This is a genomic window from Streptomyces sp. NPDC049954, assembly GCF_040656295.1.
Lineage (GTDB): Bacteria > Actinomycetota > Actinomycetes > Streptomycetales > Streptomycetaceae > Streptomyces.
In genome coordinates this window covers 55,948-112,889 of record NZ_JBFALS010000017.1, presented here as the reverse complement: position 1 = coordinate 112,889, position 56,942 = coordinate 55,948, and the positions used below count along the sequence as shown (strand labels likewise).

At 71.4% G+C, this 56,942-nt stretch carries 56 protein-coding genes and 1 pseudogene (2 of these 57 only partly in view); 40 read left to right on the top strand and 17 right to left on the bottom strand.

Annotation, left to right across the window (positions count from 1 at the left end; all coding sequences use genetic code 11):
* Both ehuC and ehuB read right to left on the bottom strand, forming a co-directional pair.
* Positions 1–713, bottom strand: the 5' portion of a protein-coding gene (gene ehuC / locus AB0J21_RS29705; protein WP_363149246.1) for an ectoine/hydroxyectoine ABC transporter permease subunit EhuC. Its footprint begins 22 nt before the window's first position; only the first 713 of its 735 coding nucleotides appear in the window; its start codon is at positions 711–713; its stop codon lies beyond the left edge, outside the window.
* Between the two features lie 99 nt (positions 714–812).
* Entirely contained in the window at positions 813–1,709 is an 897-nt protein-coding gene (gene ehuB, locus AB0J21_RS29700) for an ectoine/hydroxyectoine ABC transporter substrate-binding protein EhuB (RefSeq protein ID WP_363149245.1), read from the bottom strand.
* A gap of 187 nt (positions 1,710–1,896) precedes the next feature.
* On the opposite strand from ehuB, the gene AB0J21_RS29695 reads away from it, so the two are divergent.
* Positions 1,897–2,400 (top strand): DUF3830 family protein, encoded by a 504-nt coding sequence (locus AB0J21_RS29695; protein WP_363149244.1) that lies wholly within the window; start codon positions 1,897–1,899, stop codon positions 2,398–2,400.
* 54 nt (positions 2,401–2,454) lie between these two features.
* Here the strand turns inward: AB0J21_RS29695 and AB0J21_RS29690 are convergent, their stop codons facing one another.
* Positions 2,455–3,963 carry an amidase gene (locus tag AB0J21_RS29690; RefSeq protein WP_363149243.1) on the bottom strand — a complete coding sequence of 503 codons (1,509 nt, stop codon included), beginning with the start codon at positions 3,961–3,963 and terminating at the stop codon, positions 2,455–2,457.
* Between the two features lie 127 nt (positions 3,964–4,090).
* Complete coding sequence (locus AB0J21_RS29685) at positions 4,091–5,086, bottom strand: D-2-hydroxyacid dehydrogenase (protein WP_363149242.1); 996 nt, start codon at positions 5,084–5,086, stop codon at positions 4,091–4,093.
* Positions 5,087–5,510: 424 nt separating this feature from the next.
* On the opposite strand from AB0J21_RS29685, the gene AB0J21_RS29680 reads away from it, so the two are divergent.
* The 4 genes from AB0J21_RS29680 (at position 5,511) to AB0J21_RS29665 (ending at position 9,258) form a co-directional block, all read left to right on the top strand.
* The gene (locus AB0J21_RS29680) at positions 5,511–6,311 is read left to right on the top strand and encodes an aspartate/glutamate racemase family protein (RefSeq protein ID WP_363149241.1); all 801 of its coding nucleotides are present in this window, start codon (positions 5,511–5,513) and stop codon (positions 6,309–6,311) included.
* A gap of 62 nt (positions 6,312–6,373) precedes the next feature.
* On the top strand, positions 6,374–7,108 hold the full coding sequence (locus tag AB0J21_RS29675) for a decarboxylase (protein WP_363149240.1): 735 nt from the start codon (positions 6,374–6,376) through the stop codon (positions 7,106–7,108).
* A 433-nt stretch (positions 7,109–7,541) separates the two neighbouring features.
* The gene (locus AB0J21_RS29670) at positions 7,542–7,895 is read left to right on the top strand and encodes a beta/gamma crystallin domain-containing protein (RefSeq protein ID WP_363149239.1); all 354 of its coding nucleotides are present in this window, start codon (positions 7,542–7,544) and stop codon (positions 7,893–7,895) included.
* Positions 7,896–8,172: 277 nt separating this feature from the next.
* The gene (locus tag AB0J21_RS29665) at positions 8,173–9,258 is read left to right on the top strand and encodes an LLM class flavin-dependent oxidoreductase (RefSeq protein ID WP_363149238.1); all 1,086 of its coding nucleotides are present in this window, start codon (positions 8,173–8,175) and stop codon (positions 9,256–9,258) included.
* 59 nt (positions 9,259–9,317) lie between these two features.
* Here AB0J21_RS29665 and AB0J21_RS29660 read toward each other — a convergent pair whose 3' ends face one another.
* The 3 genes from AB0J21_RS29660 to AB0J21_RS29650 all read right to left on the bottom strand — a co-directional run bounded on the left by AB0J21_RS29660 (position 9,318) and on the right by AB0J21_RS29650 (position 10,594).
* Positions 9,318–9,497, bottom strand: coding sequence for a DUF397 domain-containing protein (locus tag AB0J21_RS29660; protein ID WP_363149237.1), 180 nt, complete (start codon positions 9,495–9,497; stop codon positions 9,318–9,320).
* A gap of 105 nt (positions 9,498–9,602) precedes the next feature.
* Entirely contained in the window at positions 9,603–9,782 is a 180-nt protein-coding gene (locus AB0J21_RS29655; protein WP_363149236.1) for a DUF397 domain-containing protein, read from the bottom strand.
* Positions 9,779–10,594: a helix-turn-helix transcriptional regulator gene (locus AB0J21_RS29650; RefSeq protein WP_363149235.1), complete on the bottom strand. Its 816-nt coding sequence runs from the start codon at positions 10,592–10,594 to the stop codon at positions 9,779–9,781. The genes AB0J21_RS29655 and AB0J21_RS29650 overlap by 4 nt, the downstream gene beginning before the upstream one ends.
* Before the next feature lie 90 nt (positions 10,595–10,684).
* Here AB0J21_RS29650 and AB0J21_RS29645 point away from each other — a divergent pair, with 90 nt between their 5' ends.
* A complete protein-coding gene (locus AB0J21_RS29645; RefSeq protein ID WP_363149234.1) occupies positions 10,685–11,158 on the top strand; it encodes an ATP-binding protein in 474 nt (157 codons plus the stop codon).
* 266 nt (positions 11,159–11,424) lie between these two features.
* Here the strand turns inward: AB0J21_RS29645 and AB0J21_RS29640 are convergent.
* Positions 11,425–11,734: pseudogene (locus AB0J21_RS29640) on the bottom strand (transposase family protein).
* A gap of 94 nt (positions 11,735–11,828) precedes the next feature.
* Here AB0J21_RS29640 and AB0J21_RS29635 point away from each other — a divergent pair.
* The 5 genes from AB0J21_RS29635 to AB0J21_RS29615 all read left to right on the top strand — a co-directional run bounded on the left by AB0J21_RS29635 (position 11,829) and on the right by AB0J21_RS29615 (position 16,272).
* The gene (locus AB0J21_RS29635; RefSeq protein WP_363149233.1) at positions 11,829–12,446 is read left to right on the top strand and encodes a TipAS antibiotic-recognition domain-containing protein; all 618 of its coding nucleotides are present in this window, start codon (positions 11,829–11,831) and stop codon (positions 12,444–12,446) included.
* Positions 12,443–13,657, top strand: coding sequence for a glycosyltransferase (locus AB0J21_RS29630; RefSeq protein WP_363149232.1), 1,215 nt, complete (start codon positions 12,443–12,445; stop codon positions 13,655–13,657). Before AB0J21_RS29635 ends, AB0J21_RS29630 begins: the two co-directional genes overlap by 4 nt.
* A gap of 192 nt (positions 13,658–13,849) precedes the next feature.
* Positions 13,850–15,604, top strand: a complete 1,755-nt coding sequence (locus AB0J21_RS29625) for a putative T7SS-secreted protein (protein ID WP_363149231.1) — start codon at positions 13,850–13,852, stop codon at positions 15,602–15,604.
* A 97-nt stretch (positions 15,605–15,701) separates the two neighbouring features.
* Positions 15,702–16,058: a hypothetical protein gene (locus tag AB0J21_RS29620; RefSeq protein ID WP_363149230.1), complete on the top strand. Its 357-nt coding sequence runs from the start codon at positions 15,702–15,704 to the stop codon at positions 16,056–16,058.
* The gene (locus AB0J21_RS29615) at positions 16,042–16,272 is read left to right on the top strand and encodes a hypothetical protein (protein WP_363149229.1); all 231 of its coding nucleotides are present in this window, start codon (positions 16,042–16,044) and stop codon (positions 16,270–16,272) included. Before AB0J21_RS29620 ends, AB0J21_RS29615 begins: the two co-directional genes overlap by 17 nt.
* A 617-nt stretch (positions 16,273–16,889) precedes the next feature.
* Here AB0J21_RS29615 and AB0J21_RS29610 read toward each other — a convergent pair.
* A complete protein-coding gene (locus AB0J21_RS29610; RefSeq protein ID WP_363149228.1) occupies positions 16,890–17,285 on the bottom strand; it encodes a VOC family protein in 396 nt (131 codons plus the stop codon).
* Positions 17,286–17,551: 266 nt separating this feature from the next.
* On the opposite strand from AB0J21_RS29610, the gene AB0J21_RS29605 reads away from it, so the two are divergent.
* From AB0J21_RS29605 to AB0J21_RS29560, 10 genes are all read left to right on the top strand, one after another.
* Positions 17,552–17,764: a helix-turn-helix transcriptional regulator gene (locus AB0J21_RS29605; RefSeq protein WP_363149227.1), complete on the top strand. Its 213-nt coding sequence runs from the start codon at positions 17,552–17,554 to the stop codon at positions 17,762–17,764.
* A gap of 293 nt (positions 17,765–18,057) precedes the next feature.
* The gene (locus AB0J21_RS29600; protein WP_363149226.1) at positions 18,058–18,966 is read left to right on the top strand and encodes an IS1380 family transposase; all 909 of its coding nucleotides are present in this window, start codon (positions 18,058–18,060) and stop codon (positions 18,964–18,966) included.
* Positions 18,967–19,516: 550 nt separating this feature from the next.
* Positions 19,517–21,160 carry an ABC transporter ATP-binding protein gene (locus AB0J21_RS29595; RefSeq protein WP_363149225.1) on the top strand — a complete coding sequence of 548 codons (1,644 nt, stop codon included), beginning with the start codon at positions 19,517–19,519 and terminating at the stop codon, positions 21,158–21,160.
* Positions 21,157–22,905 carry an ABC transporter ATP-binding protein gene (locus AB0J21_RS29590; RefSeq protein WP_363149224.1) on the top strand — a complete coding sequence of 583 codons (1,749 nt, stop codon included), beginning with the start codon at positions 21,157–21,159 and terminating at the stop codon, positions 22,903–22,905. Before AB0J21_RS29595 ends, AB0J21_RS29590 begins: the two co-directional genes overlap by 4 nt.
* Before the next feature lie 426 nt (positions 22,906–23,331).
* Positions 23,332–23,550: a hypothetical protein gene (locus AB0J21_RS29585; protein ID WP_363149223.1), complete on the top strand. Its 219-nt coding sequence runs from the start codon at positions 23,332–23,334 to the stop codon at positions 23,548–23,550.
* Positions 23,534–24,058, top strand: coding sequence for a DUF6879 family protein (locus tag AB0J21_RS29580; RefSeq protein ID WP_363149222.1), 525 nt, complete (start codon positions 23,534–23,536; stop codon positions 24,056–24,058). Before AB0J21_RS29585 ends, AB0J21_RS29580 begins: the two co-directional genes overlap by 17 nt.
* Complete coding sequence (locus tag AB0J21_RS29575) at positions 24,048–24,890, top strand: helix-turn-helix transcriptional regulator (RefSeq protein ID WP_363149221.1); 843 nt, start codon at positions 24,048–24,050, stop codon at positions 24,888–24,890. The genes AB0J21_RS29580 and AB0J21_RS29575 overlap by 11 nt, the downstream gene beginning before the upstream one ends.
* A gap of 64 nt (positions 24,891–24,954) precedes the next feature.
* On the top strand, positions 24,955–25,188 hold the full coding sequence (locus tag AB0J21_RS29570; RefSeq protein WP_363149220.1) for a hypothetical protein: 234 nt from the start codon (positions 24,955–24,957) through the stop codon (positions 25,186–25,188).
* 407 nt (positions 25,189–25,595) lie between these two features.
* Positions 25,596–26,060: an NUDIX domain-containing protein gene (locus AB0J21_RS29565; RefSeq protein ID WP_363149219.1), complete on the top strand. Its 465-nt coding sequence runs from the start codon at positions 25,596–25,598 to the stop codon at positions 26,058–26,060.
* 14 nt (positions 26,061–26,074) lie between these two features.
* Positions 26,075–27,034 (top strand): hypothetical protein, encoded by a 960-nt coding sequence (locus AB0J21_RS29560; protein ID WP_363149218.1) that lies wholly within the window; start codon positions 26,075–26,077, stop codon positions 27,032–27,034.
* Between the two features lie 202 nt (positions 27,035–27,236).
* Here AB0J21_RS29560 and AB0J21_RS29555 read toward each other — a convergent pair whose 3' ends face one another.
* Both AB0J21_RS29555 and rph read right to left on the bottom strand, forming a co-directional pair.
* Entirely contained in the window at positions 27,237–27,458 is a 222-nt protein-coding gene (locus AB0J21_RS29555) for a VOC family protein (RefSeq protein WP_363149217.1), read from the bottom strand.
* Positions 27,459–27,621: 163 nt separating this feature from the next.
* Positions 27,622–30,294, bottom strand: coding sequence for a rifamycin-inactivating phosphotransferase (gene rph / locus AB0J21_RS29550; protein ID WP_363149276.1), 2,673 nt, complete (start codon positions 30,292–30,294; stop codon positions 27,622–27,624).
* A 562-nt stretch (positions 30,295–30,856) separates the two neighbouring features.
* On the opposite strand from rph, the gene AB0J21_RS29545 reads away from it, so the two are divergent.
* The 4 genes from AB0J21_RS29545 to AB0J21_RS29530 are packed head-to-tail and all read left to right on the top strand — an operon-like array spanning position 30,857 to position 32,793.
* A complete protein-coding gene (locus AB0J21_RS29545) occupies positions 30,857–31,273 on the top strand; it encodes a sortase-dependent protein (RefSeq protein ID WP_363149216.1) in 417 nt (138 codons plus the stop codon).
* Positions 31,270–31,902: a class F sortase gene (locus AB0J21_RS29540; RefSeq protein ID WP_363149215.1), complete on the top strand. Its 633-nt coding sequence runs from the start codon at positions 31,270–31,272 to the stop codon at positions 31,900–31,902. The genes AB0J21_RS29545 and AB0J21_RS29540 overlap by 4 nt, the downstream gene beginning before the upstream one ends.
* Complete coding sequence (locus tag AB0J21_RS29535; protein ID WP_363149214.1) at positions 31,899–32,384, top strand: RNA polymerase sigma factor; 486 nt, start codon at positions 31,899–31,901, stop codon at positions 32,382–32,384. Before AB0J21_RS29540 ends, AB0J21_RS29535 begins: the two co-directional genes overlap by 4 nt.
* A complete protein-coding gene (locus AB0J21_RS29530) occupies positions 32,368–32,793 on the top strand; it encodes a hypothetical protein (RefSeq protein ID WP_363149213.1) in 426 nt (141 codons plus the stop codon). Before AB0J21_RS29535 ends, AB0J21_RS29530 begins: the two co-directional genes overlap by 17 nt.
* 75 nt (positions 32,794–32,868) lie before the next feature.
* On the opposite strand, the gene AB0J21_RS29525 is transcribed toward AB0J21_RS29530, so the two are convergent.
* The 5 genes from AB0J21_RS29525 to AB0J21_RS29505 form a co-directional block, all read right to left on the bottom strand.
* Positions 32,869–33,969: an amidohydrolase family protein gene (locus AB0J21_RS29525; protein WP_363149212.1), complete on the bottom strand. Its 1,101-nt coding sequence runs from the start codon at positions 33,967–33,969 to the stop codon at positions 32,869–32,871.
* A gap of 601 nt (positions 33,970–34,570) precedes the next feature.
* Positions 34,571–36,238, bottom strand: coding sequence for a SpoIIE family protein phosphatase (locus AB0J21_RS29520; protein ID WP_363149275.1), 1,668 nt, complete (start codon positions 36,236–36,238; stop codon positions 34,571–34,573).
* 412 nt (positions 36,239–36,650) lie between these two features.
* On the bottom strand, positions 36,651–37,259 hold the full coding sequence (locus AB0J21_RS29515) for a DUF4232 domain-containing protein (protein WP_363149211.1): 609 nt from the start codon (positions 37,257–37,259) through the stop codon (positions 36,651–36,653).
* A 180-nt stretch (positions 37,260–37,439) separates the two neighbouring features.
* Positions 37,440–39,077, bottom strand: a complete 1,638-nt coding sequence (locus AB0J21_RS29510; RefSeq protein ID WP_363149210.1) for a D-aminoacylase — start codon at positions 39,075–39,077, stop codon at positions 37,440–37,442.
* Between the two features lie 103 nt (positions 39,078–39,180).
* Positions 39,181–40,491 (bottom strand): amino acid deaminase, encoded by a 1,311-nt coding sequence (locus AB0J21_RS29505; protein WP_363149209.1) that lies wholly within the window; start codon positions 40,489–40,491, stop codon positions 39,181–39,183.
* A 289-nt stretch (positions 40,492–40,780) separates the two neighbouring features.
* On the opposite strand from AB0J21_RS29505, the gene AB0J21_RS29500 reads away from it, so the two are divergent.
* The 6 genes from AB0J21_RS29500 (at position 40,781) to AB0J21_RS29475 (ending at position 46,248) form a co-directional block, all read left to right on the top strand.
* Positions 40,781–41,917, top strand: a complete 1,137-nt coding sequence (locus AB0J21_RS29500) for a sugar kinase (protein ID WP_363149208.1) — start codon at positions 40,781–40,783, stop codon at positions 41,915–41,917.
* Positions 41,914–42,726 carry an IclR family transcriptional regulator gene (locus AB0J21_RS29495; RefSeq protein WP_363149207.1) on the top strand — a complete coding sequence of 271 codons (813 nt, stop codon included), beginning with the start codon at positions 41,914–41,916 and terminating at the stop codon, positions 42,724–42,726. The genes AB0J21_RS29500 and AB0J21_RS29495 overlap by 4 nt, the downstream gene beginning before the upstream one ends.
* A gap of 5 nt (positions 42,727–42,731) precedes the next feature.
* The gene (locus AB0J21_RS29490) at positions 42,732–43,148 is read left to right on the top strand and encodes a RidA family protein (protein ID WP_363149206.1); all 417 of its coding nucleotides are present in this window, start codon (positions 42,732–42,734) and stop codon (positions 43,146–43,148) included.
* 125 nt (positions 43,149–43,273) lie between these two features.
* Positions 43,274–43,909: a hypothetical protein gene (locus tag AB0J21_RS29485; protein WP_363149205.1), complete on the top strand. Its 636-nt coding sequence runs from the start codon at positions 43,274–43,276 to the stop codon at positions 43,907–43,909.
* Between the two features lie 142 nt (positions 43,910–44,051).
* Entirely contained in the window at positions 44,052–44,843 is a 792-nt protein-coding gene (locus tag AB0J21_RS29480; RefSeq protein WP_363149204.1) for a DUF4097 family beta strand repeat-containing protein, read from the top strand.
* Between the two features lie 58 nt (positions 44,844–44,901).
* Positions 44,902–46,248 (top strand): Nramp family divalent metal transporter, encoded by a 1,347-nt coding sequence (locus tag AB0J21_RS29475; RefSeq protein ID WP_363149203.1) that lies wholly within the window; start codon positions 44,902–44,904, stop codon positions 46,246–46,248.
* Positions 46,249–46,358: 110 nt separating this feature from the next.
* On the opposite strand, the gene AB0J21_RS29470 is transcribed toward AB0J21_RS29475, so the two are convergent.
* Entirely contained in the window at positions 46,359–47,426 is a 1,068-nt protein-coding gene (locus tag AB0J21_RS29470) for a chitinase (protein WP_363149202.1), read from the bottom strand.
* Positions 47,427–47,802: 376 nt separating this feature from the next.
* Between AB0J21_RS29470 and AB0J21_RS29465 the strand changes: the two genes are divergently transcribed.
* The 9 genes from AB0J21_RS29465 to AB0J21_RS29425 form a co-directional block, all read left to right on the top strand.
* Positions 47,803–48,780, top strand: coding sequence for a hypothetical protein (locus AB0J21_RS29465; RefSeq protein ID WP_363149201.1), 978 nt, complete (start codon positions 47,803–47,805; stop codon positions 48,778–48,780).
* A 98-nt stretch (positions 48,781–48,878) separates the two neighbouring features.
* On the top strand, positions 48,879–49,592 hold the full coding sequence (cpaB, locus tag AB0J21_RS29460) for a Flp pilus assembly protein CpaB (protein WP_363149200.1): 714 nt from the start codon (positions 48,879–48,881) through the stop codon (positions 49,590–49,592).
* A gap of 10 nt (positions 49,593–49,602) precedes the next feature.
* Positions 49,603–51,213: a TadE/TadG family type IV pilus assembly protein gene (locus AB0J21_RS29455; RefSeq protein WP_363149199.1), complete on the top strand. Its 1,611-nt coding sequence runs from the start codon at positions 49,603–49,605 to the stop codon at positions 51,211–51,213.
* Between the two features lie 83 nt (positions 51,214–51,296).
* A complete protein-coding gene (locus tag AB0J21_RS29450; RefSeq protein ID WP_363149198.1) occupies positions 51,297–51,695 on the top strand; it encodes a TadE/TadG family type IV pilus assembly protein in 399 nt (132 codons plus the stop codon).
* A gap of 7 nt (positions 51,696–51,702) precedes the next feature.
* Positions 51,703–53,070 carry a CpaF family protein gene (locus AB0J21_RS29445; RefSeq protein ID WP_363149197.1) on the top strand — a complete coding sequence of 456 codons (1,368 nt, stop codon included), beginning with the start codon at positions 51,703–51,705 and terminating at the stop codon, positions 53,068–53,070.
* The gene (locus AB0J21_RS29440) at positions 53,067–54,011 is read left to right on the top strand and encodes a type II secretion system F family protein (protein WP_363149196.1); all 945 of its coding nucleotides are present in this window, start codon (positions 53,067–53,069) and stop codon (positions 54,009–54,011) included. The genes AB0J21_RS29445 and AB0J21_RS29440 overlap by 4 nt, the downstream gene beginning before the upstream one ends.
* A complete protein-coding gene (locus AB0J21_RS29435; protein WP_363149195.1) occupies positions 54,008–54,910 on the top strand; it encodes a DUF5936 domain-containing protein in 903 nt (300 codons plus the stop codon). The genes AB0J21_RS29440 and AB0J21_RS29435 overlap by 4 nt, the downstream gene beginning before the upstream one ends.
* Positions 54,911–55,130: 220 nt before the next feature.
* Positions 55,131–56,444 carry a histidine kinase gene (locus AB0J21_RS29430; RefSeq protein WP_363149194.1) on the top strand — a complete coding sequence of 438 codons (1,314 nt, stop codon included), beginning with the start codon at positions 55,131–55,133 and terminating at the stop codon, positions 56,442–56,444.
* Positions 56,425–56,942: the 5' portion of a response regulator transcription factor gene (locus AB0J21_RS29425; RefSeq protein ID WP_363149193.1), read on the top strand. The gene runs 220 nt beyond the window's last position; 518 of the gene's 738 nt are visible here — the first part of the coding sequence; its start codon is at positions 56,425–56,427; its stop codon lies beyond the right edge, outside the window. Before AB0J21_RS29430 ends, AB0J21_RS29425 begins: the two co-directional genes overlap by 20 nt.

The window sequence follows — 56,942 nt, the reverse complement described above, 5'->3', positions numbered from 1 at the left end:
GCGGAGGCCAGTTCACCGCTGCGGCTGCGGAACAGCCCGCCCGCGTCGCGCTGTCCCAGCCGGGACTTGGCGGCACGTTCCAGGGCGTTCATCGCGAGCGTCAGCGCGTAGGCGAGCAGGAAGTAGATGACCAGCAGCGTCAGATACGCCCAGACGGTCGCGCCCGTGCGGTCGCGCAGCTCCTGGATCACGGCCGTCAGGTCGGCCGCCGTGATGAGCCACATCAGCGGGGTCGCCTTCAGCAGCATGATCAGCAGGTTGGCGAAGGAGGGGATCATCTGCACCCAGGCCTGGGGCAGGATCACCCGGCGCATCCGCTGGAAGGGCGTCATGTTGAGGGCGATGGCCGCCTCGTACTGGGCCCGCGGTACGGCGTTGAGCGCGCCGCGCACCACCTCGGAGCCGTACGCCCCGTAGTTGAGGCCGAACGCGACCACCCCGCAGAACAGCGGCGTCAGTTCGTAGCCGGTGAGCATCGGCAGCGCGTAGTACAGCCAGAACAGCTGCACGTACAGCGAGGTGCCGCGGAAGAACTCCACGAGGACCCGGGAGACCCCGCGCACCAGCACCGGGCGGCTGTTCGCCATGAAGCCGAAGACGAAGGACAGGACGAGGGCCGCGAGGCCGCCGAGCAGGGTCGCCTCCACGGTGACCCACAGGCCCGAGCCGACGTCGCCGATGCGGTCGAAGAACAGCGAGAAGAAGTCACCCATGCGCTCGCGCCCCCCGCGTCCGCCTCGTCCGGGTGGTCCTCCCCGCTCCGTGCGGGCCGCCGGCCGCGCGGGGGAGGGACAGGGACTGGTGCACGCTCATCAGCCCTTGCACAGGTCGGCGGTCTTGAGGTCCGCCGGGGGCGCCTCGGTCTCGCTGAAGCCGTAGGGCTTGAGCAGCCGCGCGAACTCCGCCTTGTCCGAAGTGATCTTCCTCAGCTGCTCGTTGAAGGCGTCGCGCAGTTCCTCGCTGCCCTTGCGGAACACCGCGCCCCCGGGGCTGTACTGCTTCTTCCCGTCCAGTTCGGGCACGAAGGCCTCGGTCACCTCAAGGCCCGGGTTGGTCTTCGCGAGCCAGCGCAGTGAGATCCCGGTGAGGACGAAGGCGTCGACCCGGCCGCCCTTGACGGCGTCCGCGCCGTCCTGCTGCTTCTGGAGCGTCTTGATCTTGTCGCCGGATATCCCGGCGCCCTCGACGTAACTCTTCTCCACCGCACCGGACATGACGCCGAGCGTCGCGCCCTTCGCCTTCGCCGAGGCCAGGTCGGTGATCTTCTTCGGGTTGCCCGCCTTGACCAGCATCGCGGTCGGCGAGATGAACTCCGGCTCGGAGAACAGGGCGTTCTCGCAGCGCTCGGGGGTGATCGCCATACCCGCGCTGATCACGTCGTACTTCCCGGCCTGGAGCCCCGGGATCAGCCCGTCGAACTCCGAGAAGGTCGGGCGCAGTTCGTCCACCCCGAGGGCCTTGAATATCCGGGCGTGCAGCGTGGGCGCCTCGCCCTTGAGCTTTCCGCCGTCCTTGTAGCCGTACGGCGCCTCGTTGGCGTAGGCCACCTTCACGTAGCCCTGCTTCTTCAGCTTGTCGAGGCCGCCACCGGAACCACCGGAGTCGGTCTTGCTGCACGCGGCGAGGAAGCCGGACACGGACAGTGCGCCGCCGACAACCGCGGTGCGGGTGAGGAAACCTCGCCTGGAAAGGTGGGGGAACTCGGCCATGGGTGTGCTACCTCCGGGACGTGCACCTCGGTACGGATACAAGGGGGCCGCCTTCCCGAGGGCGGGAAACTATGCGGAAACCCCTGCCGGTGTGACCTGATGGTGGCCGGAAGGTGACCTTCCCGTTGTCATATCACGGAGATATAGGGAGGTATGGCAACTGCCGTGACGGGGGAGGCTCCTGGGCATGGCTGAGCGATTCCTGGAAATCTCCCTCGACAAGCGTCAGGTGAGCTGCACGGCGAAGCTCCTCGACGACCGCGCCCCGATCACCTGCGCCGCCGTGTGGGACGCACTGCCCCTCGGGGGCGACGTGTACCACGCGAAGTACGCGCGAAACGAGATCTACGCCCTCTTCCCGCCCTTCGCGGCCGAGGAACCGCCCCTGGAGAACCCGACCGTCACCCCCATCCCCGGCGACCTCTGCTACTTCTCGTTCAACGGCACCCAGCTCGGCAGCCAGGCGTACGGCTACGGATCGACCGGCGCGGGCGTCCGGGCCGGGGCGACCATGGTGGACCTCGCGCTGTTCTACGAGCGCAACAACCTCCTGATCAACGGCGACCTCGGCTGGATCCCCGGCATCGTGTGGGGCCAGGTCGTCGAAGGGCTCGACGCGATGGCGGACGCCTGCCAGGACCTGTGGCGCTCGGGCGCGGTCGGGGAGTCGCTGAGCTTCCGCCGGGCCTGACGGCGGGCGGCCGGGGGGCGGGGGCGGGGCCGCGACCGCCCCCGCCCCGCCCGTTCACAGCGCGGGCGCCGGCACGCGGTCCGCGACCCCCGCCTCGTACAGCGCGTGCGCCGCCCGCAGGACGAGCGCGTCCGCGTGCCGGGCCGCGACGAGCTGCACGCCGACCGGCAGCCCCCGCGCGTCCACCCCGCACGGCACGGTCGCCGCCGGCTGCTGCGTCAGGTTGAAGGGGTACGTGAACGGGGTCCAGCCCGTCCACCGCGCGAGCCCCGAACCGGCGGGCGTCTCGCGGCCCGCCTCGAAGGCGGTGAGCGGCAGCGTCGGCGTCACCAGCAGGTCGTAGGACTCGTGGAACCGGCCCATGCGCCGCCCCAGGTCCATCCGCGCGTCGACCGCCGCGAGATAGTCCAGCGCGCTGTACCGCTCCGCCCGCGCGCACACCTCCGCGAGCCCCGGATCGAGCAGCGCCCGCTGCTCGGGCCCCAAGTGCTGGACCACGCGCGCCGCCCCCGCGAACCACAGGGTGTGGAAGGCCCGCGAGGGATCGGTGAAGTCGGGGTCCGCCTCCTCCACGTACGCGCCGAGCCCCGCGAGCAGCTCCACCGCCCCGCGTACGGCGGCGGACACCTCGGGCGCCACCGCGACCTGTCCGCCCAGGTGCGGCGAGTACGCGACGCGCAGCCCCCGCACCCCCTCCCGCAGCCCCGAGCGGAAACTGCCCGGGGCGGGCGGCAGCCCCGACCAGTCCCGCGCGTCGGGCCGCCCGATCACGTCCAGCATGAGCGCCGCGTCGGCCGCGTCCCGCGTCATCGGCCCCACGTGCGACAGCGTCCCGTAGGCGCTCGCCGGGTACAGCGGCACCCGCCCGTACGTCGGCTTGAGCCCGAAGATCCCGCAGAACGCGGCCGGTATCCGGATCGAGCCGCCCCCGTCCGTGCCGAGCGCGAGCGGGCCCGCGCCGATCGCGACGGCCGCCGCCGCGCCCCCGGAGGAGCCGCCCGAGGTGCGCGTCGAGTCGTACGGATTACGGGTCACTCCGGTCAGCGGGCTGTCCGTCACGCCCTTCCAGCCGAACTCGGGCGTCGTCGTCTTCCCGAGGAACACCGCGCCCTGCTCCCGCAGCCGCGCCACCGAGGGCGCGTCCTCCTCGCCGACCGAGGCGGGGACGGTACGCGAGCCGCGCCGGGTCGCCGTCCCGCGCTGCACCAGGATGTCCTTGACGGTGACCGGCACCCCGTCGAGCAGACCGGCCGGTTCCCCGCGCCGCCAGCGCCGCGCCGACTCCTCGGCCCGCGCGAGCGCGCCCGACGCGTCGACCCAGGTGAAGGCGTTGAGGGTGGGCTCCGCCGTCTCGATCCGCTCCAGCGCCGCCCGGGTCGCCTCCACCGGGTCGAAGGAGCCGGAGCGGTAGCCCTCCAGCAGTTGTACGGCGGTGAGCGCACAGAGCCCGGAGCGCCCCGCGAGCGCGGTACCACCACCGGCCTCCGCGACTCCACCACCGGCCCGCGTGGACCGCGCGGGCTCCGTCCCGCTCGTCTCTCCTGTAGCCGTCCGCTCGGTCAACTGGCCTCCCCTGTCGGGTACCTCTGCCGGATGCTGCGGGTAAGTGCGGTGCTGCGGGTGCTGCCGGTCCTGCGGGTGCTGCGGTGCTGCGGGTGCCCGTCCTGCCTGCCGGACGCGTCACGTGGTCTCAGGCGCCTGGGACATACCCACGTTCCTTGTCGACCACGTTCCACAGCGGCTTTCCGTCCGCCCAAGCTTCGTACAAGTCCACGAACTGCGCGCCGAGCCGGTCGCGCCAGCCGGCCACGTCCCCGCTCATGTGCGGCGAGACCAGCAGCCCGGGGGCCGTCCACAGCGGGCTGTCGGCGGGCAGCGGCTCGTGCTGGAACACGTCGAGCGCCGCCCCGGCCAGCGAGCGGCTGGTGAGGGCAGTCAACAGGGCCCCTTCGTCCACGAGTTGACCACGTCCGATGTTGACGAAGTGCGCGGAGGGCTGGAGCAGGCCGAAGCGCCGCGCGCCGAACATGCCCCGGGTCTCCTCGGTGAGCGGGGCCGCGCACACCACCCAGTCGGCCCGGGCCAGCAGCCGGTCCAGGTCCTCGGGGCCGTGCACCCCGGCGCGCGCCCGCCGCCCCACGAGCGCCGTCGTGACACCGAGCGCCCCCAGCGTCGTGGTGACGGCCCGCCCGATCGGCCCGGTGCCCACCACACAGGCCCGCGTCCCGGCCACCGAACGGCTCTCGCGGTGCCTCCACTCGCGCCGCCGCTGGGCCTCCAGCGTGCCCGGCAGGTCCTTGGCCAGGGCGAGGACGAGGGCGGCGACGTACTCGGCGATCGGCTGGTCGAAGACCCCCCGCGCGTTGGTCACCACGGTGTCGCCCGCGGCGAGTTCAGGACACAGCAGCCGGTCGACGCCCGCGCTCGCCGTATGCGTCCACAGCGGCCGCCGTCCCCCGCCCGGCCAGGCCTCCCGCACCGCGTCCGACAGGAAGTCCCAGACCAGCAGGACGTCCGCTGAGGGGAGTTCGGCGGCCAGTCCGGCCTCGTCGGTGTACGTGACCTCGGCCCGGCCGAGGAGGGCGCCCAGGCGCGGGCGGGGCGCTCCGGGCGGCCCGTCGAGCACGAGAACCCGAGGCCGGGAGGGGCGCGGGCCACTCCCGCGCGAGTGGGCGGAGACCGACATATCGGGGAAACCGTTTCGCAATCCGGGTTCGCTTCCCTGAGTGGGTGACCGCACCCGGAAGGAGGGCGCGGAGCGTCCGAAAGACGCTGATTGACCACGCTCGCAGCCGGCCCTACCTTCGTCAACACGCTCCCCGCAGGAGCGGAAGAACCACTCGTACCACCGGGTGACGGCGTACCCGGACCGCGGTGGAGCGCTGCTCCCACACGGCCGGAAGCCCCCCGCCACCAGCGGTTTCCGCACCCGTCACCAGCGGTTTCCGCACGGCTCTGTCCCGACGTCCCGTCGTCCCGGCGTCCGCCGGTGTCCTGATCGGCTCCGTATCCACCGGGCTTGACGTGTGCCGGCCCGGCAGCACCTCCCGGCCGCCGGCCGGCCTCCTCCCGCCATGATCGACCTGTTCGACCGAACAATGGGGCCAGCTATGGACGTCTCCTTTCTCGGTGGACCCCACCCGCAGCGCGGTGTGGGTGTCGTCGCCCCCTTCGACTTCGCCCTCGACCGCGAACTGTGGCGCTGGGTGCCCGACGAGGTGTCGCTGCACCTCACCCGTACCCCGTTCGTACCGGTCGAGGTGAGTCTCGACCTCGCCCGGCTGGTCAGCGAGCACGAGACCCTGCACGACGCGACCCGCGCGCTGAGCGCCGCCGAACCCCAGGTACTCGCCTACGCGTGCACCTCGGGCAGTTTCGTCGGCGGCATCGCCGGGGAGCGCGCGATGTGCCGGGCGATGGAGAGCAGCGGTGAGGTACCCGCGCTCACCACCTCGGGCGCCCTCCTGGAGGCGCTCACGGAGCTGGGCGTACGGCGCGTCGCGATCGTCACCCCGTACACCCGCTCCGTCACGCAGTCCCTGGAGGACTACCTCGCCGAGGCCGGTGTCACCGTGGCCGGCCGGGAGGGTCTGGGACTGACCCGGCACATCTGGAAAGTCCCCTACCGCGACGTGGCCGACATGGCGCGTCATGCTGGGAGGGGAACGGCGGACGCGGGGCCGCCGGAGGCGCTGTTCATCAGCTGTACGAATCTGCCCACCTACGACGTGATCCCCCAGCTGGAGGCGGAGCTGCGGATACCGGTGCTGTCCGCCAACCAGGTGACGATGTGGGCCGCGCTGCGCCGGATCGGGGCCGGGGCCGTGGGCCCGTACCAGGCTCTGCTGAGCGAGGCGGCGCGCGGCTCGCTCGCGCTGCCGGAGGGTCCGCCCGCACTGCCCGAACTCTGAGTGGGTAGGCGCACAGGACGCAGCGCATCCCAAGACCGCGTCGCAGAGGAAGGGAGCACGAAGTGACCTCACTCGGATTCCTGTATCCGGGCCACTCCGCCGAGGACGACTACCCGAGGATCGAGCAGATCCTCGCGAGCGACATCCGGCTGCCACTGGTCCACACCGACATCGGGGAGGACGCGCACCGGGTCGACGCCCTCCTGGAGATGGGCTCCGCCAAGCGGCTCGCGGGCGGGGTGGAGGAACTGCGGCTCGCGGGGGCCGAGGCCGTCGTCTGGGCCTGCACGAGCGGCAGCTTCGTCTTCGGCTGGGAGGGCGCGCAGGAACAGGTGGACAACCTCGCGGCCGTCGCGGGCCTGCCCGCCTCCAGCACGAGTTTCGCCTTCGCGCGGGCGGCGGCCGAGATCGGCGCCCGCAAGGTCGCCGTGGCCGCGACCTACCCGGAGGACGTGGCCGCCCACTTCGTGTCCTTCCTGGCCTCCGCCGGTGTCGAGGTGGTGTCGATGAAGGGCGCGGGCATCATCACGGCGGCCGAGGTCGGCACCTGGGGCCGCGAGGAGGTCCTGCGCCTGGCCCGCGAGGGCGACCACCCCGACGCCCAGGCGGTCCTCCTGCCCGACACGGCCCTGCACACGGCGGCGTACCTGCGCGACCTGGAGGAGGCCCTCGGCAAGCCCGTCCTCACCGCGAACCAGGTCACGGTGTGGGAGGCCCTGCGCCTCACCTCCCGCAAGGTCCGCGAACCCTCCCTCGGCACGCTCTTCACGCAGAAGCCGGTGGTGACGGCGCCGTGAGACGGGTGGCATACGGGGCTGACGGCATCGTGACGAGCGGTGACCGGCCCGTGTGAGCCCGTGGGAGCCCGCGTGAGCCCGTGGGAGGGGGCGGGCCCCCCTCCCATCCCGTTTCCCCTTCCTCGCGGACGGCCGAGGACGTCAACCGACGTCCTCGGCCGTCCGCGTTCTTGATCTTGCAGGCTTACGCCCCGAGCGCGTGTGCCCACGTGACCAGCGCGGTTACCGGTTCGTTCCCCCGGATGAAGTCCTCCGCGGACTTCCGGCGCCCGCTTCGGCGGGCGGTGCCCTCAAGGCCCTGTGGCGTTACCCGCGGAGGGGCGGCGGGGCCCGAGGACACGGAAGCGGCCACCTCACCCGTGGGGCGACTCACGGTGACGAGGACAGGCCACTTCTCCGCTGTCCGGTTCGACACTCGCATTGAGGAGAGCCTGTGATCTCGACAACGAAGAGGGCCATGCGGTCCGGGGCCGTGGCATTCGCCGCGGCCGCCGCGTTCACCATGACCGTGCCGACCGGTAACGCCTTCGCCATCAACCACATCCCGTGCCGCGCGGGGGAGAACTACCTGAAGATCTGGTCGCACCTCAACGGGCGCACGAGCGTCGACTGCTACGCCAACCGAGGGAAGACCAACTTCGGCGGCTGGTGGGTCGACAAGATCTCCACGGGCAACAACGACCTGATCTACTCCGACGCCAACGGGGACTCGGTGAAGGTGGCCCGCTGGCACGAGATCTCCTACCCGAACCGCCCCCCGAAGGTCAACGCCATCGAAATCCTGTGACCCGGTAACCCGGTAACCGAGCTGCCGGGCCGGCGCCCGGACCTCAGCCGGTGACATCCTCGTCCCCCACCGGCCGGCGCCGGTGGGGGACGAGGCCGTGGTGAGCCCGCCTCCGGCGCCCGCCGCCCAGCCCGTCCGGCGATTGAGGACACCGCGCGGAGCGCGGAAGTCGGCGACGGCGGAAACGGACCGCAGGCAACAATCGCCGGGAATAACCGGAGCCGCCCTCCCGTTACAGCCTTCCGCACACCCAGCCGCACGCAGGAAGGCCCACCCGGTGGACGAGATCCGAGGCGAAGCCCAAGGCACCGCCCCCGTACCCCTCTCCGTACTCGACCTCGTCACGGTCGGTGCGGGGCACAGCGCCGGTGAGGCCCTCGCCACCGGCGTGGAGATCGCGAAGACGGCGGAGCGGCACGGCTACCACCGCTACTGGGTCGCCGAGCACCACTCGATGCCGGGCATCGCCTCGTCCTCCCCGGCGGTGATCCTCGCGCACATGGCCGCGCACACCGACCGCATCCGCCTCGGTTCGGGCGGCGTCATGCTCCCCAACCACGCGCCGCTCGTCATCGCCGAGCAGTTCGGCACGCTGGAGGCCCTGGCTCCCGGCCGCGTCGACCTGGGCCTGGGCCGCGCCCCCGGCACGGACGGCGCGACGGCCGCCGCCCTGCGCCGTACGGAGCGCCTGCACGAGGGCGCCGACGACTTCCCGCAGCAGCTCGCCGAGCTGACCCGCTTCCTGGACGACGACTTCCCGGACGGCCACGCCTACCGCCGTATCCACGCGGTACCGGGCCCGGTGCAGGCGACCTCGGCAGGCGCCGTGCAGTCCCCGCACCGCCCGCCGCTGTGGCTGCTCGGCTCCTCCGGCTTCAGCGCGCAGCTCGCCGCGATGCTGGGCCTGCCGTTCGCCTTCGCGCACCACTTCTCGGCGCAGAACACGATCCCGGCGCTCGACCTGTACCGGGAGAACTTCCGCCCCTCGGCCGTCCTCTCCGAGCCGTACGCACTGATCGGCGTGGCCGCGCTCGCGACGGAGGACGAGAGGGAGGCCCGCCGCCAGGTCATGACGGGCGCGCTGAGCATGCTGCGCCTGCGTACCGGCCGCCCCGGACTGGTCCCGACCCCGGAGGAGGCCGAGGCGTACGAGTTCGGCCCGATGGAGGAGGAGTTCGTGAACAACTGGCTCTCCAACATCGTCCACGGCACCCCCGACGCCGTACGCGAGGGCCTGAACGACCTCCAGAAGCGCACCGGCGCCGACGAACTCATGATCACGGCGAACGCGCACGGCGGCGACGTCCGCAAGCGCTCGTACGAGCTGATCGCCGAGGCGTACGGGATTCCGGCGACCGCCTGACCCGCACGCGCACACTCATCGCGAGGCCGCACCCCGCCGGGGTGCGGCCTCCGCGCTGTTCAGTGCCTGGTGGCGCGGACGAACTCGGCCCAGGCGGACGGTGCGAGGTGGAGGTGCGGGGTGTCGGGGGTTTTGGAGTCGCGGACGTGAATGGTGTGGGGGAGGGGGGCGAACTCGACGCAGGCGGCGCCCTCGCTGTCGCTGTAGCTGGACTTGGTCCATGAGAGCTGGTCGCTCATTGGTCAGCCACCTTCCTGGTTGAAGTCCATGGTCCAGGACGGAAAGGCGGCCCGCCAGACCGTGTCGAACGCCCCTGTTCGCGCCGTGACTGTCGGACCTGCTCCTCAGTGCCCGGTGGCGCGGACGAACGCGGCCCAGGCGGACGGGGCGAGGTGGAGGTGCGGGGTGTCCGGGGTCTTGGAGTCGCGGACGTGGACGGTGTGGGGGAGGGGGGCGAACTCGACGCAGTTGCTCCCCTCGGCGTCGCTGTAACTGGACTTGAACCACGCGAGCTGGTCAGTCATAGCTCGTTTGCCACCTTCCGGATATACCTTTCCGACTCCTCAACACTGAGGGCGTGCATCCGGATCATGCCATGGGTCCGCGAGAGGTCACTCACCTTCGCCGGGTCCTCGTAGAGCGCACTTGTCTTGTGTCCCTCCGTGAGTGCGAAACGGCTGTGATCGGGGTTATCCAGGAGGGTAAGAGGGCCTGCGAGAGCCTGGGAGTTGCCCGTGCCCACAGGCAGCACTTGGATGGTCACGTGCCTCAGCTCGCCCAGCTCCAGCAAGTGCGCGAGCTGTGTGCGCATTACCGCTGGTCCGCCGATCCCCGTGTAAAAGGCGGCGTCATAGATGACGAAGCTGTAGATCGCCGTACGTCGCCGGCACATCGCGGCCTTACGTTCGAGGCGCGCCTGCACACGGATCTCGGCCTCGTCCTCCTCAATGGGCGGGCACGTGTGTTCCATCAGTGCGCGAACGTACTGCTCGTCCTGTAGCAAGCCGGGGATCAGCAACGGCTCGTAGCTGTACAGGGCGATTGCCTCCGCCTCCGCTGCCATGAACTGCCCGGCCCGCGACGGGAACTTCTCCGGCTTCAGGTACTCCGCCGCCGCCAGCAGCTTTCCCTTGGCCCCGCACACCGCGTCCGCGATCTCCAGCAACCGCCTCGTCGGCTTACGACGGCCGTACTCCATCGACTTCACGTACTCGACGCCGTAGTTGCACTCGGCGGCGAGCTGTTCGCGGCTCAGCCCGGCCTCCTCGCGCCACAGCCGGACCTGACTACCGGCGTACCGCCACGCCATGGGCGGTTCCGCCATTTCCTCGCTCACGGTTCTCTCCGTAAACCTCGGGGGTACAGCGCGAAGCCGCACCCGGGTCGCTTCTACCGCACGTAACCAGAAAGGAACAGCCTGTGTGCTGTGAATCACTCAACGTCCCTCCCCAAGGGCGACATCGAATTCCGTCTCGGCCGCTCCCGCCGTACCCCGGCCCGGGCCAGAGAACTCTTCCGTGACCAGGCGCGCTGCTGGAAGCTCACGGAGGAGGTGACGCGCACGGCCGAGCTGCTGCTGAGCGAACTGGTCACCAACGCGGTACTGCACGGCCGGGTTTCACCGGGTCGCGAGGTGTGGGTGCGGTGCGCGCTGTGGAAGGAGGGGCCCTTGCGGGTCGAGGTCATGGACGCGGACGGGCTGCTCCCCGCCCCCAGGGACGAGGAACCGGCCGAGGACGACGAGAACGGGCGCGGGCTGCGCGTCGTCGCTACGCTCGCGGACCGCTGGGACACGCAGCCCAGGCCGTACGGCATCGGCAAGACGGTGTGGTTCGAACTCGACGGCGCCTGGCCGGAGTCCAAGCCCGAGGGCGCCGCCGCACCACGCCCTGCTTCCTGAACGCGTGGTCGTGGGACGTGGCCACCGAGGAACAGCGTCGCGCGGGGGAGCCGAAGCGGTGGCCACGTCGACCCCGCCTCAGCACACGGCGCGCTCGGTACGGCGGACGAAGCTGCGCGCACGGCGGATTCGAGGCGGACTCCTGCGACCCGGACACCCGGACGGGGCCACCGCCGCGACATGACGGTGAAGGGCCCCGTACTCGCCGCTCGCCGTCCCTCGGCTTCCCCCCTCGACGAGATCGCCGCGATCTTCAATGAGCGTTTTCAGCGTTGCTTCTCCAGGGTGAGGATGGCTTGGGCGATTGACGTCATGCGGTTGGGGCTGACTCGGGATCTGCGGAAGATCTGCCAGGTCTTCAGTCGTGCCATGCCGTGTTCGACGGGGGCTCTGGCCTCCGCGAGAGCTCGGTTGAGCGTGCGTTGCGTAGGCACACCGTAGGTACACCAGAGCGACCAGCGCGCGTTGGTGCGGCGGAAGCTTGCAGTGTCGGTCACCCTCGCGGGTGACGATGAGCATGGCGACCCACTCGACCAGGGCATGCGGCAGGTCGAGTGCGGCAGGATAGGGAATCAACGAGGCATTTGCGCTGATGAGTTGAGACGTCGAACCCCTCCCTCGACGGCACGGGTGCCTCGTGCGTTGCGGCCTCATCACCGTCCCCCGATCGGTGGCCGCCCTGGAAAGGCTCAAGGATCCGCAGGCGAACGCCCTGGAACACCTGCGTTCCCGGCAGCGGAAGTTGACGGAGGAGATCGCCAGACTGCGGCGGCTGGCCGAGGTGGCGCAGCGGGCCATCGAGATCCAGAGGACCGGGGCATCCCTGACCCCGCAGGAACGCTTCGAGGTGTTCGGCGAGATCACCTTCGACCTGAGCTATGCAACCCAGGCAGAGCTGAGATGGGCGCACACGCGAGGACAGCGCGAGGCGATGGCGCGAGCGACCGCGCACACCAAGGAGGACTGGAGTCGGCTCATGGGCGAGGCCGCCGCCTGGCGCGCGGAACTGCTGGCGGCATTCGACGAGGCGGAGCCGAGCCACGGCGAGTGGGCCATGGACCTCGCCGAGGAACACCGCCTGCACATCTCGCGCTGGTTCACCTCCTGCCCGCCCGACATGCACCGACGCATCGCGGACGAGTTCGTCGCCGACCCGCGGGCCTTCGCTCTGGTCGTACCGCCGTCGCAGCAACGCCCGGGCCTGGCCGCCTACACCTGCCGGGCGGTCCACGCCAACGCCGCGCGCCACGACGGCGGTTGGACAGATCCCCAGGAGGACGACCGATGAGAATCCTGATTGCCACGGCCGGATCGCGCGGTGATGTCGCGCCCTACACGGGCCTGGGCGCCGAGCTGCGCCGGGCCGGACACGACGTCGCCCTCGCCACCACCGACGCCTTCGCACCCCTCGTACGCGACGCGGGGCTCGGGTTCCGCCGTCTCCCTGCCGACACCCGGACGCGCGGCGGCGTCACCGGCACACGTGAACTGATGGGAGCGGCAGCCGCGTTCGTCACGGAACTGGGCCAGGGCTTCGCCGACGCGGTGGACGACGGCACGGACCTGCTCCTGCTGTCGGCCACCACCGCCCCGCTCGGCTGGCACCTGGCCGAGGCCACGGGTGTTCCGAGTCTCGGTGTGTACCTCCAGCCCACGGCGCCGACCGGCGACTTCCCGCCGGCCGTCACGGGCTCGCGTTCGCTGGGACGGCTCGCCAACCGGGCAGCCGGACGCTTCGCACTGCGGATGGCCGACCGCGTCTACGCACACGCGGTCACGCGGTTGCGCCACCGCCTCCAGCTGCCCCCGTCATCCCCTCACGCGATGCGCCGGCGGCAGGAACAGGCGAACTGGCCCGTCCTGCACGGCTTCAGCACGGCCCTGGTGCCCCGTCCCTCCGACTGGCGTTCCGGGCTTCAGGTCGTGGGCAACTGGTGGCCCCCGCACGATCCGTCCGAAGGTCTGAGTCCGGACCTGGAGGAATTCCTGCGTGCCGGACCCCGCCCCGTCCTCATCGGCTTCGGGAGCATGGCGTCCGGGGACGGGGAACGGCTGAGCGAGATCGCCGTGCGAGCCCTGCGCCGCACCGGGCTGCGCGGCCTCCTCCAAGCCGGCAGCGCCGGGCTCGCCGCGCACGGCGACGACGTGCTGACCATCGGCGACGTACCGCACGCCCTGCTGTTCCCACGGCTGGCCGCGGTGGTCCACCACGGCGGGGCAGGCACCTCGGCCGCCGCGTTGCGCGCCGGAGTGGCCGCGGTCACCGTCCCGGTCACGGCGGACCAGCCGTTCTGGGCGGGGCGACTTGCCGCCCTCGGTGCCGCCACCGACCCGATTCCCTTCCGGTCCCTCACCGCCGAACGGCTCGCCCACGCACTCGGCCAAGTCGTTGAGCAGCAGTCCTTCACACGAGCCGCCGTGAAAACGGAGCACCACCTGGCGACCGAGAACGGAGCGCAGCAGGTACTGGACGCCGTACGGAAGTTGACGGATGGATGACGCCGTCCTGCCCGGCCGTCATGGACGGGCGGGCTTCACAGCCCCCGCCGGTCGGCCGGTACGACCTGGTCTTTCACCCCGTATCGATGAGGCCCCGGCGGGGAGGGCGCTCCACACAACGCCCTTCTCCCGGACCGGGTTTCGTGGGAACGTGGCCACCGCGAACGGCGTCGCGCGGGGGAGACGAGAGCAGTGGCGGCGTACCGTCCGACGGACTGGCACGTCCTGGATCTGGACAGGGACCCGGTGCCGGGTGATCCGCGACGGGTGAGGAAACTCGCGGCCTCGTTGCACGACTTCGCGGACGACGTGGCCCAAGTGCTGCGGGACATCAAGGGGATGGCGGGCGAGGACGCGATCCTGTCCTGGGCGGGGAAGACGGCCGACTCCTTCATCGAGGAGTTCCAGGAGGCCCCGGGCAAGCTGAAGAAGCTGAAGAAGTCCTACGACCTCGCGGGTGATGCGCTGGCTTCGTACTGGCCGGACCTGGAGAGTGCGCAGGACAAGGCCGACAAGGCGCTGAGAGACGCGCGTACCGCCCGTGCCGACCTCGCGTCCGCGCACTCGGCTCTCGGTACGGCCAATGAGGGTGTGCGCACAGCGGACGCGAAGGCCGACTCCTACGACCCGGACAAGAACCACGGCCGCGACATCCCGAAGCCGGACGAGGCGGAAGTGCGCCGCGCGACCCGCAACGCGACGCACGCCCGGGAGCGGCAGCAGGCCGCGCAGGGCCGGGTGGAGGACGCGCAGAGCGCGCTGGAGGCGGCGAAGAAGCTCGCCGAGCAGGCGCGCGGGTTGCGGCAGGAGGCGGCGCGGCGCACCGTCAAGAAGATCGAGGACGCCTCCGACGCCGGTATCCCCAACCGTCACTGGTGGGAGGAGGCCGTCGACTGGGTCGCCGACCACTGGGACGAGATCGTCACCGTCTGCAAATGGGTCGTGACCATCGTCGGCCTCATCGTGATGATCGTCGGCGGCCCGCTCGGCTGGCTCGTCTTCGCCGCCGCCCTCGTCGTCATGGCGGACACGATACGAAAAGTCATCAACGGCGAAGCCGGCTGGGGCGACCTCATCTGGGCCGCCCTCGACTGCATCCCCGCCACCAAAGGCTTCACCAGCCTCGCCAGACTCGGCAAGCTGTGGAAGGCAGGCGGACTGCGGGCGCTGGGCGGAGGAGCGCTGCACGGCATCGGCGGCGGACTCAAGAACGTGGCCGCCACAATCCGCAAAGGCGGAGAAGGTCTCAAGCACCTACGCGTGGGGCTGCGTGACGCGGTCCGTGCCCGGCGGGGCTTCCAAACGTCGCATCTCCCGGCTGCCGGACGAGGTGCGAAGCTTCTGGAATCCATCAGCGAGAGTCGGCTGACCCGTGATGCCGATGGGCTGATCGTCAAAGTGGACGGGCAGAAGGTGGGAACGTACTTGCGTCATGTGACCGATCTCCGCGTATCGGATTACCGGGGCCTGGTGGAGGCCGGCGCGATGTCCAAGAAAGAGACGAGCTGTGTGGGGGTGGGTATCGACCGTCGTACAGGGGGTGTCTATGAGGGCATCAACGGATCACGTAAAGAGGTGATCGATACCGAAGTGCTTCACCCCGTCATGGCTGACAGGCAGGAGGCCCTGTTGACCAATGGGCCCTATGCCGACGCGGACGGGGCGCTCACCAGGGAGCGACCGCATCCCGACCTGGCTACGCGGCACGCGGAGGTCAAGGCCGCCAATGCCGCGCTCAACGACCGTGCCGCAGTGGGTCTGCCGGATGGGCCGGAAGCTTTAAACGAAATCGCCATGCAGACCTATTTTCCGCATATGGGTGGCGGAAAGGATGCGCCTTTCTGTGCTAATTGTAATTTCATGCTGGATGGCGTCGACAGTTTCGCCGGGCGCCATCCGGTCTTCCCGCCGGATGACAGTAGGCTCATGCCGGGCATCGATTACTGAGGCGATATCTGGCCCGAGGTGATCGTCCTCAATGGGTGGACTAGTATTTGTCGGCCGGCAGTCCTGTGGTCATGCAGGTGTGAGAGGAAGGATGGGCGTGCTGCGTGTAGACGCGGATGACAGCGGGATCGACATGGAGGGTTCCTCCATCGTCACTTACCGAGGGGAGCCGTTCACCGGGGAACTTGTCGAGCACTACCCGGACGGGAGGCAACTCTGGAATCTCACGACGTATGCGGACGGCCTGGAAGACGGTCCGCAGCGAGAGTGGTATCCGGATGGGACTCTCAAATCCGAAGGGCGGGCGCGCCCGTGGGCGGAGGACGATCCATGGCGGACCTACCACCCGAACGGTGTGCTGGCGGAGGAACTCGAACTCGACGTCGTGGGAAGGCGGAAGCGTCGGGTCCGGTGGAACGATGAGGGACAGCTCATCGGTGAGGAGCAGGGCTGAAGCGAGGTGGCGGCCGACAGCCCTCGCCGGGACCAGCGACGGTTTCTTTCGCGAGATCGGGCTCAACCCGGCGTCCTCTCCGGACAGCATCCATGATGCGCTGCTGGAGGACCCTCCGGAACACCGGGACGCGCTCATCCGGTATCTGCGCGGCGGGATCAAAATCATCGTCGTGGCGGGCGGAGCGCCGGACGTGTTGATGCGGGGGCGCTGAATCGGGGACGCGGAAACTGTGTATACCGATGCGACGTGGGTATGGCGGGCGGACCTCGCGCATTACCTCGCGAACTACCCCCTACGCCTACCGGGGGCATTCGCGGGCCGCGCCGCGCGGGCGGACTTCGTCGTACCGGACGCCCCCAAGACCCGACTGCACGAGGTCGACGAATACGTCACGCGCACTCTTCTGGCGTCCTGGAAACCGTGACCGCCAAGCCGCCAGTCCGTCCCCCTGGGGAAGACGGTCCGTGCTCTGGACGCCGCGGTCCGCCGCCGACGCTGAGGGCGCGGCACCGCCGTCGTCGCAGCCGGTCCCCTGGCGTACGCCTGGAAGAAGCGGAACGGACCGCTGGAGGCGGACCAACGACTGCTGCCCCTGCGGTTCTTCGTCACCGGTGGCGGATACGACTTCGGCAACCTCGTCGCCCGGGACGCCGCCCAGACGATGCGCATCCGTGGTCCGATCGCCCAGCAGGTGCGCGACCTGCCGGACGGCGCCCGCATCCGGCTCCACGTGGAATGAGCGGAACGAGCGGCCAGTCGTGCGACGCCCGGCCGTAGTGATCCGCCACGCAGGCCGGAGGAGGAAGCGAGCCCCTGCCCGTCGTCGCGTCAGGAGTCCCCGGTCACGACCCGCTCCGCAGGGCTGCGCTCCACGCAGAACTCGTTCCCTTCGATGTCGGCCATCACAGCCCACCCCGTCCCGTCCGGCTTGCGGAAGTCCTCGATCAGCACGGCACCCAGGGCCAGTAGCCGTTCCACCTCCTCGTCCCGGGAGCGGTCCTGTGGCTGCAGGTCCAAGTGCAGCCGGTTCTTGATCGTCTTGCCCTCGGGTACGGGGAGGAACAGCAGCCCCGGACCACTGCCCTCACCAGCGCTCACGAGTACCTCCGGGACCTCCGGACCGTCGTCCTCGGAGAGCACCCCTCCCAGGACCTCCGCCCAGAACGACCCGAGGGCGTAGGCGTCGGCACAGTCGACGGTGATGTTGCGCATGAGTGACGTCATGGGCGTCACTGTCCGGAGGCCGGCGAGGGGTTGTCCAGCCTGTTACCGGGCATTCGTTGCCCGATGCGGCTCTATCCAGGTGAGGGCGGCTGTGGAACGGGCGACAACCGCACGGTGCCGCACCGCCGGAAGTCACGCGGTATGTCGTCGTCGCCTTCCTCGAAAGGCTCAACTCACTCGCGGCGAAAGGTGCGTCAAGAGGTGAGTGAGGATCAGTTACGGGTTCCTTCCGCGGGCGTACCGTGGCAGACAGGAAGGGGCCGACGATGACGACAGAGCTAGCGAAGAACGTCAAGAAGCACCGCCGCCGTATGGGCTGGAGCCAGGAGCGCCTAGCGGAAAACGCCGCTGTGTCTATTCAGACGGTTCGGAAGCTCGAAGAGGGCGGAGACGTGCGGACGGACACGCTCCACATGATCGCGCGCGGACTAGGGGTCAACACGGCTGACCTGTTCGTCGCGGACTCGCCGGCCCCGTAGTGGGGGACGAAGCGTCACGCCGGAACCTGGTGGAGCTACGCAAGGCTTTGATGCCTCCCGTGGGGTTGGATGCCCCGGTGGTCATGACAGTCGAGACCATAGACGTGTCCGAGCTGCACCAGCGCATTGAGGACGTGCACGCGCTGTACTGGGCGGACCGGTACGACTCAGCCTTGATCCACCGGCCCAATGCCTGTGGACAACTTCTCCGGGAACGAGGAAGTGCCCTGTGACCTGCGATGATGAGGTTTCTCTAGGGCCACGTCAAGCACGTTCACGAGGGCACTTCCGAGATGCAGTCTTCCCATGCCGCAGGACGGGTTTCCGCGCGGTTCGATGATCCGAATCTGATCGCGTACGGCGGGCTTGTTCCGCTGGTGCGCCTGGCCGAGCGGTGCGGGCTGCCCGGCCTGGTCGGCGAGCTGGTGCACCTTCCGGCGTCGGCCAACGGCACCGGCGCCTTCCCGGCATCGAAGGTGATGGCGCTGGTCGCGGGGATGGCGGCGGGCGCGGACAGCATCGAGGACATGGACCGGCTGCGGCACGGCGCCATGAACCCTCTGTTCCGCGAGGTGCGGGCGCCGTCCACACTGGGCAGCTTCCTGCGGTCCTTCACTCACGGGCACGTGAAACAACTCCACGCCGTCACACGCCGGTTGCTGCCCCGCCTGGCCGCCCACGCCCCGCTGCCGCCCGGTGCGGACACCGTCGCCCACCTCGATCTGGACGACACCATCAAGCCCGTCCACGGCTATGCCAAGCAAGGCGTCGGCTATGGATACAACAAGATCAAGGGCCTGAACGCGCTGATCGCCACACTCTCCACACCGCTGGCGGCCCCGATGATCGCCGCAACGAGGCTGCGCAAGGGAAGCGTGAACTCCGCCCGCGGAGCCGCCTCCTTCGCCACCGAAGCGATCACGACCGCCCGTGCCTCGGGCGCCACGGGGATACTGATCGTGCGGGCCGACTCCGCCTACTACGGTGCGGAACTCATCGCCGCCCGCAAGGCGGCCGACGCCCGCTTCTCGATCACCGTGCGCCACAACGCCTCCGTCAAGACGGCCATCGCCACCATCGCTGAGGACGCCTGGACGCCGATCAAGTACCCCAGGGCGATCTGGGACCACGATGAAAACAGAAACACCGACCCGATCACGAGAGTCAATCACTCACGAACCGAGCCGATGGATCAAGGCTGAGTCGTACGGAATTCGTGAATGTGTGATGCCGATATATTCGGCTGCGGTATCCGCAACCTCGCAGGCGAATTCCTGCCCCGGCATGGGCGCCGGTCCGGAGGCGGATGCCGCCATTATTCCAGGAAGCTGCTCAGGGCTGTCGCGTGGTGTCAACCGACAAGCGGTGGTGACGCTGGGTGAATTCCGTGTTAAAGTCCTGGCGCAATGTGTACGACTTTTTATGCCGGTCGCCGGCACGGCATCGGCGATGAAGTGGCACGTCCAGTGAGCGGGAGACATATGGGCCGGTCGGTGCGAACCAGGAATGCGCAACGCCGGATTTCGGTGGGCGCCGCGCGACTCCATCCTTGGACCGTCTCACCGTCGAAAAGGATTCCCCGACGCCATGACAGGCAGAACCCGTGCATCGGGCTGGGGCGGACTGTTGAATAGGCGCCCGTCGCAGGCTCCGCGTGCGCCCTACCGCGCTGGAGCGCCCTTCGAAGCGGGGCGGCGCCCCGATTCGGCGTCAGGACTCCTGTGGCGGTCGGTCCGCCGCAACGGTCGGAGCATGGCGACCGCCTTCAGCCTGCTCTCGGTCTGGCAGTTCTCCGAAGCGATGGTCTCCGTCGTCGTCGGCATGATCATCGACCACGCTGTGGCGGTGGGCAGCTTACGGGCCCTGCTGGCGTGGGGCGCGCTGCTGCTTCTCGTCTTCGCCTCCTTGATGATCACCTATCTCTACGGGGCGGCCGGGGCGTTCCGGACCGACCAGCGTGAGCGCCACCGGCTTCGCGTGGAGATCGCCCACCACGTGCTGCGCCCGCTCGGCGCGCGCAGCGGCAGTCTTCCCGGCACGACCCTCTCCCTGGCCACCGCCGACGCCGAAGGCGCCGGCAATCTGACCCAGCCCGCCAGTTACACGCTGGCCTCGGCTGTCGCCGTGGTGGGCAGCGCCGTCATCCTGCTGGGCATCGACACCGTGCTCGGCCTGGTCGTGCTGCTGGGGGTGCCCGTCGTGCTGGTGCTCATCCAGCTCAGTACGCCCATGATCTCCCGTCGCAGCGGCGCCCAGCTCGCCGAGATCGCCCGTACCAGTGCCATGGCGGCGGACCTGGTCCGAGGACTGCGCGTGCTGAAGGGCATCGGCGCCGAGGACGAGGCCGCCGCGCGCTACCGCGAACACAGCCAGCAAGCCAAGCACGCCGGCATATGGCTGGGCAGGTCGCACGGGGTCCTGGAGAGCGTGTCCACCGGGCTCAGCGGCCTCTTCCTGGCTGCGGTCACGCTGCTGGCAGGCCACCGCGCGCTCGACGGCGCCATCTCGGTGGGAGACCTCATCGCCGTCGTGGGCCTCACACAGTTCCTCGCGGTCCCCATCCGCGCACTCGGCCGCATCGGCGCGCAGGTGGGGTCCGCGTACGCCTCGGCCACCCGCATCGTGACGTTCCTGGGCACGCCCCCGCTGGTCGCTGACGGCGCCACGGAAACCGTGCTCGGCCGGACCGCGGAGATATCCCTGAACGACGTGACCACCGGTGCGCTGAGCGGGTTCTCCCTCACTTCCCGGACCGGCGAACTGCTGTGCCTCGTGGTTCCCGACCCGGCCGCCGCCGGCACCCTGGTCCGGTTGCTGAGCGGAGAGGTCCAGCCCGACGCCCTCAGCGGCGAAGTCCTCGTCGCAGGCACTCCGATCGGCGGCCTGAGTATCCGCTCTCGCAGCGAGTTCCTCCTGGTGAACCCCCATCACACCCACTTGCTGGAAGGCACTCTGCGCAGCAACCTCGACCCCGAGGCCCGGCTCGACCAGGCCCGTCTGACGCAGATCCTCGAAGCAGCAGCGGCCCAGGACATCGTCGACCTCGACAAGAGGGCTCTCGGCCAGAAGGTCGCGGCTGACGGAGCGACGTATTCCGGCGGGCAGCGGCAACGCATCGCACTGGCACGGGCGCTGGCAGCCGACCGGCCGTTCCTCCTGCTGGACAATCCGACAACCGCGGTCGACGCGGTCACCGAGCAGCAGATCGCCTGCGGCGTGAAAGCCCTGCGCCACGACCCCGCCAGTATGCGCACGACGTGGATCATCACCACGAGCCCGGCGCTGCTCGCCACCGCGGACCGCGTCGTGGTGGTGACGGACGGGCGGGTGGCCGGCGAGGGCGCACACCGGGATCTTCTGGAACGCCCCGACTACCGGGAGCTGGTGCTGAGGTGAGCCAGGAACTGCTACCGATCAGCAGCCGCAGGCAGACACTCGCATTTCTGGGCCGCATGGCCGCGAGCAACCGCCGGGCCACCGTGGCCGCGGCAGGCACGACCCTCCTGGCAAGTGTGGCCGGCCTGGTGCCGCCCTGGGCTATCGGAAAGATCGTCAACGACATCGGCTCAGGGCACGACACCATATTCTCCCAAGCGCTCCTCATCTGTCTCGCCACAGCCGCAGCAGCGGTGTTCGGCGGTCTGTCCGTGACCGCATTGGCCAGTGCCGGTGAGCCCGCGCTGGCGGAACTGCGGGAGGAGGTCCTCGACCGTGCTCTGCATCTGCCTGCGGACCGGATCGAACGCGCCACCACCGGTGACCTGCTCTCCCGACTCTCGGACGACGTGCGCACCGTGTCCCAGGGGCTGAGCGACGTCGTGCCGGTGATCGTGAGCTCGGCCGTCACCGTCGCCCTCACCGCTGCAGGCGCGCTGGCGCTCGACTGGCGACTCGGCCTGGCCATCGTGGCGGTCGCACCGCTGTTCGCAGGCGGGCTCCGCTGGTACCTCCCCCGCTCGGAGCCGCTCTACCGAGAAGAGCGCATCGCCCAAGGAGAGCGCGCCGAAGCACTCCTCAGCGGTATCGGGGCGGCGCCCACGGCCCGGGCCTTCGCGATCGGAGGCCCACTGCTCCAGCGGATCGAAGACACCTCCGAACGCGTCGCAGCCCTCTCCGTGAGCGTCTACCGCACGGCACTGCACTTCCTCATGCGCAACAACGTGTCCGAACTCGTGGGCCTGGCCTTGGTCCTCGGCCTGGGGTTCGTCCTGGTCCGCGACGACCTCACCACGGTCGGCGCCGTCACGACCGCTGCCTTGTACTTCCTCCGCCTCTTCACCCCGATCGGTGGGATCCTCTTCACCTTCGACCGCTTCCAATCGATCGGGGCAGCCCTGTCCCGGCTCGTCGGCATCGCCCTAATGCCGAAGCCCCCGGCGCCGGACCGGCTCCTCGAAGCGGGACGGGGCGAAATCGTCCTCGACGGCATCACTCACGAGTACACGCCGGGCACGCCGGTCCTGCGCGATGTCACCCTCCGCATCGCCCCAGGCGAGCGGATTGCCCTGGTTGGCGCCACGGGAGCGGGCAAGACGACGCTTGGCGCGATTGCCGCAGGTGTGCTCCGACCTTCCCGCGGCGAGGTGTCCTACGGGGGGAAGCCGTACGATCCGGTCCGGACCGGAGTGCGCGCGAACGTCTTCCTGATCACCCAGGACGCTCACGCCTTCGCCGGCACGGTACGTAACTCTCTGACACTCGTTCGCCCCGGAGCCTCCGACCAGGAGATCCGGCGGGCCCTCGACATCACCAAGGCGGACCGGTGGGTCGACGCCCTTCCCGACGGGCTCGACACCGTAGTCGGCGAGGAGGGAAACCAGCTGACGGCAGAACAGGTCCAGCAACTCACCCTCGCCCGGGTGGTGCTGGGCGATCCATGGTTCGTGGTACTCGACGAGGCGACGGCAGAAGCCGGCTCGGCGGGTGCGCGCGTACTGGAGGCAGCCGCCACCGCAGCGGTACAGGGCCGCACGGCCCTCATCGTGGCGCACCGCCTCACCCAGGCCCGGCTGGCCGACCGCGTCCTCGTCATGCACGGCGGAGTGATCGCCGAGCAGGGAACCCACGAGGAACTGCTCGCCCTGCAAGGCCGCTACTGGCAACTCTGGCAGGCATGGTCGAACCATCATGCGGCGATCTGACCCAGGTCGACTCGGAGCAGAGCCGAGCTGAGCGGGCAGGAGCGGATCAGCAGGAGGACGCTTTGTTCACCGGTGCGGGCGCCGTGCCCCGCGAGGCGGCGACCGCACCGGCGAACACATCCCTGGCGCCACGCCGTGGTGCTGGTCGACGCCTCGATGCCCCGTACTCCTCTTCATCGGGGAAGCGCGCCTTCCTACACCACTCCACGGGACACCATCCCCTACAGCCCCCGTGCCGCCTGCCACACGTTGGACGGACAGCGCGGGGGCTACCTCCATGTCCGCGATCAGTGGTCGCCCGCCCCGCCTCCCCTGTTTATGCGAGGACGCGAATATGGGAGTGATCGCATAGACGCTCCGAGTATCGCGCCCGTACCTTCGTATCAGTCGGCCCGGAAGAGGCCGGTTCGGAGGGGGCTCGGAGACGTGTCACGTGAGGAACTGACCAGGCTTACCGGCAACGGCAACGGCAACGGCAACGGCAACTGCGGCAAGGACGACTGCCCGAACGTTTACAAGACGGCTTCCGGTGGGTTCGTGGTGCAGGGCGCGGTGTCTCACGCCTTCACGGCCCCGGAGGGCGAAGCGCTCGTGGAGATTCCGGAGGAGATTTTGAGGGAGGCTGTTCGTGCTCTTGGCTGGTGACGCCTGGTCCGCTCGTTTCGAGAAATTTCGGCAAGAAGCGTGGCGCTTGGAGACCCTTCCGCAGTACCTCATGCCGCAGGAAGAGGAAGAGTTCGCCGCCTTTTCTGGCGGTACCCGCATTGACCCTCGGACAGTTTCCAACGAATACACGGAGCGTCTGCGCCGACAGGTCACCGAGGGGCGCTCGCAAGGGCGGGTCCATATTGTGACGCGCCCACTTGCCGAATACCTGCGCTTCGAATTCTCGCAGTACTACCATCCGCATTCGATCGCCGGTGAGAGGATCAGAATCCTGGACGTGACGGGTCGGACGAATCCCTTGGAAGGGGTCCCGGATTTCTGGATCTTCGACAACGCAGAGGTGGTACTCATGAACTATCACCCCGACGGACGGCAGATCAACCGGGAAGTCTACGAAGGTGACATCGCACCGTTCATCCAGTACCGCCGAATCGCAATCGCGGAGTCGGTGCCCTTCGAGGAGTACGTGAAGGGCCTTGGCGCTTGATCCGGAAACGCTAGGTCAATCCAGGAACGACCTGGCGGAAATGCTACGAGACCAGCGCAGGCGAGCCGGGAAAACCCAAACCTGGCTCGCCCGTCGCTGCGCCATGTCTCAAACAAAGGTGAGCAACATCGAAAGCGGGAAGCTGACGCCTTCTCTGCTGGATGTCGAAATGATACTGGAAGCCCTCGGCGCGAACGAGTCCACGGCGGCTCAGGTAATTTCCCTGGCCAGGACTGCGAACACAGAGTGGCAAGACCACTGGTCTTCCCGGCGCCGAGGGTTGGACAAGAAGCAGAATGAGCTTTCCAGGCTAGAGAGCGCATCTACAGAGTTTCGTTTCTTCCTGCTCTCCATGATCACTGGACTGCTCGCCACTCCTGATTACGTACGCGCAAGCATTGCCGATGTTCCGGGCGACCAATCAAAGACCATTGCCAAAAAGCTCGATCGGCAGCAGGTGCTTTACGACCCCGGAAAATCATTCACCTTCATTCTCACGGAGCAGGCCGTCAGGTGGCCTCTATTGTCACCCGTAGCGATGGCGATACAGTTGGACAGACTTGCTTCTGTCTCACGCATTCCCAGTGTGCGCCTGGGTGTCCTCCCGCTCGGCGGGCACATCCCGGAAAGGCCGTTGAATACTTTCACCATCTACGATCGCAAGCTCGCGACAGTGGAAACGGGAACCGGCGCGTTTCTACTGCGCGACCGAAGAGACGTTCTCGCCTATCTCGGCGATTTTGAATCGTACGAGCGATATGCAGTCTTCGGGGACGAGTGTCGCGAGCTTCTATCGGAATGGTCCGTCTTTTTTACCCGACAACGCAAATAGTTTTGCGTTCGTCTTGAAGTCTTCCCTAGCATTTCCCCATCGCACTACGCATAGGGGGCAGCTTGTGGATGACAACCTTGCGCGGACCGAACCGCCCGAGCCGGGCACGCTGCTGGTGGACGCGAACGGCAAGCTCGGCGTGTTCATGGGCAAGGGCGGCCCCCGCTACATGCTCCGCCCCGTGCGTGGCGGGTGTGAGTGGGAGGCCGAGCCCGGGACCGTGCGCGAGCCGATCCCGGCGGAACGGGAGACTGCCGAGCGGCAGTGCGCCGGACAAGGGGCGGTGCGTGCCGCATGAGCACCAACGGCCTGTTCCGCTGCGCCCCTTGGACCGTCAAGCCCGACCGCGAGCCCGACGCCGCCCCCGTCACGCGCCTGCACCGGTGCACCAGCGAGGACGAAGACGGAAAGGTTTGCGCAGCCGAGTCCGAGCGCACCGAAGACGGGGTGTCCGCCCAAGACTGGGCGATGCGGCAGGCCGCCCACACCCCGACCACCGGTCGTACGCCTACGCGCCCGAGCTGCCCTACGTCCACACCACCCCGTAACTGTTCGGTGGTGCTCAATGACCGCCGTAAGCGTTCCGGTCCGTGTTGCGGGGCCGAGATGTTGAGTCGCGGACGTGACGCACCCGCGCCGACAGGGTTGAGCAGTGTCACGGACCCCAACACCTGCGGTCCGTTGTGAGCGAGAGGAACACCCCCAATGAACCCTGTCAAGCGCATCGTTGCCGGAGTCTGGCGGCTCATCCGCGGGCCCCTGCAATGGCGGGTGCTGTGGGTGGCGCACTCGAAGTTCATGGTGGGCGTCACTGGGGTTGTCCGGGACGATGCGGGGCGGGTTCTGCTGCTCCGTCACCGGATGTGGCCCCCGGAAGCTCCGTGGGGGCTCCCCACCGGCTATGCCGTGGCGGGTGAGGAGTTCACCGCGACCATCGTCCGGGAGGTCAAGGAGGAAACCGGGCTCGACGTGAAGCCCGGTGCGCTGGTCCGACTGCAAAGCGGGTTCAAGCTCCGCGTGGAAGTCGCCTACGAGGCGCACTACGTGGGCGGGACTCTCAAGATCGACTCTTTCGAGATTCTGGAGGCACAGTGGTTCGACCCGAATTCGCTGCCGCCGGGGATGCAGGAAACGCACAGGCGGCTCATCGCGGGCAACAGCCCTTCCTGACCCCGAACGAAACCGTGGTCGGCAGCTCGGTAGCGGCTTCCCTGGCCGCTCTGCGCGCCGACACGGCGACTCTCACTCGCCGGCACCCGCACCACACCTTCCGCACGGCCGGTGAACGGCTCGCGCGCTGGAACGCCTCCGGCGTGGACACCGAGCCGTTCCGCACCGGCCGCGAGACCGTCCGCGAACGCCTCGCCGAACTCGGCTTGACGAAACCCCTGCCGCTCTCACGGACGCTGGTCGGGGCCGAGTCCACCCGGGCCGGGGCGTTCGGCGGCTTCCACCACCCGGACCAGGGGTACGGACACCTGCAGGCGGTGTCCGTCATCACCATGTACGGGCCGACGGAGGGCGACACCCCCGCTCACCCGGAACTCGCGTTACTGGACCTGCTGCGAGCGTGGGCACACGACTCGTTGCACTACGGGTCACGCCGCCGTTACGTGGACGTGGCAGGTGTGCCGACGCGCGTTCAGTACGGAATCAACTACCTTCGCACGAACGGGGCTTCGTACTCGACGGCCGACACCGCCGACACGGGTCACACCCGAAATCTCGGCGTCGTCATGGAAGGCGCGTGCGACCAGGAAGCGCGCCGACTCACCCGCGAAGCGGCAGCGCTCGCCGGAGTCGCCGAGCCGGACGACCCCGCCCGCCGGCTCGCCTTCCGCGACTTCACCGGAAACCTGTCACCCGCAGACGTGGCCACCGACCCCGGGGAAGGCGAAGGGGAGGAGAGGGCGTACCTGGTCTCTCTCGCCCGGTACGAGCGGGGAGTGAACCAGCGCTACGCCGCCTTTCTCGCCGAGTTCGCGCCGGGCGAGGAGGACGAGTTGCACGCTCTCGTACTGCGGGGGGTGATCAGCGGACGCACGGCGGGGCTCAGTGAGTGGCTGGACGAGCGGCACGGGCCGGGAACGTTCTCCGGAGCCTTTCAGGCGTCTGACTACTTCGCCCCGAGCGCTATCCCGTAGGCGCGCTGGTCCAGCGCACCCCCAAGCCACACCCATCCGGCATGTTCTCTCTCCGCCGGGCGGGTGGTCGTCGGCCCCCGCGTGACGTGGGGCTGACAGCACGGGTCACGGCGTCCGGGGCGCGGTCCCCGGCCGCCGCACCTTCGTGACCCGCGAGAGCCCCGCCAGGCAGTCCCTCCCCCGAGGCCGCCGCGCGGGGCTCTCATGCGTCCGGGGCGTGCAGCCGGTTCTTGATCGTCTTGCCCTCGGGTACGGGGAGGAACAGCAGCCCCGGACCACTGCCCTCACCAGCGCTCACGAGTACCTCCGGGACCTCCGGACCGTCGTCCTCGGAGAGCACCCCTCCCAGGACCTCCGCCCAGAAAGACCCGAGGGCGTAGGCGTCGGCACAGTCGACGGTGATGTTGCGCATGAGTGACGTCATGGGCGTCACTGTCCGGAGGCCGGTGAGGGGTTGTCCAGCCTGTTACCGGGCAATCGTTGCCCGATGCGGCTCTATCCAGGTGAGGGCGGCTGTGGAACGGGCGACAACCGCACGGTGCCGCACCGCCGAAGGCACGCACGGCGTCTCCCGCTTCGACGGCGCGTCAGGACAGGATCTCGACGTAGCCGTCGGTTCCGTGTACGCGGACGCGTTGGCCGTCGCGGATGAGGCGGGTGGCGCCCTCGACGCCCACGACGGCCGGCAGGCCGTACTCGCGGGCGATCACCGCGCCGTGGGTCATCAGGCCGCCCACCTCCGTGACCAGGCCCGCGATGCCGACGAACAGCGGGGACCAGCTGGGGTCCGTGAAGGTCGTGATCAGGATGTCGCCCGCTTCGAGGTCCGCCCTGCCCATGTCCAGGACGACGCGGGCCCTGCCCTCGACGGTCCCGGCGGAGACCGGCAGTCCGGTCAGGGCCCCGGCCGGTACGTCCTCGCGCCGGTACGCACCGTTGACCGCCTCGCCGTCCGAGGTGAGCACCCGGGGCGGAGTGAGCGCCTGGTAGGACCGGAACGCCTCCTTGCGCCGCCGGACGAGCCCCTCGTCCACCCGCCGCGCGCGCACGGCCTCGTGGAACTCCTGGAACGTGAGGTGGAAGACGTCCTCCTTGTCGTGGAGCACCCCCGCCCGCACGAGGCGTTCGGCCTCCTCCAGCAGGGCCTGCTTGTAGACGAAGTAGCGGCAGACGATGCCGTACTTGGGGTACTCCCGGTACCCGATGAAGGTCCTGACCCGGTCGATCATGCGCTTCGTCTCGTCGGCCTTCTCGTCCCCGTCCGGCAGGGCCCGCAGGCGCGCCAGGACGTCCTGCTCCTTCTCCCGCGCCTTCCGCCGCCCCTGCTCGAAGCGCCGCTCGGCGGCCCCAGGACCGAAGTTCCGGACGTTGTCCAGGATCGCCGGTACGAGGGCGGAGGGACGCTCGCGCCACCGCGGCCTCGTGATGTCGATCTCGCCCGCGCAGCGCATGCCGTAGAGGTCGAGGTAGGCGTCGATCGCCGCGCGCGCCCGGGCCCCGCCCGCGAGCTTCGGCAGCTCGTCCAGGAAGGCCGCGCCCGGCACGTCCCCGACGTCCCGCAGGAACGCCACCACCTCCGGATGCGGGCGGATCGCGTCCGCGACGTCGAGCAGTGCCAGCCCCATCTCCGAGGTGACGTTGTCGGGGGCGGACAGCGTGAGCGTGTCCGCCGCGTTCTTCTCGCCCAGCCACTCCCACAGCTTGTCGTTGAGCCACCAGGTGGCCTCCATCCCGGCCATGATCGCCTGGATGCTCAGCGGGTCACTGAGGACGCGTCGGTGCTCCTCGAAGGCCGCGAGCAGGAAGTCGAACAGCGCCGGGCCGGACTTCGTCCCGATGTCCCGCTCCAGGGCGGCGACGGACGCCCGGCTGCGCTCGATCAGCTCGCTGACGACGGCCGGATCGGTCTCGACCGGAGCGGGGGCGCCACCGGCCGGAGGCCCACCGGCCGCCGGGCCGCCGGGAGCCGCGTCCGGCGGCGACAGGACGAAGTCCGCACGGTCGAGGACGCTCTCCAGGGCGTCCCTGACCAGCGGATCACCCTTCCCCATGGCGTCGAGGAGACCGGCGCGGCTCGCGGGCGAGGCCAGTCGCCCGGTGACGTCGACGAACAGCCTCCCGCCCGCCTCGCGCATCGGCACCATGGCCGTCAGCCGCCACATGGAGAGCCCGAGGGGCTTCATGGCGTCGGTCATCATCTGCTGGTGACCGACGGAGACGTAGACGCGGTTCCCGGAGGCGCCCGTACCGGCGGCGGCTTCCGGGGAATCGCGGGGCACGGCCTCAGGGACGGCCCCGGGGACCGGGAACAGCGTCGTGACCGGCCGGCTCTGGACGATCTCGAAGCCGTCGTCCACCAGGCACCACTCGATGTCCTGCGGGCTGCCGAAGTGCGCCTCGACGCGCCGCCCGAGCTCCACCAGCCGCAGGACCTGCGCGTCCGTCAGCGCCGGTTCCCGCTGCCGCCCCGCGTCGACCGCCACCTCCCGCGTACCGCCGTCCGGCAGGGCCCGCACCGCGCGCTCCTTGGCGGCGATCGTCCGCGCGACGATCTCCGCGCCCCGCACCCGGTAGACGTCCGGGTTCACCAGGCCGGAGACCAGGGCCTCCCCGAGGCCGAAGCCCGCGTCCACCGTGGCGACCTTCCGGTTGCCCGTGACGGGGTCCGCCGTGAACAGGACGCCGGCCGCGTACGGCAGGACCATCCGCTGCACGACCACGGCCATCCGGACCGTACGGTGGTCGATGCCGTGGAGCTGCCGGTAGGCCACGGCGCGCTCGGTGAACAGCGAGGCCCAGCACCGGCTGACGTGCCGGAGGACCGCCGCCGGTCCCACGACGTTCAGGTAGGTGTCCTGCTGTCCGGCGAAGGAGGCCGTCGGCAGGTCCTCCGCCGTCGCACTGGAGCGGACGGCGTACGCGGCCCCCTCGCCGAACCGGGTGAGAGCACGGGTGATCGCCGCCGCGAGACCGTCCGGGACCGCGATCCCCTCGACGGTCCGGCGAATCCGCGCGCTGAGCGTGCGGACCGCCTCCCCGTCGTCCGGGTCCAGGCGCGACAACCGGTCGAGCTGCTCGTCGAGCGACGGCGCCAGCGCCACGACCCGCCGGAACGCCTCCGTCGTCACGCAGAAGCCGTCCGGCACATGGACGCCCTCGATCCGCGACAGCTCGCCCAGATGCGCGCCCTTGCCGCCGACGAGCGCGATCCGCGTCCCCTCGGCCTCGCGAAGGTCCAGCACGTACTGCCGCTCGGCCATCTCCGTCGTCCCCACCATCTCAGTAGTTTCCGTCGTCCCGGCCGTCTCTCTCATCGCGACACCTCCAGCACCTCAGGGGCGGGCGCGTTTCCCGCACCACGGAGCCGGGCACCCGCACCCCCCGTCGCACCACCGGTCCGCCCGCTGGACCGACGTCATCGCGTCCCCCGCGCCCTGACGACAACACCCGCACGTCGTGTCCCTCATTTCTGCTGGTCGTGGCCTCGGCCGACGATTGTGCGCCCTCCCGGGGGCCTTGCGGCAAGCCCCCTGTCGCGCTATAAGTTGAGAGTGGCAAGGAGAGTGCTCTCCTTGCCTTTGTGTTTTCCCGTCCCCCCTGGCGTGCCGCGCCCCCGGCGGGCGGGCTCCAGGAGCGGCCGGGGCGCACAGGCCGCTTCCGGCCCCCCTCACGGGCCTTTGCTTCCTCTTTACAACCCGGCCGCACCGGCCTCCGTCTCTGTGTTCAGTTCCCCGCCGCCGACGCCCGCCGGCGTCCACCGGCCGGACGGGGAACGTGGCCCGCGGCATCCGGCGCGGGCCTGACCAGAGCGAAGGAAGACACGTGCGTCGTACTGTTCTCGGAGCCGCCGCCCTCGCCTGCGCGGCCCTCCTCGCCGCGCCCGCGGCCGCGTTCGCCGACTCCGCACCGAGCCCCGCGTCCGGCTCCAGCACCCCCCGCCCCGTGCCCTCGCGGGCGAACGACGACGCCCCCAGCCCCGTGCCCCCGTCGGCCGCGAGCCAGGCTCCGTCTGCCGTCCCCTCCCAGGGCAGGGGTGAAGCCCCCTCCCCGGCCCCGGTCCCGGCCCGGAAGGACTCAGGACCCCAGGTGAGCGTCGTCCCCAGGGGCGCCGCCGCCACCGGCGCGGGGAGCCAGGACGGCCACGGCGGCACCGTGGTGGGCGGCGCCGCCGCCGCTGTGGTGCTCGCGGGCGGGGCCGGGTTCGTGATCGTACGGAGGCGGCGGGGCGCCACCGCATGAGCCTGTTCTCCAGGCGCGCCCTGTGCTGCGCGCTCGGGCTCAGCGCGCTGCTGACGGCCTGCGGGCAGTCCACCCCGACCGCTCCGCACGCCGCCGCCCGCCCGTCCCACACGTCCCAGGTGTCCCACCGTTCCCCCGCTCCGCACGCGTCCCACACGCCCCGGTCACCGAGCGGACGGCACACGCCCACGCGGCTGCTGATCCCCGGCGCCGGGGTCGACACCTCGGTGTTGTCCCTCGGCCTCGCCGCCGACGGGACCGTCCAGGTGCCGCCGGCCCTCGCGCACGATGTCGCCGGGTGGTACCGGTACGGGCCGACGCCCGGGCAGAAGGGACCCGCCGTGCTGCTCGGGCACGTGACCACCGGACCGCACCGCGACGGCGTGTTCCGGCGGCTCGGGGCGTTGCGGCGCGGAGCGCGGATCGTGGTGCGCCTGGAGAACGGCTCCACCGCCGGATTCGTCGTGGACCGGCTCCGTACCGTGGACAAGGACGAGTTCCCCACCGAAGAGGTGTACGGAGACGTGCCCGACGCGCAACTCAGGCTCATCACCTGCGCCGGTGACCGCACGTCCGCCGGGTACGACTCCAACCTCATCGTCTTCGCCCACCTCGCCGAGGCCCCGTGAGGCGCGAGCGGGAGGCCGCCGAGCTGTTCGCCGCGCTCTACCCCCGGCTCGCGGGGTGGGTGCGGCGGCTCGTGGACGACGACGGGACGGCCCACGAGGTCGCCTCCGAGGCCTTCACCCGGCTCTGGGCGCGCTGGACCTCCGTCGACGAGCCACGCGGCTTCCTCTACGTGACCGCCGCCAACCTCGTACGGGACCACTGGCGGGCCCTGGAGCGCGAACGCGGCGCCGTGCGGCGGGCCACGAACGAGGCGGCCGTGCGCCCACCGGATCAACAGCCCGATCCTTCCGTGCGGTTGCTCGTCCAGTCGCTGCCCGAGCGACTGCGGGTGCCGATCCTGCTGCACTATTACGCCGATATGCCGGTACGTGAGGTGGCGGCCCGCACCGGGCGCAGGGAGGGCACTGTCAAGGCGGACCTGCACGCGGCCCGCGAACTCCTGCGCGCCCACCTGAGGAGGAGTGTTGACCACGCGGTTTGACGACGAGGGCGAGGAGCGGGGAGAGGCCGACGACCCGCTGGTCCGGCTGTTGCGTCCCGCCGACGTCGGCCGGCTTCCGCTGCCGCCCGGCCAGTACGCGGCCGTGCGCCGCCGTGCCGGCCGGCGCCGGCTCGTCCGTACGGCCGGTGGCGCCGCGCTCGCCACGGCGGCCGCGCTGCTGATCGCGCTGCCCTTCCACGGCAACACCGGTTCCCCCGCCCCGCAGCCTCAGCGTCCCCTCGCCCCGGCCCCCGCGCGCACCCCGTCCTCGCCCCCGTCCTCCGCCACGCCCGTCCCGGCCCAGAAGCCGTCACCAGGCCCCTCCGCGGTGCCGTCCCGGCCGGTCCGGCCGTCGGACGGGGAACAACGGACCGGCGTCCCGGCGGACCCGCCCTCCAGAGCCCCGTGACGAGCCTCCGGTCCCGGTCCCGGCTCCCCGGCCACCGCCGGGAGGACCCGCAAGGTGCTTTCGGGCGGGTGTGGTCTACAGCCGCAGGAGGCGTTCGGCGTTCCCGTGGGCGATCTTCCGGCGCTGGGAGGGCGACAGCCTGGCGTCCCGCAGGAAGCCGACAGCCTGAGCGCTCTTCTCGAAGGGGTAGTCGATCGCGAAGAGCACGTTGTCGATGCCCATGACCTTGATGGCGGCCTGCAGCATCGTGTCGTCCATCACCCCCGAGGTGGTGACGGCGATGTTGTCGACGAGGTACTCGGAGGGCTTCCGCTTCAACCGCACCTTCGTGGTGATGTTCTGGATCTGCACGTCGAGGCGGGACGCGTGGAAGGGCAGGAACTCGCCCATGTGCCCGAGGATGAGCCGCGCCCCCGGGAAGTCGTCGAAGACTCCGCCGACGATGACGCGCAGAGCGTGCCCCGCCGTCTCGGCCGCCCAGCTGTAGAGCGGGCCGACGAGCTCCGGACGGTCCCGCGTGATGCCCCAGTCGCCTGCCGGGGCCGGAGTGGGATGCAGGTACAGGGCCGCGCCGAGTTCCTCCAGGACGGCCCAGACCTCCCGGAACTGCGGCTCGTCCAGATAGTGCCCGCAGGTGTGGCCGTTGACCAGGAACCCGGCCATCCCCAGATCACGTATCGCTCGCCGCGCCTCCCGTACGGCCGCCCGGGGATCCTGGAGCGGCAGGGCGGCGAGACCGCCGAAACGGGTGGGGTGCGCGGCGATGACGGCGGCCAGCGCGTCGTTGGCGTGCCGCGCGTCGCGCACGGCGACGGCGGCGTCCGGCTGCATCTGCACCCCGGGCGGCGCGAGCGAGAGCACCTGCATGGTGACGCCGTTCTCGTCCATGTCGGCGAGCCGGTACTCGGTGATGTCGGGCAGCCGCTTCAGCCACTGCGCGGACACTTCCGGCTTGAAGGGAATGGCGCCGTTCAGCGCCGTGCCCTGCGTGATGAGGCCCGGCAGCAGCACGGCTTCCTCAATGGCGATGATCTTCGTACGGCCGCCCGGTCCGGGACGCCTGTCGTGCGCCTGAGCGACGCCGGGGCTCAGCAACGAGGCCGCGCCGCCGACCGCGACCCCCGTGCCCGCCGCGGTGTTCAGGACCTGACGTCTTGACCATTCGTGAGCGCTCATCTCTGCTGCTTCTCCTTCTGGGGAGGGGTCGGGACGGGGCTGAAGGGTCCGATGGGACGGCTCAGGCGGCCGGTCGTCCGCACCCGCGCCCCCTCACCGGAGATCGGCCAGAGCCAGGGCGCACGGGTCGTCAGATGGTCGACGGCGCTCGGGTGACGACGGCCGCGGCCTCCTGCCCGGTCTGGCGGCCGGCAGAGGTGAGGGGCGGCTTCCGCGCGTTTGGCTCCGCCGCGAAGCGCTCCGCAAGACCGATGATGCGCATCGCCCCTCCGAGTTCACTTATATGCACTGGCTTCATGGATGGTGAAACTCGCGTCCCGCCGGTGTCAACCCTCTGGACGGCGTCATCGCGTGAAGTGCCGTCCCCCTGGGCGGAGTCGGCGCTGTTTCGGCGCTCGACGGGGACGGACAGTTCTCGGCCGCCTCCGGCCCGCCGAAGGTCCGCGCCGAGCGCGTGGACGGAAGTGGCACGGTCCGCGGCCACACTGGTCCGGGTGGGCGGTTGAGGGGACGAACTCCGGTGGCGCGACGCGAAGTGCCGGGCGGCAGGCGGCGGCAGGCGGTGGCAGGGGCCAGCCGTGCGGCTCTGGGCACCGCCCCCTCAGCGCCCGCCCGTCACCCGTAGCGCCAGGACCGCGACGTCGTCGCGCTGGGCGGAGTTCTTCACGCCGTGCGACAGTGCGTCGAGCAGGCTCGGCAGGGGGCGGTCGCCGTACTCGGACAGGGTGGCCATCGTCTGCCCGATGCCCACGTCGAGGTCGCTGTCGCGTCGTTCGACCAGGCCGTCCGTGTACAGCACCAGGACGCTGCCCGCCGGGAGTTCGCGCTCGTGTTCGTGGCGCGCAAGGCCCGTCGCGGCGTCCAGGAGCAGCAGGTCGTGCTCCTCCAGTGCCGAGACCCGGCCGTCGGGCAGGCGCAGCAGCGGGGGCGGATGGCCCGCGTTCGACCAGGTCAGCCGCCAGCGGTGCCCGTGGGTGTCCAGGCGCGCGTGCACGACCGTGCCGCCCGGGCCCAGCGGCAGGACCGCGAACGCCGGGTCCACCGCGGTCAGCGCGGCGGCGGGGGAGTGCGCGGGATGGCCCAGTGTGGCCTGCCGCAGCATGCTGCGGACCTGGCCCATCACGGCCGCCGCCCGCATGTCGTGCCCGATGACGTCGCCGACCGACACCATGAGCGCCGCGTCCCGCCCCTCCGCGCCGTACGGGAGGAGATAGGCGTCGTACCAGTCGCCGCCCACCATGTCCTGGTCGGCGGCCGGCAGGTACAGCGCGGCCATCTCCAGGCCCGGTACGACGGGCAGTTCGGTGAGCATCGCGGCCTGGAGCTGTTCCGCCGCACTCAGCCGGTTCTCCACGAACAGGGTGCGTTCCACGGCCTGGCTCACGTACCCGGCCACCGCCGTCAGCACCGCCTTCTCGGTCAGAGCGAGGGCGTGCGGACCCGTCCAGGACCAGGTCAGGACGCCGCGCTCGCGCGCCAGCGGGACGCACAGCGCCGAGGACAGGCCCAGCTCCTCGTACCCGGCCACGGCCTGCGGGCTGTACCCGGCGACCAGCGCCGCGTGGTCGGGGACGAACACGGTGCGCTGCTCGCGCATCGCCCGCGCGCTCGGGAAGCCCTCGTTCAGCGCCATGCCGCCGATCGCGCTCTCGACCGGTTCCGTACGGTCCGGGTCGACCACGCGCCGCAGCCCCGGCCCGTCGGCGAGCAGCAGGCCCACGTACGAGGGTTTGGCGGGCCCGTCGAACAGGTCGCGCAGCCGGCGCACGACGTCGGTGAGATCCTGCGCCCGGGCCAGTTCCACGGAGGCGCGCAGCAGCAGGTCCGCCTGGTCGCGGTCGCGGCGCAACTGCTCCTTCGCGATCCGCAGCCGCAGCTCCACCGAGCAGGCCGCCGTCAGGTCCGCGAGGTCGTGCAGCTCGTCCTCGGACCACGTGCGGGGGCGGTAGTCGATCGCGCACAGCGAGCCCAGGACGTGCTCGTCGGCGTCCGTCAGCGGCATCCCCGCGTACGCGAGGACGCCCAGCTCCGGGATCGCCATGCTCGCGCAGCTGCGCGGGTCCTTGCGGGTGTCGTTCAGGATGAGCGGCTCCCCGCTCGCCACGACGTGCTGGCAGAAGGAGAGGTTCAGCGGCGTCTCGCGCCGCCGCGCCCACGGCTCCTTCAGGCCGAACATGCCGGGGAAGACCTGCCGGTCCGCCTCCAGGAGGGACACCAGGGAGACCGGAGTCCGCACGAACCGGGCCACCAGCCTCGCGAACCGGTCCATGCCGGCGTCCGCCGCCGCGGTCAGGCCCGCCCGCCGCAACGCGTCCTGCCTGCCGAGTTCCGCTGCCCGGTCCTCCTGGCCCGCCCAGTCGGCCCGGTCCTCCCGCTCCTCCCGGTTGCCCCGGCCCTCCCGTTCGCCGCGGTCGCCCTGGTCTCCCCGGTCTCCCGTCAAGGTCCCTCCGGCGGTCGTCTGGCGGTCGTCTGGCGGTCGTCTGGCGGAGTCATGAAGTGTGCGAAGGTCGCGATTATCACGATATCGGACATGGCGTGTCGTGTCGTGGGCGCGAGCGGCCGGCCCGGCCCGCTACCGCTCGTCGGCCGTGGACCGGGGGCGTCGCGAAACGAGGGAGGCGGCGCGCCTTCGTCGGCGCGCCGCCTCCCTCGCGGCTCGAACGGGCCCGGGGCCCGCAGGGTCAGCTCGTGACCTTGACGCTGTACGCCATCGAGGTCACGTTCAGCCGGCCGCTGTCGACCCAGGTGTCGAGCTTGACGCTCTTGTGGGTCTTCGAGGCCGGCGGGGTCACCACGAGGTAGCGGGCGTGGGTGGCATCGCTCGTGCCGGTGTTCGCGTGGGTCCAGGCGATGACCGCCTCGGCGCTCTGGCCCGCCTTCAGGGTCAGCGTCTTCTTGCCCGGGTCCTGCGCGTAGTACGTGCCGCCCCACGTGGTCTTCGAGGTCAGCGCGTGGTGCGAGGAGTCCTCCAGGCCCAGGCCCGGGTAGCCGCGCAGGAGGCAGGTGTGGCTCGTGGTGTTCTTCAGCTTCAGCACGGTGCCCTCGTGCATCATGCCGCCGCCCAGGCTCTTGCCGAGCGAGGCGGACAGCCCGGAGGTCGCACAGGTCGGCGTCGTGGTCGTACCGCTCGACGCGGCCTGTGCCACGGTCACCGCGCCCGCCGTGGCGAACAGGGCCGCCGCGACCGCGACCGGGAAGGCCAGCCTGCGCACCCGCCGGCCGCGCGGGGCCGGCGTCCCCGTGCCGTACGCCTCGGTGGTGCCGGTGGTGGGGAGCTGCTGCTTCGCCATGTCCGTCGTCCTCTCTCCGCCGCGACCGGTCACGTCGCGGGTCCCGCCGCTCTTGCTGACAACTGGTGCGATGAGCGGACGGACGGGAAAGTTCACGGATTCCGGGAAGTTTTTCCGCCCCTTCCCGCACCGGTGCCGGGATCGGGCCCCTTTGTACAGGTCAGGGCCGCTTGCGGGCGGTCAGTCCGCGATCCGGGTCCCGGGCCCCCGTACCGACCGTCCGGCCAGGACGTCGGTGCGCCTGCCGTCCTCCATCACGAACCTGCCGTCGACCAGGACGTGCGGGATGCCCGTGGGCGGGGTGCGCGGCGCCGCGAAGGTCGAGCCGGCCGCGACCGTGTCCGGGTCGAACAGGACGAGGTCGGCGCGGTAGCCCTCGCGGACCAGGCCGCGGTCCGGCAGCCGCAGCCGGGCCGCCGGGCGGGAGGTGAGGTGGGCGACGCAGTCCTCCAGCGTCAGCACGCCCAGCTCGCGCACGTACTTCCCGAGGTACTGGGGGAAGGTGCCGTAGGCGCGCGGATGCGGCTTGAGGCCCTGGAGGATGCCGTCGCTGCCCCCCGTGTGCACCCGGTGGCGCATGATCGCGCGGACGTTGTCCTCGTGGCCCACGTGTTGCAGGATCGTGGAGCCGAGCCGGTCCTCCAGCAGCAGCCGCCTGGCCAGCGTCCACGGCGCCTCGCCGCGCAGCCGGGCGCTCTCGGCGACCGTCCGCCCCACGCACGCGGTGAACGCCGGGTTCGCGACGCCCGAGATCTCGATGGTGTCCCACTCGATCGGCACGCCGTGGCAGCCGTCCGCGCCGATCTCCTCCATGTGGTGCCGGATACGGGCGGCCGTCCCCTCCTCGCGCAGCCGCGCGAGCGTCGCCTCCGGGCCGCCCTCGCTCGCCCAGGACGGGAGCATCGCGGCGAGCGTCGTCGAGCCCGGGGTGTACGGGTACGTGTCCATCGTGATGTCCGCGCCGTCCGCGAGCGCCGCGTCCAGCAGCGTCAGCAGATCGGGGGCCTTGCCCTTGTTGACGCCGAAGTTCATCGTGGCGTGCGCGAGGTGCAGGGCGCAGCCCGCCTCCCGGGTCAGCGCCACCATCTCCTCGTACGCCTCCAGGGCGCCCGCCCCGTACGAGCGGTGGTGCGGGCAGTAGTAGCCGCCGTACGAGGCCACCACCCGGCACAGCTCGGTGAGTTCGGCGTCCTTCGCGTACATGCCGGGCGTGTAGGTGAGCCCCGAGGACATGCCGACGGCGCCCTCCTCCATGCCCTGCGCGACCAGCCGCCGCATGTGGTCCAGCTCTTCGGGCGTGGGCGGGCGGTCCTCCCAGCCCATCGCGTACATCCGGACCGTGCCCTGCGGGATCAGGTAGGCCGCGTTGAGCGCGATGCCCTGACGGTCCAGCCGGTCCAGGTAGCCGCCGACCGTGCGCCAGTCGAAGTCCAGCGAGTCGTCCTCGGGCGCCCCGCCGTTCCAGCCCGTGACGGCCCGGCGCACCTCCAGCTGCGTCCGGTCGTCGGCCGGGGCGTACGACAGGCCGTCCTGGCCCAGCACTTCGAGCGTGACGCCCTGCGCGGCCTTCGCCACGTGCTCCGGGTCCCGCAGCAGCGCGAGGTCGCTGTGCGCGTGCATGTCGATGAAACCGGGGGACAGGGCGAGCCCCGCCGCGTCCACCACCCTTGCCCCGTGCGGGCGTTGCTCCCCCTCGCGGGCGATCGTCGCGATCCGGCCCGCCCGTACCGCGACGTCCGCGCGGTACGAGGGGCCTCCGGAGCCGTCGACCACCCGGGCGTCCCGGAGAACCAGATCGTTGCGATCGCTGCTGGACATGGTGCTCGGTTTCTCCGTCTGCTCGGTCTGCGCGGCCTGGCCGGGTCTGTTCAGGGGGGCGCGCGTTTCTTGTGTTCTCGGGGTGCGCGCGTGGATCAGCGGATCAGAAGAAGGTGCGGATGTAGTCCGTCACCGTGCCGTCCGCCTCCACGAGCGGGATCAACTGCCACTTGTCGAAAGAGGTGCACGGGTGCGACAGGCCCATCCCCAGCCAGTCGCCGACCTCCAGCTGTGCCTCGGGCGCCGTCCGTACCCAGCCGTGCTGGTCGGACAGGCCCGAGACCTCGACGCCCTCGGCCGGCCGCACCACGCCCGTCCGCGCGTCCCGCACCACCTGCGCCCGCGGCAGGTCCAGGTCGTAGGCGGCGTCCCGCTTACCGGCGTTGACGAAGGCCTGCGCGTCCGTGGGCCGCGAGACGACCTGCGCCCACAGCCGGAAACCGGCGTGCAGCGCGCCCTCCTCGGGCACCCGGTTGAACGGCGTGAGGTGCTTGTAGTGCCCGTCGTCGTGCGAGACGTACGCGCCCGAACGCAGGATCTTCCGTACCGGCGCCGACAGTCCGGGGATCCGCCCGAAGACCTCGGCGACCGCGTCGAACCACGCGCTGCCGCCCGCGCTCACCACGATCTCCTCCAGCCCCGCGAAGCGGCCCGCCGCGTCGAAGTCCGCGAGCAGCGCCGTGAGCCGCGTCAGCCACGCGGCCACCCGCTCCGGATCGGCCCGGGGCACCTCGCCCTCGTAGCCCGCGACGCCGACCAGCCGCAGTGTGTCCGTCGCCGCGACGGCCTCCGCGATCCGCGCGCACTCCTCCTCGGTCCGTGCGCCGGTGCGCGCCTCCTCGCCCGCGGCCAGCTCCACGACCACGTCCAGCGGGCGCGCCACGGCGGTCGCTGAGGTCTCGGCCGCCGCGCGCAGGGCCGCGTCCATCAGCTCCACGCCGCGCACCGAGTCGACGTAGCAGACGAAGACGAACTCCGGGTCGGCAGCCAGCTCCCCGGCGATCCAGCGCAGCGCCGCCGCGTCCACCAGCTCGTTCGCGAGGAAGATCCGCGGCACCCCGAAGGCCCGCGCGACCCGCACCTGATGCGGTACGGCCAGCGTGATGCCCCACGCGCCGCGCTCCAGCTGCCGGGCGAACAACTGCGGGGCCATCGAGGTCTTCCCGTGCGGGGCGAAGTCGAGGCCGTGCCGCTGGGAGTACGTCTCCATGAGCGCGAGGTTGTGCTCCAGGGCGGGCGCCGACAGCGCGAGCACGGGCGTCGTGAACCCGCCCGTGAACAGGTTGCGGCGCTGGCCCGCCAGCTCGGCCACGGTCAGGCCCTCGGCGTCCGGCGGCAGCCCCTTGAAACGGCTGTCCACGCGCTCGGTGGCCAGCCGGTCGTGAGCGGCGGGGCGGGTGTGGCCGGCGGTCATCGGGACTCCCAGGGCAGGTGGTGGGTAGAGGACACGGCAGGTGCGGAGCGCGGCGCCCACGTCCAGGGCCTCCGCACCCAGTGTGCGGCGCGCCCTGTTGCGCAGGACGCAACGCTCATTGCATATGTCGCTCCCAGGTGTCTAACATCCGGGACAAGGCGGGGTCAATGACACCCCCGCCCGCAGCAGACCGAGACCTGAGCCCCACGACTCGCGACCCGGCCGGATACGGCGGGTGCGGCGAGTACGACAGCGACCGCGACCCCACAGGCACGAGGAAAGGCCGACCGTGAGCGTGACCGAGAACGCAGCCGCCCCGGGCCGTCCCGGTGACGGACCCGGCAGCGACGTCGTGTGCCTGGGCGAGTCCATGGTCACCTTCGTGCCCTCCACCCCCGGCCGGCTCGCCGACGTCCCCTCCTTCGCGCGCGCCATCGGCGGCGCCGAGTCCAACGTGGCCTGCGCCCTGGCCGCCGCCGGGCACGCGGCCCGCTGGGTCAGCCGGGTCGGCGCCGACGGCTTCGGCGAGCACCTGGTCGAGGCGATAGCCGCGTACGGCGTGGACACCTCCGCCGTACGCCGGGACGCGGACCGTCCCACCGGCATCTACTTCCGCACCGCCGCCGACCGCGACGCCGACGCCTCCTTCGAGGTCGTCTACTACCGCGCCGGTTCCGCCGCCTCCGCGATGACCGCGCACAACGTGCCGCTCGACGTCCTGCGCGACACCCGGGTCCTGCACGTGTCGGGGATCACCGCCGCGCTGTCCCCCGACTGCCTCGGCCTCATGCGCGAACTCACCGACCGGCGCCCCGGCCGCCCCCTCGTGTCCTTCGACGTGAACTACCGCGCCGGGCTGTGGGACGACCAGCGCGCCGCCGGAGAGGTCCTGCTCGGCCTCGCGCGCGGCGCCGACCTCGTGTTCGTCGGCGAGGACGAGGCCGAGAGCGCGTGGGGCGTCACCGGCGGCCCCGAGGCGGTGCGCGCCGCGCTCCCCGAACCCGCGACCCTCGTCGTCAAGCAGGGCGCCGCCGGGGCCACCGTCTTCACCACCGGCGACGGCGACGGGGGCGAGGGCGGCGCGCCCGTCGTCCTGCACGTGCCCGCGCCGCGCGTCGACGTCGTCGCCCCCGTCGGCGCCGGGGACGCCTTCGCGGCCGGCTACCTCTCCGGCACCCTGCGCGGACTGCCGCTCGCCGAGCGCGTACGGCACGGACACCTCATGGCCGCCGCCGTCCTCACCGTCCCCGCGGACCTGTGCCGACCACCCGTACGGGAACACGCCGACCGGCTCGTCGCACTCGACGCCGAGGACTGGGCCGCACTGCGGCTCGGGCCGGGCTGGACCGCCGTACCCGCGCAGCGCACCGGCACGGGCGCGGCCGGGACCCCGGCGGTCGAGGGGACGGAGGCGGGCACCCCGTGAGCCAGACCGTCGACCGCGCGCTGAGCATCCTGCCGCTGCTCGCCGAGGGCCCCGCCGACCTCGGCGGCGTCGCGAACCGCCTCGACGTGCACAAGTCCACCGCGCTGCGCCTGCTGCGCACCCTCTCCGAACACGGCCTCGTCTACCGGCAGGGCGACGGGCGCTACCGGCTCGGCGCCCGGCTGTTCGCCCTCGCCCAGGAGGCCGTCGAACACCTCGACGTCCGCGAGATCGCCCACCCGCACCTCGTACGGCTCGGCGAGACCTGCGGGCACACCGTGCACCTCGCCGTGTACGAGGAGGGCGAGGTGCTCTACATCGACAAGGTCGACAGCCGCTACCCGGTACGGATGTACTCGCGGGTCGGCAAGACCGTGCCGATGTCGGTGGCCGCCGTCGCGAAACTGCTGCTGGCCGACCTCCCGGAGAGCGAACGCCGGTCCGTCGTCGAACGCCTCGACTACCCCCTGTACACGCCCCGTTCGACCCCGCACGCCGCCGCCTACCTCAAGGAACTGGCGACCGTGCGCGAACAGGGCTGGGCCACCGACCTCGGTGGCCACGAGGAGTCCATCAACTGCGTCGCGGCCCCCGTGCGGGGCGCGGACGGCCGGGTCGTCGCCGCCATGTCGGTGTCCGCCCCGAACGTCGTCGTGACCACCGAGGAACTCCTCGCCCTGCTCCCGCTCGTACGGCGCACGGCCGACACCGTCAGCCGCGAGTACGCGGGCACCCCGGGCCCGGCGGACCCACCGGACGCCGCGCACCACACCCAGCACCCCCAGCACACCGAGAACAAGGAAGCCTGACGCGTATGTCCACGACCGAGAAGACCGCTCTCACCCCCGCCACGCACACCACCCCGCCCGCGAAGTTCTCGCACGGGGTGAAGAAGGGGAACATCCTCCAGGTCGCCGGCCAGGTCGGCTTCCTGCCCGCCGTCGAGGGCCAGGCGCCCACCCCGGCCGGCCCGACGCTGCGCGAGCAGACCCTCCAGACCTTCGCCAACGTCAAGGCGATCCTCGAAGAGGGCGGCGCGAGCTGGGAGGACGTGGTCATGATGCGCGTCTACCTGACCGACACCGACCACTTCGCCGAGCTGAACGAGATCTACAACCAGTACTTCGAGGAGCAGGGCCTCCAGCAGGCCGCCGCCGCGCGCACCACGGTGTACGTCGGTCTGCCCAAGGGCCTGCTCATCGAGATCGACGCGCTCGCCGTCCTCGGCTGAGCCCACCCCCGCCCCGCACGGTCCGGTTCCCCGCCCACGGGAACCGGGCCGTGTGACGTGCGGGAACTGTGTGCGTGGCACACCCGGACCTGCGTTCCACAGAGACGTCCGCCATACTGCGCCCCGTGGAGCAGAAGCAGACAGCACCGAACCTTCCGCCCATCGGCGCCGCCGCCGATCCGGCGTTCATCCCCGGCCTGACGCTGCCCGGACAGAGCGAGGGAGGTGACAGCGCCCCCGGGACGGAACCGGAGGCCGAGCGGCAAGCGGAGCGCGAGACGGGTACGTCGGCCGGCGCGCAGGCGGAGCCGGCGACTGCCGAGCCGGAACCGGGGCGGACGGCCCCCGAGGACGCCGTGCCCGCCGCTCCCGCCGACGACGCCGAGTCCCCCGAGGACGCCGTCCCCGCCAAGGACGCCGAGGAGGCCCCGGGCGCCCCCGACTCCGGCGATCCCGAGGACGCCGGCACGTCGTCCGCCCCCGACGCCGAGTTCACCGCCTCCGACCGGCGCGGCACGATCGCCGTCGACCGGGACGGCGTCCGCTTCACCCTCGACGACCAGGCCGCCGAGTGGCGCTGGGACGAGATCGGCGCGGTCGAGTACGGCACCTCCCGCTGGGGCAGGCGGCTCACCGTCACCGTGCACACCCCCGAGAAGCGCTGGTACCCCACCGACGTCCAGGCGCCCGACAAGGCGACGCTGGAGCGCTGGACGGAGGACCTGGACGCGGCGCTCGACGCGTGGTTCGAGGAGGAGTAGCCCCGCCACCCCCTCGCGCGAGAACCCGGCCCCTCGCGGTGAACCCGCCCCCGCGGGGCACACGCCTCCCATGCGGACGATGTCATCGTGGACCAGGACCGGCCGGCCGGACCGCGGGCGGGTGCCCCGTCGTGCCCCCCTCGTGGCAAGGGCCGGGTGCGCGCTGCTCCCGCTCCTCGTGCTCACCGCCTGCGGCCACGGCGGCGCGGACGACGGCAAGGACGGCGGCTTCGCCGGACGGCCCGTGTCCCGCACGCACCACGACGCGGAGCAACGGGACTTCCGGCAGGCCCAACTGCCCTCCGGCGCACGGCTCGTCATCACCACGCAGGGCGGCGTACGCGTCGCCGGGAGTGGCGGTGACTCCGTGCGGGTCGAGGACACGACCCTCGCGCACTGGGACGGGGAGGGCGGCACCCGCACCCTCGACCTGCCGTGCGACGAGGGCGACGAGCGGGCGCGCGACAACTGCGGCTCCATGCCGCTCGTCCACGTCCCCGCCGGGGCCTCGGTCACCGTCCGGGCCCGCAACGCCGGGATCGATGTCAGTGACGTCAAAGGGGCGTTGACGCTGAGTACCGTCAACGGCGACGTGACGGTGCAGGACTCGGGTGCGAGCCGGGCCGGGCACCATCTCGTGACCCGCAACGGCTCGGTCCGGGCGACCGGCCTCAAGGCCCGTACGGTGGGCGCCGAGACGGTCAACGGCGACGTCGACCTGCTGTGCCTGAACGCGCCCGCCGCCCTCGACGGCGTCACCCGCAACGGCTCCGCCCGCGTCACGCTGCCGGCCGGCGCCCCCGCGTACGCGACCGACGCGACCACGGTCAACGGCCGCTCCACCGTGGACCTTCCGGCCGCCGGCCCCGGCGCGCACGGCCACCGCCTGACCCTGCGCACCGTCAACGGCGACACCGAGGCGCACCGGGGCTGAGCACGGCGGACGGGCGGCCCCCTTGTGCCGTCCGGCCCTTTACGCTTTCTTGGTCGGCATGGCCGATACCCCGGGTGCCCCCACCACCTCAGGTCCGCTCGCCGCCACCACGGCCGGTCCGCCGGCCCGTGCCTCCCGCTGGAGACACGTCGGGCCCGGCATCGTCGTCGCCGCGACCGGGGTCGGAGCCGGGGACCTCGTCGCGACACTGCTCGCGGGCAGCAAGTTCGGCTACACCCTGCTGTGGGCCGCCGTCATCGGCTGCGTCGTGAAGATCGCCCTCGCCGAGGCGGTCGGCCGCTGGCACCTGGCCACCGGGCGGACCCTGTTCGAGGGCTGGCGCTCGCTCGGCCGCTGGACCACCTGGTACTTCGCGGTGTACGTCGTCGTGTGGGGCTTCGTGTACGGGGCGACCGCCATGTCCTCCAGCGCGCTGCCGCTGGCCGCGCTGTGGCCCGAGGGCCCCGGGATCAGGACCTGGGGCGTGATCACCGGGCTGCTCGGCCTGCTCTTCGTCTGGTTCAACCAGTACGCCGTGTTCGAGAAGGTCATGACCGTGCTGATCGGTGTCATGTTCGTGGTCGTCGTCTACGTGGCGATCCGCGTGGCGCCCGACCTCGGGGACGCCTTCGCCGGGCTCCTGCCCGTCCTGCCGGACGGATCGCTGCTGTACACGCTCGGCATCGTCGGCGGGGTCGGCGGGACGATCACCATGGCCGCGTACGGGTACTGGGTCAACGCCAAGGGCTGGACCGGGGCGGGCTGGATGAAGGTCATGCGCGTCGACAACCGCGTCGCCTACGTCACCACCGGCATCTTCGTCGTCGCGATGCTGATCGTCGGGGCCGAACTCCTGCACTCCTCCGGCATCGCCCTCGCGACCGGCGACCGGGGCCTCGTGGACCTCGGGAACATCCTGGAGGACCGCTTCGGCGCGGCCACCGCCAACCTCTTCCTGATCGGCTTCTTCGCGACCTCCTTCTCCTCCCTGATCGGGGTCTGGCACGGCGTGAGCCTGATGTTCGCCGACTTCGTCCGGCCCTGGCTGCTCGCCCGGCGGGAACGCGAGGACCGTACTGCCGTACGCGCTCCCGAGGAGAGCGGCGTGGCCTTCGCCGCGAGCAGGCCGGAGCGGTCCTGGGTCTTCCGGGGCTACCTGCTGTGGCTCACGATCCCGCCGGTCAGCCTGCTGTTCCTCGACCAGCCCTTCGGCCTCGTCATCGCCTACGGCGCGCTCGGCGCCTTCTTCATGCCCTTCCTCGCCCTGACCCTGCTGTGGCTGCTCAACTCCGGCCGTACACCCGACGAGTGGCGCAACCGGCTGCTCAGCAACACCCTGCTCACCGCCTCCGGACTGCTGTTCGTCGTGCTGTGCGTGCAGCAGGTGCGCGACCTGCCCTGGTAGCGCGCGAAGGGGGCCTCGCACGCCCGGCAGCGCCGCCGGGGGAGCGGCGACGCTGCCGGGCGCGAGGGGAAAACCCGTCGGCGTACGGGGACGGCGGCGGGGCCGGCCTCCTACAGCCCGTGCACGTGCGGGCCGACCGCGCCCGACCACGCGTTGCCGGAGGAGGCGTCCCAGTTGGTCGACCAGGTCATCGCGCCCCTGATGCCCGGGTACGTCTTCGCGGGCTTGAAGCTCCCGCAGCCCGTGCCCTTCGCGAGACAGTCCAGGGCGTCGTTGACGACCGACGGGGAGACGTAGCCGCCGCCCGCCGCGCTCGCCGAGGCCGGGGTGCCGATGCCGACCTGCGAGGGGTCGAGGCCGCCCTCCAGCTGGATGCAGGCCAGCGCCGTCAGGAAGTCCACCGAACCCTGCGCGTACACCTGGCCGTCGCAGCCCAGCATCGAACCGCTGTTGTAGTACTGCATGTTGACGACCGTCAGGATGTCCTTGACGTCGAGCGCCGTCTTGAAGTACTCGTTCGAGGTCGACTGCATGTCGATGGTCTGCGGGGCCATCGTCACGACGAGCCCGCTGCCCGCCTTCTGCGACAGGGAGCGCAGGGCCTGCGACATGTACGTCGAGTCGAGGCCGTTCTCCAGGTCGATGTCGACCCCGTCGAATCCGTACTCCTGCATCAGCGCGTACACCGAGTCGGCGAAGGCGTTCGCCGAGGCCTCGCTGTTGACGGCGACCGCGCCCCGCTCACCGCCCACCGAGATGATCACCGACTTGCCGTCCGCGTGCTTGGCCGCGACATCGGCCTTGAAAGAGTCCTCGGTGTAGCCGCCCAGACCCGCCGAGTCGAGCGTGAAGTCGACCGCGCCCGGGGTACTCGTGGCGTCCGCGAAGGCCACGGCGACGATGTCGTAGTCGGAGGGCACGTCGGCGAGTGTCTGCACGCTCGCGCCGTTGTCGAAGTTCTGCCAGTAGCCGGTCACCGCGTGCGCGGGGACGGCGGCGCTGCCGCTCGCCGCCTGCCGTGCGCCTGCGGCCGGTGCACTCGCCCCGGCGCCCGTGGCCTGGGCCTGACCGCCGAGTCCGGTCACGAGCAGGGCTGTTGCCGCGGCCACGCCGAGGGCGCCGGCCTTCCAGCCTCTGCGCCGGGCGGGCCTGCGGGGGGAGATCGGTGCGCGATCCACTGCTGCCTCCGTTGTGGGGGATGGGGGAGGTGCTTGAGCGGGTGGCCACCGCTGGCGTACAAGGTGGTCCAGACCAATAGGCTTGTCAAGACGTCCGGGGACACTCGTCCGGGTGGAGGTCCTTGTTCCTGGCGGGACGGCGGCGGCCGCCCGGTTGAGGCCGAGTCGCGGCGAACCCCGGCCTGAATCAGCTCACTTACCGGCCTTTTCCAGCCAAGATCCGACCAACGTCCGTCCTCACCCTGTGTCGTGGTCAAGGCCCACGAACCCTGCGAAGTGGGGTGTTGAGGGAGCGGCGGCTGGATATGGTGCAGGGCGAGGGAACGGCGCACAGTCGTGCGAGAGCCGGGATGCCCGGGGAAATGGGGGGTGCGGAGTGGCCACCGCGATCGCTGTGACGAGCCCCGATCTGGTGCTCCCCTCACCCGACCGGCACACCCCGGGGGCCGTCGCGCTGCGCGCCGCCACCGGTGCGCCGCTCGCCGAATCCCTGGAGGAGCTGCACGCGTTACTCGAACAGCACGGCTACGTCGTCGTGCTGTACCCCACCAGCGCCGACCCCGAGGCCGTGCGCCGCGTCCGCACCGCGCGCGCCGTCCTGGAGGCCGACCGGATCACCCTCGTCGGTCTCGACCTGCCGCCGCTGGGCGTCGCGCTCCTCACCCTGCAACTGCGTCAACTCTCCAGCTGCGACTTCACCCCGGGAGTTCTGGCCTCGGCGGCCCGGCTGCTCGCGCACTACGTGCACGCCGGAGCGGTCCTCGGCTCGGTCGCCCGCCTCGACCGGGTCCCGGTCTCCCTCACCTCGCACGCCAGGTCCTGGATGCCGGGCACCCAGTTCGCCGTGCAGGCCCACCCCCGTCTGCAGATCGTCCGGGTCGGCCCCGAAGCCACCCTGACCGGACCGGACTTCGCGACCCGCCTCTACCTCGCGCACGGCGGACAGCCCTCCGCCTGGCTCGGCGAGGTGCTGGCCGGGGGCTGGCAGGTGCAGTCGGTCACCGAGGTCCCGCTGCCCGCCGACTCGGCCCGCTGGTGGGGCACCTCGAAGCTCACCGAGTTCGCCGCCGGCATCCCCGATATCTCGGTCCTCTACCAGCTCGTCTCCTCCGTGCGCCGCGAACAGTGCCACTGGTGCGGCCTCGAACTCCTCGGCGACCGCTGCGGGTTCTGCGGATCCCCGCTGTTCCCCGCCGACCAGCGCCCGCTGCGCACGCACAGCGCCCCGCGCGCCGACGCCCCCCGCACCCTCCCCATGGGGCGCGCGCCCGCCCCCGCGCTCGCCCCCGTGGGCGGGCAGCAGCCCCCGCACACCCACCTGACCCCCGCCCGCATCAGCGTGAACGGCGACTGAAGCCGTACGGGGCGCACCCCGGGCCCCGGCCCGCCGCACCCCGGCCGAAGACCCCGCCCCCGTCCACCGCACCGCCCCCGAACGAGGTACCCCGGCCCATGAACTCACGTCAGCGTCGCGGCGTCGTCCTGCTGGTCCTGTCGGCCCTGTGCGCCTTCGGCGCCCTCGCCGGGGTGCTCGCGGTGGTCCGCGACGTGAACGGCAAGGTCGGGCCCGAGACGACCGCGTACCGCCTGAAGAGCGACATCGCCCCGTACAAGGAGCTGAACGAGGGCCAGTTCGAGAAGATCTCGATGCCCGAGCGCTGGCTCTCCGGGACCGCCGTCACCGACCTGACGGCGATCCGCGGCAAGATCGCCGTCACCCAGCTGCGCAAGGGCTCCCTGCTCCAGGACGACATGATCGTCAAACGTCCCGAACTCGCCGCAGGGCAGCAGGAGATAGCGATCATGATCGACGCCGCGACCGGCGTCGCGGGCAAGATCGACCCGGGCGCGGCCGTCAACATCTACGCGACCTTCAAGGCCGAGAACGACCAGCAGAAGGACGAGTCCCGGCTGATCGTCCAGAACGCGAAGGTCCTCGACGTCGGCAAGCTCACCCCGCTCGACCCGCAGAACGACGACCGGGGCCGCAGGCAGGCCACCGAGGCCGTCCCCATCACCTTCGCCCTGGCCGGCGAGGACACCCAGCGCGTGGCCTACGCGGAGTCCTTCGCGACCCACGTACGGCTCGCCCTCGTCGGGCAGGGCGCCGCCGGGGCCCCGGGCCCCACCGGCGACCGCACGTACACCCTGGACAAGGACAAGTGAGGCGACGGCCATGAGTGTGCGCATCCTGCCGGTGGCCGGCGACATGGACGTCGCCCGCTCCCTCGTCTCCCTGCTGAGCCAGCTCCCCGAGGTCGAACCCGCGCTGCCCGTCCCGGACACCACGGCGCTCCTCGACACGCTCGCCCGGCTGTCCGCCGAGTCCCTCGACGAACTTCCCGAGGTCGTCCTCGTCCACGAACGCGTCGGACCGGTCCCCGCACTTGACCTGATCCGTGACGTCGTCCGGCGATTTCCGGCCATCGGCGTGGTCCTCGTCACCGCCGACACCGGCACCACCGTCCTGACCGCCGCGATGGACGCCGGGGCCCGCGGCATCCTCCCGCTGCCGCTCACCTACGACGCCCTCGCCGAACGCGTCCGGGCCGCCGCCGACTGGTCCGCCGGGATGCGCCGCCACCTCAGCAGCGGCGGCGACCCCTACGGGGGAAGCGGCGGCCGGCTCGTGACCCTGACCGGCGCCAAGGGCGGCGTCGGCACCACACTGACCGCCGTCCACCTCGCGCTCGCCGCGCAGGCCTCGGGCCGCGCCGTCGCCCTGCTCGACCTCGACCTCCAGTGCGGGGACGTCGCCGCCTACCTCGACGTGCAGTTCCGCCGCTCCGCCGTCGACCTCGCGGGCATCGCCGACATCACCCCGCGCGTCCTCCAGGACGCCATGTTCGTCCACCCCAGCGGCGTCTGTCTGCTGATCGCCCCCGCCGAGGGCGAGCGCGGCGAGGAGGTCACCGACCGCGCCGCCCGCCAGATCATCGGGGCGCTGCGCAGCCGCTTCGAACTCGTCGTCGTGGACTGCGGCTCCCAGCTCACCGCCGCGGGCGCCGCCGCCGTCGAACTCGCCGACCAGGCCCTGCTCGTCGTCACCCCCGACGTCATGGCGGTACGCGCCGCGAAACGCGCCGTACGCCTGTGGGACCGGCTCCAGATCCGCAAGGCCGAGGAGACCCTCACCGTCATCAACCGGCACAGCCGCGGCACCGAGATACAGCCCGCCCTCGTCGAACGCATCACCGGCACCCGCACCGCCCGCACCACCGTCCCCTCGCACTACAAGGAGCTGCAGGGCGCGGTGGACGCGGGCCGGGTCCACGACCTCGACGCGAAGAGCACCGTCCGCCAGGGCCTGTGGGCGCTCGCCGGGGAACTCGGCCTCGTCAAGGTCCCCGACCGCCCCGAGGGCCGCCGCAGAAGCCGGCACGGCGACCGCTCCACCGCCCTCGCCCGCCGCCGCGACAAGGGCGACCGGGGCGCGGTGACCCTGGAGTTCGCGGGCATCTTCCCGCTCGTCCTCGTCGTCATCGGCCTGATGTGGCAGTGCGCCCTGTACGGCTACACGTACAGCCTGGTCGGCAACGCCGCCGACGAGGGCGCCCGCGCGGGCACCGCCGCGGCCGCCTCCAGCGGCGACGGCGCGGGCGCCTGCCAGGCCGCCGCCCGCAAACACCTCCCGGGCGCCTGGAGCGGCGCGAGCATCACGTGCGGCGGCGCGGGCGAGGTCTACAAGGCCACCGTGAAGGCCAAGGTCCCCCTGTTCTTCCCCGGCGTCGACGGCGGCTGGACCGTCAACGGCTCAGCGGGCGCCGCCACCGAGGGGGAGCGGTGACCGGGCGGCGCGGGACGGTGCGGGCGGCGGGGCACGGGCGCCGGGAGGCGGTCCGGGCGGCAGCGCCCGGACCCAGGCGTGGCGTGCGCGGCCCCCTGGCGGGCGCGCGCCGCCGTGCCACCGGCGAGGGCACCCGCGACACCGGGAGCGCCATCCTCGAATTCGCCGGCTTCCTGCCCGTCCTCCTCCTGCTCGGCCTCGCCGCGATCCAGCTCGGCCTGGTCGGCTACGCCGTGAACCAGGCGGGCACCGGCGCGCGCGCCGGAGCCCGGGTCGCCTCCCAGGCCGAGGGCGGCGACGGCGTGGCCGCCGCGCACGCCGCGATGAGCGCGGGGATCGAGGCCGACGTCAGCCCGGGCGGTGGCGGCGACACCACGACGTACACCGTCGCCGTGCACGTACCGACGCTCCTGCCGTTCGTCGGCGACGGCTGGACCGTGTCCCGCTCGGCGACCATGCCCAACGACGACGCGGGGGAGTGACCGGATCATGAGCCTGCGCTCCAGGATCGCCGTACCGGAGGAACAGGGCGGACGCGAGGACGGCCACCTGGTGGCCGGCTACCGCGCGAAACTGCTGGAGGAGATCGACCTCGCCGAGATGTCGGCGCTGTCCGCCGCGGAGCGCCGTATCCGCCTGGAGCGGGTCCTCGGCCACCTCATCAGCCGCGAGGGCCCCGTCCTGTCCACCTCCGAACGCGCGCAGCTCATCCGCCGCGTCGTGGACGAGGCGCTGGGCCTCGGCGTCCTCGAACCGCTCCTCGAAGACGCCTCCATCACCGAGATCATGGTCAACGGACCCGACGCGATCTTCGTCGAACGGGCGGGCCGGGTCGAGCAGTTGCCGCTGCGCTTCGCCTCCCACGACCAGCTCATGCAGACCATCGAACGCATCGTGTCCACCGTCAACCGGCGCGTCGACGAGTCCAACCCCATGGTCGACGCGCGACTGCCCAGCGGCGAACGCGTCAACGTCATCATCCCGCCGCTGTCCCTGACCGGCGCGACGCTCACCATCCGCCGCTTCCCGCGCGTCTACACGCTGCCCGAACTCATCGGCCTCGGCTCGCTCGACGAACCGATGCTGCTGCTGCTCGCCGCCTTCGTCCGCGCCCGCTTCAACGTCATCGTCGCGGGCGGCACCGGCACCGGCAAGACGACCCTGCTCAACGCGCTGTCCGGGCTCATCCCGAGCCACGAACGCATCATCACCATCGAGGACTCCGCCGAACTGCAACTCCAGCAGGCGCACGTCATCCGCCTCGAATCGCGGCCGCCCAACGTGGAGGGCAAGGGCCGCATCACCATCCGCGACCTCGTACGCAACTCGCTGCGCATGCGGCCCGACCGCATCATCGTCGGTGAGGTGCGCGGCGGCGAGACCCTCGACATGCTCCAGGCCATGTCCACCGGCCACGACGGCTCCCTCGCCACCGTGCACGCCAACTCGGCCGAGGACGCGCTGATGCGGCTCCAGACGCTCGGCTCGATGTCCGAGGTGCAGATCCCCTTCGAGGCGCTGCGCGACCAGATCAACTCCGCCGTCGACGTCGTCGTCCAGCTCAGCCGCTTCGCCGACGGCTCCCGGAAGATCACCGAGATCGCACTGCTCACCTCGCACGGCCGCGAGGCCTTCCGCACCACCACGGTGGCCCGCTTCGCACCGCACCCGCTCGCCGCCGACCGCGTCGTCCGGGGCACCTACCACCACCTGCCGGTGCCCCGCGCCGTCGCCGAGAAGCTCTACCTGGCGAGCGAACCGCTCCCGCCGCCGTTCGGCGTGGCCGAGGACGGCGCGCACGGTGAGGACGTACGACACCACCGCACGACGAACGGGACGAGGGAGGCCGGGGCATGAGCGACCCCACCGTGCTGCTCGCGCTCGGCGCCACCGCCGCGGCGGGCGCGCTGGCCGTGGCCGGCCTGCACACCTGGGCGAGCGGCCGGGCCCAGCGCGAGGCCCTGGTCGACCGGCTGGCCGGGGACTCCCACCTCGGCGGCGGACCCGGGAACTCCCGGCGCCTGGCCGGACTCGACCGCGCGGTCCGCCGCACCCGCGCCGGACGCGCCCTGCACACCCGCGTCTCCTCGACCGGACTCCCGCTGTCGGCAGGCGAGTTCGTCCTCTACACGGTGCTCGCCCTCGCCCTCCTCTGGATCGCCGCCACCGTGGTCCTCGCCCCGTTCTTCGGCCCGATCGCCGCGCTGACCGGGGCGTGGGCGGCGATGGCCTTCCTCAACTGGCAGCGCGCCAAACGCATCGAGGCCTTCATCAACCAGCTGCCCGAGGTGGCCCGCCTGCTGGCCAACGCGACGGCGGCCGGGCTCGCCCTGCGCACCGCCCTCGCGATGGCCGCCGAGGAACTGGAGAACCCGGCGGGCGAGGAACTGTCCCGGGTCGCCGACCAACTGTCCCTGGGCCGCTCCATCGACGAGACCCTCGACGAACTCGCGCGCCGCCTGCCCTCCCGCGAACTCGTCGTCCTCGTCACGACCCTGGTCCTGTCCAACAAGGCGGGCGGCACGGTCGTCGGCTCGCTGCGCAACCTCACGGTCACGCTGGAGGAGCGCAAGGAGACCCGCCGCGAGGTGCGCACGATGCTCTCCGAGGTCAACGCGACGGCCTTCACCGTGCCGGCCCTGGGCCTGGGCTCCCTGCTCCTGATCAACTCGCAGAACGACGGCGCCCTGCACCGCGTCACCAGCTCCGCGATCGGGCAACTGCTCATCCTGCTGTCCCTCGGCCTCTACACGGTCGGCTTCTTCGTGATCCGGCGCCTCGGAAGGATCGACGTATGAGCACCGCCACCACGGGCCTGCTGCTCGCCGTCCTCATGGCCGCCGGCGTCGGCGGCATGCTGCTGGGCCTGCGCATGTACCGCGCCGAGACGAAACTCCCCGAGGACCTCGCGGTGGCCCTGGAGGTCGGGGCCGGCCGGGTGCGCGCCACCGAATCCGCCGTGGACCGCCTCGGCATGCGCTTCGCGCCGACCGTGCTGCGTCTCATGGGCCCGCACCGCGTCGACGCCAAACGCCGCCGCATCGACATGGCGGGCAACCCGGGCGGACTCACCATCGACCGGTACGCGGCCCGTCGCGCCGTCTACGGCGCCTTCGGCCTCCTCATGGCGGCGATCTTCGCGACCTACGGCTCCCCGCTCTTCGCCCTGCTCACCCTCGGCTTCGGACTGCTCGCGGCGGACGCCACGATCTGGCAGGCGGTACGCGACCGCCGCGAGGTCATCGACCGCACCCTCCCCGACTTCCTCGACGTCCTCGCCGTCGTCGTCAGCGCCGGCCTCGGCTTCCGCCAGGCCCTGGACCGGGTCGCCGAGAAGTACGAGGGCCCGTGGGCGTACGAACTGCGCATCACCCTGCGCCAGATGGACATGGGCGTCAGCCGCCGCCACGCCTTCGAGGAACTGCGCCGCCGCAACAGCTCGGAACAGGTCGCCCAGTTCGTCTCGGCGCTCCAGCAGGGCGAGGAACTCGGCTCGCCCATCGCCGAGACCCTCATCCAGATCGCCAACGACATGCGCCGCACCGACGCGCAGAACGCCCGCCGCCGCGCCGCGAAGACGATCCCCAAGGCCACCATGGCCACCCTCGTCTTCATGCTCCCCGCGACGATGGTGCTCATCGCCGCCGGAATGTTCCTCGGCTCCGGCTCCGACCTCGGATCGATCCTCGGCGGGTGAGGCACGCATGACGAAGACGCACGAAAGGGACCTGCGGACCGGGACGCCGCCACCCGCCCGCCGGACCGGCGGGCTACCGGGCCCGCGCCGCCTCCGGAGCGACGGCCGGCGGGCCGCAGCGGCCGGGGCCTGGGCGGCGGTCCCGGCGACCCCGGCGGCCCACCGGCCACCCGCCACCGGCCCCGGGCAGGACGAGCCGTCCGCCCCTACGGGCGGTTCAGTGCCCGCGCCCGCACACGGCGGGCCGCCCGCCCCGAGCCTGCGGGTGCGCACGAACGCCCTGCAGTCCCTGTGCCGGCAGGTGATCGGGGCCCGGCTCGCGGTCATCGCCGTAGGGGTCCCGTTCGCCCTGCGCCACGCGACGGACGGACTGCCCCGCGCCCTGGTGCTCACCGCCTCCGTCCTCAGCCTCATGGGCTCCTACGCCGTACTGCGCGACTGGGACCGCGTGGGCCCCCGCGTCCTGCGCCACCCCACCCTCCTCGGCCTCGACCTGGCCCTGGCCTCCGTCCTCCTGCTCACCGCCTCGCCGGATTCGCCGCTCGGCTACGCGACGGTGGCGACGCCCCTGCTCGCCGGCCTGCTCTACGGCTGGCGCTGGGCAGCGCTGTTCACCGCCACCCAACTGGGCATCCTCCTGACGGTGTTCCGCGCCTGGGACCCGGAGTCCGTGACCGTCTCCGCGACCCTCCTCATCGGAGGCTTCTGCGTGGCCGCCGGAGTCCTCGGAGCCACCCTGCGCACCCTGGTCTTCCGGGTCGTGGCCGCCTCCGCCGCCCTCGCCGAGACCGGAGAACGCCTGGCCGTGGCCGAGGCCCTGTCCACCGAACGAGCCCGACTCGCAAGGGAGATGCACGACACGGTCGCCAAGACCCTGCACGGAGTGGCCCTCGCCGCAGAAGCGCTCGCCACCACGGACGACCCGGCGACGGTACGGCGCGAAGCGGCCCTGGTGGCCCGCTCCGCCCGCAGAGCGGCCACCGAGTCCCGCACCCTCCTGGCCGACCTGCGCCGCCGCACCGACACGGCGGCGGAACGGCCGGAGGACGCCGAGGTGAACGTGCGTGAGGAACTGGCACTGCTGCTGGCCGAGTTCACGGACCGCACGGGTACGCCCACGACGCTCACCCCGCGCGCACCGGCCCCGAATCTCCCGGCCTGGACGGCGGGACAACTCCTCCAGATCGCCGGCGAAGGGCTGGAGAACGCGCACCGGCACGCCTCGGCGACCCGGGTGGAGATCGCGTACGGCCTGACCGGGACCGGCGTCCTGCGCCTGACCGTCCGCGACGACGGGAGGGGCCTCCCGCCGGGACTGTCCCTGAAGAACGCGCGCCGGGAGGGCCACTTCGGCCTGCTCGGCATGGCGGAACGCGCGCAGGCGCTCGGCGGGGCCCTCCGCATCGGCCGGCCCGAGCGGCCCGCCGCAGGCCCGGGAACGGAGATCCACCTCGAACTCCCCCTCCCGCACCGGGCTCCCGCGTGCGTACCTCCCCCGGGAGAGGAGGCGGCCCATGCGGTCCCCGGCCCCTGACCCGACGGCGCCCGACGGGCGCGGACCCCTGCGCATCGTGGTCGCCGACGACAACCCCGTGGTCCGCGCGGGCCTCAAGGTGCTCCTGGAGGGCCGCGCCGACCTCCTGGTCGTGGCGGAGGCGGCGGACGGCCGCACGGCCCTCGCCCAGACCGTGCGGCACCGCCCCGACGGCGTACTCCTCGACCTGCGCATGCCGGTGGTCGACGGCCTGACGGTCCTGCCCCAACTGGCCCGGATCGCCCCGGTCCTCATCCTGACCTTCGGCAGAGAGCCGGCCCTGCACGCGGAGGCGGTACGCCGCGGAGCGGCCGGCTGCCTGGTGCACGGCGACTTCACGGTCGACCAACTGGTCATGGCGGTAGCCCAGTTGACGCACATGCGTCCGCCGTCCGGCCTGCCCGGAAGACCAAGCGTCTCGACACCCGACCGCCCACTCCGTGAACCTTCGCACCTGCAACGCCCCATGAGACTCTCGTACGGAATCGGGAGGACCGC

Bases quoted from the DNA above. Each gene is read 5' to 3' on its own strand.
- cpaB (WP_363149200.1), top strand. From the start codon at position 48,879: ATGAACTCACGTCAGCGTCGCGGCGTCGTCCTGCTGGTCCTGTCGGCC.
- AB0J21_RS29600 (WP_363149226.1), top strand. From the start codon at position 18,058: ATGCAGTCTTCCCATGCCGCAGGACGGGTTTCCGCGCGGTTCGATGAT.
- AB0J21_RS29435 (WP_363149195.1), top strand. From the start codon at position 54,008: ATGAGCACCGCCACCACGGGCCTGCTGCTCGCCGTCCTCATGGCCGCC.
- AB0J21_RS29455 (WP_363149199.1), top strand. From the start codon at position 49,603: ATGAGTGTGCGCATCCTGCCGGTGGCCGGCGACATGGACGTCGCCCGC.
- AB0J21_RS29510 (WP_363149210.1), bottom strand. From the start codon at position 39,077: ATGTCCAGCAGCGATCGCAACGATCTGGTTCTCCGGGACGCCCGGGTG.
- ehuB (WP_363149245.1), bottom strand. From the start codon at position 1,709: ATGGCCGAGTTCCCCCACCTTTCCAGGCGAGGTTTCCTCACCCGCACC.
- AB0J21_RS29540 (WP_363149215.1), top strand. From the start codon at position 31,270: ATGAGCCTGTTCTCCAGGCGCGCCCTGTGCTGCGCGCTCGGGCTCAGC.
- AB0J21_RS29595 (WP_363149225.1), top strand. From the start codon at position 19,517: ATGGCGACCGCCTTCAGCCTGCTCTCGGTCTGGCAGTTCTCCGAAGCG.
- AB0J21_RS29630 (WP_363149232.1), top strand. From the start codon at position 12,443: ATGAGAATCCTGATTGCCACGGCCGGATCGCGCGGTGATGTCGCGCCC.
- AB0J21_RS29525 (WP_363149212.1), bottom strand. From the start codon at position 33,969: ATGAGCGCTCACGAATGGTCAAGACGTCAGGTCCTGAACACCGCGGCG.
- AB0J21_RS29605 (WP_363149227.1), top strand. From the start codon at position 17,552: ATGACGACAGAGCTAGCGAAGAACGTCAAGAAGCACCGCCGCCGTATG.
- AB0J21_RS29475 (WP_363149203.1), top strand. From the start codon at position 44,902: ATGGCCGATACCCCGGGTGCCCCCACCACCTCAGGTCCGCTCGCCGCC.
- AB0J21_RS29515 (WP_363149211.1), bottom strand. From the start codon at position 37,259: ATGGCGAAGCAGCAGCTCCCCACCACCGGCACCACCGAGGCGTACGGC.
- AB0J21_RS29610 (WP_363149228.1), bottom strand. From the start codon at position 17,285: ATGACGTCACTCATGCGCAACATCACCGTCGACTGTGCCGACGCCTAC.
- AB0J21_RS29680 (WP_363149241.1), top strand. From the start codon at position 5,511: ATGGACGTCTCCTTTCTCGGTGGACCCCACCCGCAGCGCGGTGTGGGT.
- AB0J21_RS29490 (WP_363149206.1), top strand. From the start codon at position 42,732: ATGTCCACGACCGAGAAGACCGCTCTCACCCCCGCCACGCACACCACC.
- AB0J21_RS29445 (WP_363149197.1), top strand. From the start codon at position 51,703: ATGAGCCTGCGCTCCAGGATCGCCGTACCGGAGGAACAGGGCGGACGC.
- AB0J21_RS29655 (WP_363149236.1), bottom strand. From the start codon at position 9,782: ATGACTGACCAGCTCGCGTGGTTCAAGTCCAGTTACAGCGACGCCGAG.
- AB0J21_RS29660 (WP_363149237.1), bottom strand. From the start codon at position 9,497: ATGAGCGACCAGCTCTCATGGACCAAGTCCAGCTACAGCGACAGCGAG.
- AB0J21_RS29565 (WP_363149219.1), top strand. From the start codon at position 25,596: ATGAACCCTGTCAAGCGCATCGTTGCCGGAGTCTGGCGGCTCATCCGC.
- rph (WP_363149276.1), bottom strand. From the start codon at position 30,294: ATGGCCGAGCGGCAGTACGTGCTGGACCTTCGCGAGGCCGAGGGGACG.
- AB0J21_RS29685 (WP_363149242.1), bottom strand. From the start codon at position 5,086: ATGTCGGTCTCCGCCCACTCGCGCGGGAGTGGCCCGCGCCCCTCCCGG.
- AB0J21_RS29555 (WP_363149217.1), bottom strand. From the start codon at position 27,458: ATGACGTCACTCATGCGCAACATCACCGTCGACTGTGCCGACGCCTAC.
- AB0J21_RS29520 (WP_363149275.1), bottom strand. From the start codon at position 36,238: ATGGACCGGTTCGCGAGGCTGGTGGCCCGGTTCGTGCGGACTCCGGTC.
- AB0J21_RS29695 (WP_363149244.1), top strand. From the start codon at position 1,897: ATGGCTGAGCGATTCCTGGAAATCTCCCTCGACAAGCGTCAGGTGAGC.
- AB0J21_RS29440 (WP_363149196.1), top strand. From the start codon at position 53,067: ATGAGCGACCCCACCGTGCTGCTCGCGCTCGGCGCCACCGCCGCGGCG.
- AB0J21_RS29505 (WP_363149209.1), bottom strand. From the start codon at position 40,491: ATGACCGCCGGCCACACCCGCCCCGCCGCTCACGACCGGCTGGCCACC.